The sequence below is a fragment of the Weizmannia sp. CD-2023 genome, from assembly GCF_036225245.1.
GTDB lineage: Bacteria > Bacillota > Bacilli > Bacillales > Bacillaceae_C > Weizmannia > Weizmannia faecalis.
This window is the reverse complement of sequence record NZ_JARTJQ010000002.1, coordinates 1-44,457: the sequence shown is the minus strand read 5'-3', so window position 1 is coordinate 44,457 and position 44,457 is coordinate 1. Positions and strand designations below refer to the sequence as shown.

37 protein-coding genes, 20 tRNA genes, 1 rRNA gene, 1 riboswitch and 1 other annotated feature are annotated in these 44,457 nt (G+C 48.9%); of the genes, 44 read left to right on the top strand and 14 right to left on the bottom strand.

The features are described from left to right. Positions 1-12: 12 nt before the first annotated feature. The 21 genes from rrf (at position 13) to P9687_RS00350 (ending at position 2,053) form a co-directional block, all read left to right on the top strand. Positions 13-128: ribosomal RNA gene (gene rrf / locus P9687_RS00450) — 5S ribosomal RNA — on the top strand. 8 nt (positions 129-136) lie between these two features. Further along, positions 137-209, top strand: a tRNA-Val gene (locus tag P9687_RS00445). Between the two features lie 166 nt (positions 210-375). Then, a tRNA-Lys gene (locus P9687_RS00440) sits at positions 376-451 on the top strand. 6 nt (positions 452-457) lie between these two features. After that, positions 458-539: transfer RNA gene (locus tag P9687_RS00435), tRNA-Leu, on the top strand. A 15-nt stretch (positions 540-554) separates the two neighbouring features. Continuing rightward, a tRNA-Gly gene (locus P9687_RS00430) sits at positions 555-629 on the top strand. A gap of 9 nt (positions 630-638) precedes the next feature. Then, positions 639-724 (top strand) — tRNA-Leu (locus P9687_RS00425). Between the two features lie 17 nt (positions 725-741). Further along, positions 742-815, top strand: a tRNA-Arg gene (locus P9687_RS00420). Between the two features lie 13 nt (positions 816-828). Next, positions 829-905 (top strand) — tRNA-Pro (locus tag P9687_RS00415). A gap of 13 nt (positions 906-918) precedes the next feature. Continuing rightward, positions 919-994 (top strand) — tRNA-Ala (locus tag P9687_RS00410). Positions 995-1,018: 24 nt separating this feature from the next. Then, positions 1,019-1,092: transfer RNA gene (locus tag P9687_RS00405), tRNA-Met, on the top strand. Positions 1,093-1,107: 15 nt separating this feature from the next. Beyond that, positions 1,108-1,184: transfer RNA gene (locus tag P9687_RS00400), tRNA-Ile, on the top strand. An 18-nt stretch (positions 1,185-1,202) separates the two neighbouring features. After that, positions 1,203-1,296 (top strand) — tRNA-Ser (locus P9687_RS00395). Positions 1,297-1,313: 17 nt separating this feature from the next. Continuing rightward, positions 1,314-1,387 (top strand) — tRNA-Met (locus tag P9687_RS00390). A gap of 2 nt (positions 1,388-1,389) precedes the next feature. Further along, positions 1,390-1,462: transfer RNA gene (locus tag P9687_RS00385), tRNA-Asp, on the top strand. Positions 1,463-1,470: 8 nt separating this feature from the next. Then, positions 1,471-1,546 (top strand) — tRNA-Phe (locus P9687_RS00380). A gap of 23 nt (positions 1,547-1,569) precedes the next feature. Continuing rightward, positions 1,570-1,642: transfer RNA gene (locus P9687_RS00375), tRNA-His, on the top strand. 7 nt (positions 1,643-1,649) lie between these two features. After that, positions 1,650-1,723: transfer RNA gene (locus P9687_RS00370), tRNA-Gly, on the top strand. Between the two features lie 4 nt (positions 1,724-1,727). Further along, a tRNA-Ile gene (locus P9687_RS00365) sits at positions 1,728-1,801 on the top strand. A 5-nt stretch (positions 1,802-1,806) separates the two neighbouring features. Beyond that, positions 1,807-1,881, top strand: a tRNA-Asn gene (locus tag P9687_RS00360). 3 nt (positions 1,882-1,884) lie between these two features. Then, positions 1,885-1,976 (top strand) — tRNA-Ser (locus tag P9687_RS00355). 5 nt (positions 1,977-1,981) lie between these two features. Next, positions 1,982-2,053, top strand: a tRNA-Glu gene (locus P9687_RS00350). Positions 2,054-2,217: 164 nt separating this feature from the next. Here the strand turns inward: P9687_RS00350 and P9687_RS00345 are convergent. After that, positions 2,218-3,141, bottom strand: coding sequence for a 1,4-dihydroxy-2-naphthoate polyprenyltransferase (locus P9687_RS00345; RefSeq protein ID WP_035183998.1), 924 nt, complete (start codon positions 3,139-3,141; stop codon positions 2,218-2,220). A 265-nt stretch (positions 3,142-3,406) separates the two neighbouring features. Between P9687_RS00345 and P9687_RS00340 the strand changes: the two genes are divergently transcribed. From P9687_RS00340 to menC, 6 genes are all read left to right on the top strand, one after another. Continuing rightward, a complete protein-coding gene (locus P9687_RS00340; RefSeq protein WP_035188982.1) occupies positions 3,407-4,732 on the top strand; it encodes an isochorismate synthase in 1,326 nt (441 codons plus the stop codon). 1 nt (position 4,733) lies between these two features. Continuing rightward, entirely contained in the window at positions 4,734-6,479 is a 1,746-nt protein-coding gene (menD, locus tag P9687_RS00335; RefSeq protein ID WP_035183995.1) for a 2-succinyl-5-enolpyruvyl-6-hydroxy-3-cyclohexene-1-carboxylic-acid synthase, read from the top strand. Continuing rightward, the gene (gene menH, locus P9687_RS00330) at positions 6,476-7,279 is read left to right on the top strand and encodes a 2-succinyl-6-hydroxy-2,4-cyclohexadiene-1-carboxylate synthase (RefSeq protein WP_035183992.1); all 804 of its coding nucleotides are present in this window, start codon (positions 6,476-6,478) and stop codon (positions 7,277-7,279) included. Before menD ends, menH begins: the two co-directional genes overlap by 4 nt. 39 nt (positions 7,280-7,318) lie before the next feature. Further along, the gene (gene menB, locus P9687_RS00325) at positions 7,319-8,137 is read left to right on the top strand and encodes a 1,4-dihydroxy-2-naphthoyl-CoA synthase (RefSeq protein WP_035188984.1); all 819 of its coding nucleotides are present in this window, start codon (positions 7,319-7,321) and stop codon (positions 8,135-8,137) included. 885 nt (positions 8,138-9,022) lie between these two features. Next, on the top strand, positions 9,023-10,477 hold the full coding sequence (locus tag P9687_RS00320) for an o-succinylbenzoate--CoA ligase (RefSeq protein ID WP_035188985.1): 1,455 nt from the start codon (positions 9,023-9,025) through the stop codon (positions 10,475-10,477). After that, positions 10,474-11,577, top strand: a complete 1,104-nt coding sequence (gene menC / locus P9687_RS00315; protein WP_035188987.1) for an o-succinylbenzoate synthase — start codon at positions 10,474-10,476, stop codon at positions 11,575-11,577. Before P9687_RS00320 ends, menC begins: the two co-directional genes overlap by 4 nt. A 329-nt stretch (positions 11,578-11,906) precedes the next feature. Here menC and P9687_RS00310 read toward each other — a convergent pair whose 3' ends face one another. From P9687_RS00310 to yidD, 4 genes are all read right to left on the bottom strand, one after another. Beyond that, complete coding sequence (locus P9687_RS00310; RefSeq protein ID WP_014097641.1) at positions 11,907-12,065, bottom strand: DUF1540 domain-containing protein; 159 nt, start codon at positions 12,063-12,065, stop codon at positions 11,907-11,909. Between the two features lie 61 nt (positions 12,066-12,126). Then, positions 12,127-12,981 (bottom strand): metal ABC transporter solute-binding protein, Zn/Mn family, encoded by an 855-nt coding sequence (locus tag P9687_RS00305; protein ID WP_429892647.1) that lies wholly within the window; start codon positions 12,979-12,981, stop codon positions 12,127-12,129. Positions 12,982-13,136: 155 nt separating this feature from the next. Further along, positions 13,137-13,256, bottom strand: a complete 120-nt coding sequence (locus P9687_RS00300; RefSeq protein WP_014097643.1) for a DUF4021 domain-containing protein — start codon at positions 13,254-13,256, stop codon at positions 13,137-13,139. A 100-nt stretch (positions 13,257-13,356) separates the two neighbouring features. Continuing rightward, positions 13,357-13,593: a membrane protein insertion efficiency factor YidD gene (gene yidD, locus P9687_RS00295; protein WP_013860032.1), complete on the bottom strand. Its 237-nt coding sequence runs from the start codon at positions 13,591-13,593 to the stop codon at positions 13,357-13,359. A gap of 116 nt (positions 13,594-13,709) precedes the next feature. Between yidD and P9687_RS00290 the strand changes: the two genes are divergently transcribed. Further along, positions 13,710-14,159 (top strand): Dps family protein, encoded by a 450-nt coding sequence (locus P9687_RS00290; RefSeq protein WP_014097644.1) that lies wholly within the window; start codon positions 13,710-13,712, stop codon positions 14,157-14,159. Positions 14,160-14,231: 72 nt separating this feature from the next. Here the strand turns inward: P9687_RS00290 and P9687_RS00285 are convergent, their stop codons facing one another. Next, positions 14,232-14,480, bottom strand: a complete 249-nt coding sequence (locus P9687_RS00285; protein ID WP_013860030.1) for a DUF6154 family protein — start codon at positions 14,478-14,480, stop codon at positions 14,232-14,234. A gap of 168 nt (positions 14,481-14,648) precedes the next feature. Between P9687_RS00285 and ytkD the strand changes: the two genes are divergently transcribed. Then, complete coding sequence (gene ytkD, locus P9687_RS00280; RefSeq protein ID WP_035188989.1) at positions 14,649-15,110, top strand: RNA deprotection pyrophosphohydrolase; 462 nt, start codon at positions 14,649-14,651, stop codon at positions 15,108-15,110. A gap of 585 nt (positions 15,111-15,695) precedes the next feature. Here ytkD and P9687_RS00275 read toward each other — a convergent pair. From P9687_RS00275 to gntK, 4 genes are all read right to left on the bottom strand, one after another. Further along, the gene (locus P9687_RS00275) at positions 15,696-16,502 is read right to left on the bottom strand and encodes an ABC transporter permease (protein ID WP_035188991.1); all 807 of its coding nucleotides are present in this window, start codon (positions 16,500-16,502) and stop codon (positions 15,696-15,698) included. Beyond that, a complete protein-coding gene (locus tag P9687_RS00270; protein ID WP_035188994.1) occupies positions 16,489-17,259 on the bottom strand; it encodes an ABC transporter ATP-binding protein in 771 nt (256 codons plus the stop codon). Before P9687_RS00270 ends, P9687_RS00275 begins: the two co-directional genes overlap by 14 nt. Before the next feature lie 39 nt (positions 17,260-17,298). Further along, positions 17,299-18,306 (bottom strand): ABC transporter substrate-binding protein, encoded by a 1,008-nt coding sequence (locus tag P9687_RS00265; RefSeq protein ID WP_035188995.1) that lies wholly within the window; start codon positions 18,304-18,306, stop codon positions 17,299-17,301. Between the two features lie 981 nt (positions 18,307-19,287). Beyond that, positions 19,288-20,823 carry a gluconokinase gene (gene gntK / locus P9687_RS00260; protein WP_168986109.1) on the bottom strand — a complete coding sequence of 512 codons (1,536 nt, stop codon included), beginning with the start codon at positions 20,821-20,823 and terminating at the stop codon, positions 19,288-19,290. Between the two features lie 215 nt (positions 20,824-21,038). Between gntK and P9687_RS00255 the strand changes: the two genes are divergently transcribed. The 3 genes from P9687_RS00255 (at position 21,039) to P9687_RS00245 (ending at position 23,513) form a co-directional block, all read left to right on the top strand. Beyond that, on the top strand, positions 21,039-21,581 hold the full coding sequence (locus P9687_RS00255) for a flavodoxin family protein (RefSeq protein WP_035183970.1): 543 nt from the start codon (positions 21,039-21,041) through the stop codon (positions 21,579-21,581). A gap of 15 nt (positions 21,582-21,596) precedes the next feature. Then, positions 21,597-22,640 carry a DUF2584 family protein gene (locus tag P9687_RS00250; protein ID WP_235801679.1) on the top strand — a complete coding sequence of 348 codons (1,044 nt, stop codon included), beginning with the start codon at positions 21,597-21,599 and terminating at the stop codon, positions 22,638-22,640. A gap of 483 nt (positions 22,641-23,123) precedes the next feature. Further along, entirely contained in the window at positions 23,124-23,513 is a 390-nt protein-coding gene (locus P9687_RS00245) for a DNA mismatch repair protein MutT (protein ID WP_014097652.1), read from the top strand. A gap of 150 nt (positions 23,514-23,663) precedes the next feature. On the opposite strand, the gene pckA is transcribed toward P9687_RS00245, so the two are convergent. Continuing rightward, a complete protein-coding gene (gene pckA, locus P9687_RS00240; RefSeq protein ID WP_017550244.1) occupies positions 23,664-25,253 on the bottom strand; it encodes a phosphoenolpyruvate carboxykinase (ATP) in 1,590 nt (529 codons plus the stop codon). Positions 25,254-25,423: 170 nt separating this feature from the next. Beyond that, positions 25,424-25,572, top strand: a riboswitch (SAM riboswitch). Positions 25,573-25,717: 145 nt separating this feature from the next. On the opposite strand from pckA, the gene metK reads away from it, so the two are divergent. Then, the gene (gene metK / locus P9687_RS00235) at positions 25,718-26,929 is read left to right on the top strand and encodes a methionine adenosyltransferase (RefSeq protein ID WP_014097654.1); all 1,212 of its coding nucleotides are present in this window, start codon (positions 25,718-25,720) and stop codon (positions 26,927-26,929) included. A gap of 230 nt (positions 26,930-27,159) precedes the next feature. Next, positions 27,160-29,058 (top strand): asparagine synthase (glutamine-hydrolyzing), encoded by a 1,899-nt coding sequence (gene asnB / locus P9687_RS00230; protein WP_014097655.1) that lies wholly within the window; start codon positions 27,160-27,162, stop codon positions 29,056-29,058. A gap of 370 nt (positions 29,059-29,428) precedes the next feature. Here the strand turns inward: asnB and P9687_RS00225 are convergent, their stop codons facing one another. Next, positions 29,429-29,944: a gamma carbonic anhydrase gene (locus tag P9687_RS00225; RefSeq protein WP_014097656.1), complete on the bottom strand. Its 516-nt coding sequence runs from the start codon at positions 29,942-29,944 to the stop codon at positions 29,429-29,431. 158 nt (positions 29,945-30,102) lie between these two features. Between P9687_RS00225 and P9687_RS00220 the strand changes: the two genes are divergently transcribed. Continuing rightward, entirely contained in the window at positions 30,103-30,909 is an 807-nt protein-coding gene (locus P9687_RS00220) for an alpha/beta hydrolase (protein WP_014097657.1), read from the top strand. A 10-nt stretch (positions 30,910-30,919) separates the two neighbouring features. Next, a complete protein-coding gene (locus P9687_RS00215; RefSeq protein ID WP_014097658.1) occupies positions 30,920-32,014 on the top strand; it encodes a tetraprenyl-beta-curcumene synthase family protein in 1,095 nt (364 codons plus the stop codon). Between the two features lie 429 nt (positions 32,015-32,443). Here the strand turns inward: P9687_RS00215 and P9687_RS00210 are convergent, their stop codons facing one another. After that, positions 32,444-33,016, bottom strand: coding sequence for a class I SAM-dependent methyltransferase (locus P9687_RS00210; protein ID WP_014097660.1), 573 nt, complete (start codon positions 33,014-33,016; stop codon positions 32,444-32,446). A gap of 374 nt (positions 33,017-33,390) precedes the next feature. On the opposite strand from P9687_RS00210, the gene P9687_RS00205 reads away from it, so the two are divergent. From P9687_RS00205 to P9687_RS00175, 7 genes are all read left to right on the top strand, one after another. Then, positions 33,391-33,666 (top strand): YtzC family protein, encoded by a 276-nt coding sequence (locus tag P9687_RS00205; RefSeq protein ID WP_014097661.1) that lies wholly within the window; start codon positions 33,391-33,393, stop codon positions 33,664-33,666. A 343-nt stretch (positions 33,667-34,009) separates the two neighbouring features. After that, positions 34,010-35,197, top strand: coding sequence for an MDR family MFS transporter (locus P9687_RS00200; RefSeq protein WP_035189001.1), 1,188 nt, complete (start codon positions 34,010-34,012; stop codon positions 35,195-35,197). A gap of 54 nt (positions 35,198-35,251) precedes the next feature. Continuing rightward, positions 35,252-35,458 (top strand) — a binding site (T-box leader). Positions 35,459-35,526: 68 nt separating this feature from the next. After that, positions 35,527-37,941 carry a leucine--tRNA ligase gene (gene leuS / locus P9687_RS00195; protein ID WP_026683705.1) on the top strand — a complete coding sequence of 805 codons (2,415 nt, stop codon included), beginning with the start codon at positions 35,527-35,529 and terminating at the stop codon, positions 37,939-37,941. Positions 37,942-38,066: 125 nt separating this feature from the next. Beyond that, a complete protein-coding gene (locus P9687_RS00190; RefSeq protein WP_017550249.1) occupies positions 38,067-38,552 on the top strand; it encodes a hypothetical protein in 486 nt (161 codons plus the stop codon). After that, complete coding sequence (locus P9687_RS00185) at positions 38,533-39,036, top strand: hypothetical protein (protein ID WP_017550250.1); 504 nt, start codon at positions 38,533-38,535, stop codon at positions 39,034-39,036. The genes P9687_RS00190 and P9687_RS00185 overlap by 20 nt, the downstream gene beginning before the upstream one ends. A gap of 53 nt (positions 39,037-39,089) precedes the next feature. Further along, the gene (locus P9687_RS00180) at positions 39,090-39,275 is read left to right on the top strand and encodes a sporulation protein Cse60 (RefSeq protein WP_017550251.1); all 186 of its coding nucleotides are present in this window, start codon (positions 39,090-39,092) and stop codon (positions 39,273-39,275) included. 228 nt (positions 39,276-39,503) lie between these two features. Beyond that, positions 39,504-41,129, top strand: a complete 1,626-nt coding sequence (locus tag P9687_RS00175) for a putative polysaccharide biosynthesis protein (RefSeq protein WP_014097667.1) — start codon at positions 39,504-39,506, stop codon at positions 41,127-41,129. A gap of 711 nt (positions 41,130-41,840) precedes the next feature. On the opposite strand, the gene P9687_RS00170 is transcribed toward P9687_RS00175, so the two are convergent. After that, positions 41,841-42,062 carry a DeoR family transcriptional regulator gene (locus tag P9687_RS00170; RefSeq protein WP_014097668.1) on the bottom strand — a complete coding sequence of 74 codons (222 nt, stop codon included), beginning with the start codon at positions 42,060-42,062 and terminating at the stop codon, positions 41,841-41,843. Between the two features lie 1,001 nt (positions 42,063-43,063). Between P9687_RS00170 and pepV the strand changes: the two genes are divergently transcribed. Next, on the top strand, positions 43,064-44,457 hold a 1,394-nt coding region (pepV, locus tag P9687_RS00165; protein WP_328228849.1), incomplete at its 3' end, for a dipeptidase PepV.

Here is a 44,457-nt window from a genome sequence, read left to right as displayed (position 1 = left end):
AAATTATACAGGTCCGGTGATGATGGCGGAAAGGTCACACCCGAACACATCCCGAACTCGGAAGTTAAGCTTTCCAGCGCCGATGGTAGTTGGGGGTCTCCCCCTGCGAGAGTAGGACGTTGCCGGGCCATAATACGGAGGATTAGCTCAGCTGGGAGAGCGTCTGCCTTACAAGCAGAGGGTCGGCGGTTCGATCCCGTCATCCTCCATTTTTATGCCGTTCCGATTCAGGTGCAATCGGCTTCCATCGGAAGGTTGGGAATACTGGCTTGTGACCGGCATCATACTTCCCGGGAATCCTAAAAATAGATATGTACATATTTAACCCAATATAGTATAATTCTCTTTGTGACAAGTAATGTCATTATCGGATATGAGCCATTAGCTCAGTTGGTAGAGCATCTGACTTTTAATCAGAGGGTCGCAGGTTCGAATCCTGCATGGCTCACCATTTATCGCGGGTGTGGCGGAATTGGCAGACGCACCAGACTTAGGATCTGGCGCCGTAAGGCGTGGGGGTTCGACTCCCTTCACCCGCACTGTTTACATGATACGCGGAAGTAGTTCAGTGGTAGAACATCACCTTGCCAAGGTGGGGGTCGCGGGTTCGAATCCCGTCTTCCGCTCCATTTTATCCCGCCGGGGTGGCGGAATTGGCAGACGCACAGGACTTAAAATCCTGCGGTAGGTGACTACCGTACCGGTTCGACTCCGGTCCTCGGCATCAGTACCATGACAAATGCGCCCATAGCTCAATTGGATAGAGCGTTTGACTACGGATCAAAAGGTTAGGGGTTCGACTCCTCTTGGGCGCGCTTATTCCTGTTTCGGGAAGTAGCTCAGCTTGGCAGAGCACATGGTTAGGGACCATGGGGTCGCAGGTTCAAATCCTGTCTTCCCGACCATGAAGATCATAACGGGGCCTTAGCTCAGCTGGGAGAGCGCCTGCTTTGCACGCAGGAGGTCAGCGGTTCGATCCCGCTAGGCTCCACCAATCCACCAAACAGAGTCAAATAACGGCGGCGTAGCTCAGCTGGCTAGAGCGTACGGTTCATACCCGTGAGGTCGGGGGTTCGATCCCCTCCGCCGCTATATTTTGTATATATCGGACCTTTAGCTCAGCTGGTTAGAGCAGACGGCTCATAACCGTCCGGTCGTAGGTTCGAGTCCTACAAGGTCCACCATTTTTTATTTTTTCATACGGAGGAATACCCAAGTCTGGCTGAAGGGATCGGTCTTGAAAACCGACAGGCGGGTTACAACCGCGCGGGGGTTCGAATCCCTCTTCCTCCGCCATTTCATTATTTTATCATCGCGGGGTGGAGCAGTCTGGTAGCTCGTCGGGCTCATAACCCGAAGGTCACAGGTTCAAATCCTGCCCCCGCAATTGGTCCCGTGGTGTAGCGGTTATCACGCCTGCCTGTCACGCAGGAGATCGCGGGTTCGATTCCCGTCGGGACCGCTTGTTTTGGCTCGGTAGCTCAGTCGGTAGAGCAAAGGACTGAAAATCCTTGTGTCGGCGGTTCGATTCCGTCCCGAGCCACCATTGGTTTCAATGAAAAATATATGGCGGTTGTGGCGAAGTGGTTAACGCACCGGATTGTGGCTCCGGCATTCATGGGTTCGATTCCCATCATCCGCCCTTTGCTGCGGGTGTAGTTTAGTGGTAAAACCACAGCCTTCCAAGCTGTTGTCGTGGGTTCGATTCCCATCACCCGCTCCACTTTGGGCCTGTAGCTCAGCTGGTTAGAGCGCACGCCTGATAAGCGTGAGGTCGATGGTTCAAGTCCATTCAGGCCCATATATTCCGCAGTAGCTCAGTGGTAGAGCAATCGGCTGTTAACCGATCGGTCGTAGGTTCGAATCCTACCTGCGGAGCCATATGGAGAAGTACTCAAGTGGCTGAAGAGGCGCCCCTGCTAAGGGTGTAGGTCGCGATTAGCGGCGCGAGGGTTCAAATCCCTCCTTCTCCGCCATTTTTGGCCCGTTGGTCAAGCGGTTAAGACACCGCCCTTTCACGGCGGTAACACGGGTTCGAATCCCGTACGGGTCATACTGGTCACGAAGCTGTTCCGGAAACTTCCGGAGCAGCTTTTTTTGCGCGTTTTTTCACTTCTGCAAACCTCTTCAGGACTTCACCCAGGCTACGGGTCCGTTAAAGTATGATAGAAAAAACGCAAAAACAAACGGCGGAGTGTTACACTCCGCCGTTTGTTTTTAAATAAAATGATCGATCAAAAAGCTGATGGATAAAAGCACCCCGAAAATGGTGTTTGTCTGTGCGGTTGCTTTCATAGCAGGCAGCATTTGCAACGGTTCACTTTTTCCAATAAAGCCTTTAATGGCCCGGACCGGTTTCGGTGTGCTGACGAAAACGAGCAATACCCACGGGGTTACAACACCGAACAAAACGAGCCCGGCCATCCAGAGATAGGAAAGGGCAAACATTGCGGCCAGAAGCAGGATGGCTCCTTTCCGGCCGAGCAGAATGGCGATCGTTTTTCTGCCATTTGCTTTATCGCCGTCCAGATCGCGGATATTATTCGACAGCATAATGGCACCGATTAAAATCATAATCGGAATCGAAATAAATACAATCGGCCATGTGATCGTTTTTGTTTGGATAAAAAACGATATTAATATAATGATTACACCCATAAAAAAGCCGGAAATCAGTTCGCCAAGCGGCGTTGATGAAATTGGAAAAGGCCCTGCAGTGTAAAGATAAGCAACAAGCATGCAGACAGTGCCGATTACAGCAATCCACCAGGAACTTTGCGAGCAAATGTAAACGCCGATCAGCATGGCTGCACCGAAAAAAGCAAAGGCGAGGTGGAGCACCGTTTTCGGTTTGATGCCGTTTCTCACAATTGCCCCGCCGATCCCGACGGAATGCTCGGTATCAAGGCCGCGTTTGTAATCGTAATATTCATTAAACATATTGGTTGCTGCCTGAATTAACAGGGTTGCAACCAGCATTGCAGCAAACAGCAGCAGATTGATGCGGGCAATGCCCAAAGCCAGTACTGTCCCGAGAATGACAGGCACAAAACCGGCCGTTAAAGTATGGGGCCGTGTTAATTGCCACCAGATCCGCCAGCCTTTGTCAGGGCCGATTGCTGGAGAAGATTGCGCATTCATCTTCTTACTCTCCTTTTATGCTATTCTTATATAAATATGGCGAAATTAGTACATTTAAAGTTTAGGGAAATCAGGCCCATGTGTCAATGTATTTGGTTGGCAATCTTATTTTAAGCCGTTTTGCTGAATTCAACCGGCAAATTTTATATAATAGATGAGGTATGTTCATAAAAATGTTAAGTTTTCATATGAAAACTGTGATAGATGGCCCGGCAAAAAGTAAGAGAGGTTTGGAGGAGATCTTTTGGCTAATGAGGATATATTAATGAAAGAAAAAACGGCGCTAAAACTGGTAAGCAAAGTCATAAAATGCCGCACTGCACCGGATCCGCTCCGCCTTTTTACAGCGGGTGCCGCGCATTTTTACGGCAGCCGGTTTTTCTGGCAGGATGCCGATCGCGAAACCGTATTTGTCGGTTTTGGCTGCGTATGGTCATGTACGGTCACAGCCTCTGACGGTTTTGCCCAAATGGAAGACGAATGGCGAAATTTGAAGGGGGGGGGCGAAGTTTATTCGGGAACCGGTGAAACGGGAACAGGGCCTGTGCTTTTCGGCGGTTTTGCGTTTGACGGGACGGTTGCAAAGCAGGAATGGAAAACATTTGGTCAAGGCATTTTCCGCGTGCCGCAAATTCTTTTCACTTTTAAAAAAGATGCCGTCTTTCTCACGGTAAATGGATGCGGCGGAACAGAGAGCGTGCAGGAAGCGGAGGAAACCGTACGAAGCCTTTTAAACGGCAGTACAGCTTTCCCTGCACTTCCGCTTTTAAAAGCTGTAAAGGAAATCGGTTCGGACGAATGGAAAAAAAGTGTCGCAACAGCCGTGGAGTTTATCCGGGAAGGGAGAATGGACAAAGTTGTCCTGGCAAGAAAACTGGAACTTGCTTTTGACGGTGTGGTGAGCCCGGATGCGGTGCTTGCGGCGCTTTCCGTCCAGCAGCATGACAGCTACTTATTTGTGCTGGAAGAAGGCAGTGAAAGTTTTATCGGGGCTTCGCCGGAAAGGCTGGTGAAAAAAACGGGCCGGCATATTTTATCGACGTGTCTTGCCGGTTCGATCAAACGCGGCCGCAATGAGGCGGAGGATTTGGAACTTGGAAAAGCGCTGCTTTCGGATCAGAAAAATTTAAGCGAGCATGGTTTTGTCGTATCCATGATTCGGCAGGTGCTTGAACCTTTTTGCAACGGGCTGAATGTGCCGGATGAGCCTGTGTTGATGCGGATGCGCGATATCCAGCATCTTTACACCCCGGTTACCGGGACAGTGAAGGACAAGGACACCACCCTTTTTCAATTGGTCAAAGCGCTCCATCCGACGCCAGCACTTGGCGGTATTCCGCGGCAGCCGGCCATGGAAGCAATCCGGCTTCTTGAAAAAATGGACCGCGGTTTATACGGCGCGCCGATCGGCTGGGTGGATTACAGGGGAAGCGGCGAATTTTGCGTCGGCATCCGCTCCGGGCTGTTAAAGGAGGATCGTGCATCCCTTTATGCCGGATGCGGTGTCGTCAAGGAATCGGAACCTGAAGAAGAATATAAAGAAACAAGCGTCAAATTTACCCCGATGCTGCGCGCTTTAGGAGGCAAATAGAGTGGAACACCAGGAGATCATGACAACTTATTTGGCAGCTTTTATCCGGCAGTTGTCCGCGATGGGGATCCGCTATGCGGTGGTAAGCCCCGGGTCAAGGTCGACGCCGATTGCGATGTTGTTAGCGGAACATCCGGATTTTCAAATTTACATGGATATTGATGAACGGTCAGCCGCTTTTTTTGCGCTCGGGCTTGCAAAAGAAAAACGCAAACCGGTTGTGCTTTTATGTACGTCTGGCACAGCTGCCGCCAACTATTATCCGGCGGTTGCGGAAGCCAATATTTCACGCGTGCCGCTTATTGTGCTGACGGCAGACCGGCCGCATGAACTGCGCAATGTCGGTGCCCCGCAGGCCATTGACCAGATCCGGCTGTACGGCACCCATGTCAAATGGTTTGAGGAGATGCCGCTTCCGGAAGCAGAAGAAGAAGTGCTTCAATTTGTTCGGCAGACGGCGGCCAGGGCAGTTGTGACGGCGCTTCAGCAGCCAGCGGGTCCCGTGCATCTTAATTTTCCGTTGCGCGAGCCGCTTGTTCCGGTTCTTAAGCCGTCTCCTTTTGCCGGCGAAGTACCGGTGCCGGCCATTGAAAATTTTTCCGGCACCCTGCGACTTTCAGAAGAAACGGTTGAAATTGTGGCAAAAGAGATCCGGGAAAAGGACCGCGGCCTGATCATTTGCGGGCCGATTGATATTCCCGGCTTTGCGGAGGCGGTTGTGGCGCTCAGCGAAAAAACGGGTTACCCGGTGCTGGCCGATCCACTGTCACAACTGCGAAGCGGCCGGCACGGGAAAGAAAGGATCATTGAAAATTATGATTCCTTACTAAAAGATCCGAAATGGGCCGGCCGCCTTGCACCGAATGTTGTGATTCGCTTCGGTGCCATGCCCGTTTCCAAACCGCTGACCCTATTGCTAAAAAAAGTAAAAACAGCTGCCCATTATATCGTTGACGGCGGAAACGGCTGGCGCGATCCCGTGAAGCGGGGGACAACGGTTGTTTATTCGGATGAAATTGATTTCTGTAAAAAATTGTCAAATATAATTGTAATGAACCCGGTTTCGGAATGGTTCACCATGTGGGAAAAATTGAATCAACAGGCGCGGCAGATTGTTACGGCTTCGCTGGAGGTGGAAAAAACCTTTGATGAAGGAAAAACGGTAACCGAACTTGCTGCTGCTTTGCCGGACGGCAGCACCCTTTTTGTCGGCAACAGCATGCCGATCCGGGATGTCGATACATTTTTTCAGGCAACAGATAAAAAGATCCGCATTCTGGCAAACCGGGGCGCGAACGGCATTGACGGCGTTGTGTCCAGTGCAACCGGCGTGAGCGCGGGATGCGGCAAAGCCTTTTTGCTGATCGGCGACTTGTCCTTTTTCCATGATTTAAACGGCCTGCTGATGACGAAAATGCATAAGCTCAATCTTTGTGTGATTTTGATCAATAATAATGGTGGGGGCATTTTTTCTTTCCTGCCCCAGGCGGATGAACCGGAAAAATTTGAGCAGCTGTTCGGCACGCCGACGGACCTCGCGTTTGAATATGCGGTTAAAATGTATGGCGGGAGCTACATCCAGCCGCAAAACTGGGATCAATTCCGGGCGGCGCTTTCCGAATATAAAGGCGGGCTACAGGTGATTGAAGTGCGGACAAACCGGGCGAAAAATGTCGAAACCCACCGGAAAATCTGGTCACAAGTTTCCCGGGAAATGGAACGTTATTTTCAAGGTGAGCAACAATGAGAATTAACGGATTGGAATATCATGTAGAAACGGCGGGTGACGGGGAACCGTTGCTGTTGCTTCACGGTTTTACAGGAAATGGTAATACCTGGAATGATACGGTTTCCATACTTCGGGACGAATTCCGCTGCATTGTGGTGGATATCATCGGCCACGGCAAAACCGAAAAACCAGATGATCCCGGCCGCTATGACATTACAAAAGCCGCCGCTGATTTGCGTGCGGTGCTTCTGGCGCTTGGCATCCGGCGGGCGTCTGTTCTCGGCTATTCGATGGGCGGGAGGCTGGCGCTTACGTTTGCCGTCCAGTACCCGCAAATGGTGGACAAACTTGTACTGGAAAGCGCGTCTCCCGGTTTGAAAACGGAAGCGGAACGGCTGGCGCGGCGAGAACGGGATGAACAGCTGGCGGAACGGATTTTGACCGGATGCATGGAAGCATTTGTCAGCCATTGGGAAAATCTACCGCTGTTTGCATCACAAAAACAGCTGCCGGCTGAAGTAAGAGAAAAAATTCGCAAACAGCGCCTCGAAAATGACCCGGCTGGTTTGGCGAACAGCCTCCGCGGCATGGGGACAGGCGCGCAGCCATCATGGTGGGGAAGACTTTCTGAACTTCATTTCCCCGTCTTACTTGCAGCTGGCGAATGGGATGCCAAGTTTTGCCGGATTGCCGGAGAGATGGAGGAGCAGCTCCCGCATGCCAAAAAAATCATTTTTTCGCATGCCGGCCATGCAATTCATGTGGAAGATCCGAAAAAGTTTGGTACAATGATAAAGGGATTTTTAAAAAATTGTTGATAAATTGTCATAAAATGTACATAAAAAGGAGGAATCATCATGGCAGTTGAATGGAAGACTGAGCATGAGTATGAAGATATTTTATACGAATCCTATAATGGCATTGCCAAGATTACGATTAACCGTCCCCATGTGCGCAATGCTTTCCGGCCGGAAACGGTAACCGAGATGTATGATGCGTTTTCCCGGGCGCGCGATGACGCCAACATCGGAGTCATTATTTTAACCGGTATGGGGGAAAAGGCATTTTGTTCCGGCGGCGATCAAAAAGTGCGCGGCAATGGCGGTTATGTTGGCAGCGACAATATTCCGCGCCTGAACGTGCTTGATCTGCAGCATTTGATCCGTGTGATCCCGAAACCGGTCATTGCCATGGTAGCAGGTTATGCGATCGGCGGCGGACATGTACTGCATGTGGTTTGTGATTTGACGATTGCGGCTGATAATGCCATTTTCGGTCAGACCGGTCCGAAAGTTGGCAGCTTCGACGGCGGTTACGGTGCAGGTTATCTTGCAAGGATCATCGGCCATAAAAAAGCGCGTGAAATCTGGTATCTATGCCGCCAGTACAACGCGCAGGAAGCGTTGGAAATGGGGCTTGTTAACGCAGTCGTGCCGTACGAAAAACTGGAAGAAGAAACGATCAAATGGGCGGAGGAAATCCTTGAGAAAAGCCCAATGGCGATCCGTTTCCTGAAAGCCGCGTTTAATGCTGATACGGACGGGCTTGCCGGCCTCCAGCAATTTGCGGGCGATGCAACCCTTTTGTATTACACAACGGACGAAGCAAAAGAAGGCCGCGATGCATTCAAGGAAAAACGCAAACCGGACTTCGGCCAATTCCCGCGTTTCCCGTGATTGGAAAATGGGCTGTCTCGATTGAGGCAGCCTGAATTTTTTCACGGGGAAATTTTTGCTGAATGGTCCATGATTCAAAAAGGCCATTCAGCAAGTGGCTGAGATGTTCTTTAGCGTGGTTCAAAGAGACGTTTTGACTAGTGACAAAGCGCAAATTGTCCTTTAGAGGTTCAAAAGGATAATTTAGGGAAAGACGAAGTGCAAATTGTTCTTTTACAGGGGTTCAAAAGGACAATTCAGGGAAAGACAAAGCGCAAATTGTCCTTCAGAGAGGTTCAAAAGGACATTTCGGCAAGTGACAAAGGTAGAACTGTCTTTTAGTGTGTTCCAAAAGGACAATTCGGGGAAAGACGAAGAGCAAATTGTTCTTTAGAGGGGTTCAAAGGGACATTTCGGCAAGTGACAAAGGTAGAACTGTCTTTTAGATTCCAAAAGGACAATTCGGGGAAAGACGAAGAGCAAATTGTTCTTTACAGGGGTTCAAAAGGACATTTCGGCAAGTGACAAAGGTCAAACTGTCTTTTAGCGTGTTCCAAAAGGACAATTCCGGGAGAGACAAAAAGCAAAATGTCCTTTAGAAGGGTTCAAAAGGACATTTCGACAAGTGACAAAGGTAGAACTGTCTTTTAGCATGTTTCAAAAGGACAATTCAGGTAGAAACGAAGCGTAAACTGTCCTTTACAGGGATTCAAAAGGACATTTCAGGGAGAAACAAAGCACAAATTGTCCTTTAAAGAGGTTCAAAAGGACAATTCCGCAAGTAAAGAAGCCCGTAATGTCCTTTAAGGCGCTTTTAAAAGACGATTTTGCATTGGACAGGGATAACCTGTCCTGTTGAAAAAGCAAAAGTGGCATGTCCAAAATAGATTTTTACCAGGTGATGTTATGCTACCCAATTTTTTAAAACAGCGCGCGTATTTAACGCCGAACCGGATTGCGCTCATCAGTCAAGGTACAAGCCTGACGTTTGCCGGGCTGTACGAAAAGGCGAAAGAAACGGCGCGGAAGCTGTCCGGCTGCGGCATGCAGGCGGAAGATACGGCAGCGGTCCTTTTAAACAGCCGCGCGGAAACGGCGGTCATTCTCCATGCGCTGCAGCAGCTCCGTGTCCGCACCCTTTTTCTTAACCACCGTTTAACGCCGGCGGAAATGCAGTACCAGCTCACCGACAGCGGGGCGAAATGGCTGATTACGGAAAAATCGTTCCGGGAAAAAGCAGAAGTGTTAAACGAAACAGCAACAGTGATCCAAAGCGAAGCGCTTGACGATTTGCCGGCTGCAGGATACGAAGAACGTGCGGAGTTTGCATTCGAGGATGTCTGCTCGATCATGTACACATCCGGCACAACCGGCAAACCAAAAGGCGTCCTGCAAACATACGGCAACCACTGGTGGAGCGCCGCCGGTTCTGCACTCAATCTCGGCGTGCGGGAGGACGATACGTGGCTGTGCGCAGTGCCGCTTTTTCATATCAGCGGTTTTTCGATCCTGATGCGCTCTGTTTTTTATGGTATGACGGTTTATTTAATGGAAAAATTCGATGAAAAAGAGACGGCCAAACTGCTGAAGTCCGGCCGCATTACAACGATGTCGGTTGTGACCAACATGCTGCAGCGTTTGCTTCGTGAACTCGGACAAGAGCGCCTTCATCCGAACTTCCGCTGCCTCCTGCTTGGCGGGGGGCCGGCGCCGCGCCCGCTGCTTGAAGCGTGTGCCGAAAAGAATATTCCGGTTTTCCAGTCATACGGCATGACCGAAACGGCTTCACAAACCGTGACACTTGCGCCGGAAGACAGCCTGCGAAAAATCGGGTCAGCGGGGAAACCGTTATTCCCGGCGCAAATCCGGATCGTTTCCGATGGCAAAGTGTGCGGTCCGTTTGAGCACGGAGAAATTGCTGTAAAAGGGCCGAACGTGACAATCGGTTATCTGAACCGCCCGGATGCAAACCAGAAAAGTTTTCGGGACGGCTGGTTTTTCACCGGCGATATTGGTTATCTGGATGATGAAGGCTTTTTATACGTACTGGACCGGCGCTCCGATCTGATCATCTCCGGCGGGGAAAATATCTATCCGGCTGAAATCGAAGAAGTACTTCTTGCCCATCCGGATATTCTTGAAGCCGGGGTTATTGGCGTCGAGGACGAAAAATGGGGCCAGGTGCCGGCTGCGTTTATTGTCACAAAAAGGGCAGTCCAGGAAAGGGAGCTGCAGGCTTTTTGCGAAACGCGGCTTGCAAAATTTAAAATCCCGAAAAAAGTGTATGCCGTTCCCGCGCTGCCGCGGAATGCATCGAATAAGTTGGTGCGCAGGAAACTGCTGGAGCTGCTGCCGTCATGATCGGGATTGAAAAAGTAACGCTTTCTGTAGTCAAAATGCCGCTTAAGTCTCCATTTGAAAATGCACTCGAAAAAGTAACGGAGCGGGAAGCGATCTTGCTTGAAGTGACAGACAAGGACGGGGTGGCCGGTTTCGGGGAAGCTGTTGCATTTTCAACCCCGTGGTATACAGAAGAGACGGTGCAGACATGCTTTCACATGCTGAAAGATGTGCTCATCCCGCTTCTTCGGGAAAAGCCGGTTGCACACCCAAAAGAAGTGAGCGGCCGGTTCCGATCCGTCCGGCGCAATCATATGGCAAAAGCAGCAATCGAAACGGCTATATGGGATTTGTATGCGAAAAAGAAGCAAAAGCCGCTTTGGCAGTTAATCGGGGGTGCGCGGGACCATGTGGATGCCGGCGTTGCGGTCGGCAGCCATGATACAGCGGAAGCGCTCCGGCAAATCGCGGCGTTTGTTGATGAAGGCTATAAAAGGGTGAAAGTCAAAATTAAGCCCGGCCATGATGAAGCGTTTATCCGCGAAATCCGGCATGCATTTCCTGATCTCGCGCTAATGGCGGATGCGAACTCCGCTTACACGCTGGCGGATGCGCCGCGTTTGAAAAGGCTCGACCGGTACGGGCTCCTGATGATTGAACAGCCGCTTGCCGCCGATGATATTGTGGAGCACGCGGCCTTGCAAAAGCAGCTGGAGACGCCGGTTTGTCTGGATGAAAGCATCGTAACATACCATGATGCGGAAAGCGCGCTCCGGCTCGGCAGCTTCCGGGTGCTCAATATTAAAATTGGGCGGGTTGGCGGGCTCTATCCGGCGATTCAGCTGCATGACCTTTGTGCATCCCGCGGCATTCCGGTCTGGTGCGGCGGCATGATCGAATTTGGCGTATCGCGCGCCTTTAACCTCGCGCTCGCCTCTTTGCCGGGCTTTACGATTCCGGGCGATATTTCTTCATCCAGCCGGTTCTGGGAAAAAGATATTATTGAGCCGGAAATCACGGTGGAAAACGGACAAATCCGCCTGCCGGACAGACCGGGAATCGGGTTTGAGATCGACCGCGCCTATGCGAAAAAAATCCGGACATATACCGAAACGATATGAAAAAACTGCCGCACAAGACGGCAGTTTTTTCATGAAAACATCGAATCAAATGTCTTATAAGTGAAATCCCGCTCGAGTTTCGATTTTACATATGAAATCGATCTTCACGCCGGGACAAACGATGTTTTTTGTGAAATCACGCTTGATTTTTTCATAAAACATGGATTTTAGTTTTCACACCTGGACAATCGATGTTTTTTCGTGAAAACATCGATTCAAACGTCACTTGAGTTTCGATTTTACAAATGAAATTATCCTACACGGCTGGACGCTCGAGGCTTTTTTCATTCAAATGTCTTATAAATGAAATTGCCCTTCACGCCAGTTTTTCATGAAAACATCGATTCAAACGTTTTACAATCGGTTTCCCGCTGGTTTTCAGCCTGGGTTCCTGTATGGCTCACGATGTAAATTTCTTCGGCAGAACAAAGATTGCCTTCCTCCCAGAACACACAGTTCCTGACTTCGCATAACACATCTTTTGCCATCCGGACACCCTCCCTTAAAACATGTCGTACGTTTCTAGTTTTTGCAGCGTGCGGCAAACCATTACTGTAAAGCTTTTTCCAATGCTTTTAAATTGTCGTCCATCAAAGTAAAGTAATCTTTATGCGCTTTGATTTCTGCGTTCGTTCGGACGCCGAGATGGTGGATGTAAACCGCTTTTGTATTCGTTTCCTGTTGAACCACTTCCGCAATTTTGGAAGGCACATTTTTTTCAAATACGATGTAGGAAATATGGTCTTGTTTTACTTTCTGGATGATGTTTTCCAGCTGTTTTTGTGACGGTTCATCCGAAGTGGAGAGCCCGGCAATCGGAATTTGTTTGATGCCATATCGTTTTACCCAGTAGCCGTATGCCGCATGGGAAACGACAAGTTCTTTGTTGTCTGACTTTTCAACTGCCTGTTTGTATGCCGCATTGACTTGATCCAGTTTCTTTGCGAGTTGTGCGTAATTTTTCTTGAAATACGTTTTTTGCTTCGGCATTTTTTTCGAAAGTTGTGTTGTAATCATGCCGGCCATTTGCTTGACGTAAATTGGGTCGAGCCAGACATGCGGATCGGCCTTCGTACTTGTTTTATCCGGAACAGGAAGCCGGTCCCCGAGCGCCATCATTTTCACATTCTGGCCTTCGAGCACTTGTTTCGCCTTATTCGCAAAGCCTTCAAGCCCGAGCCCGATGTAAAAGAAAAAGTCGGAATCGGCGAGCTTCAGGATATCTTTCTGTGACGGTTCGTATGTATGTTCATCCGTGCCCGGCGGATAAATCGTTTTAACCGACACATACTTCCCGCCGATTTGCTGTGTAACGTATTCCAGTGGATAGACGGTGGTATAGACCGAAATTTTATGATCCTGCTTGCTTTCCTGTTTGTTTGCACATGCCGTAACAAATAGCATGGTAAAAGCGAGCAGTACGGGAAAAAGTTTTTTCAAAGCGGACGATTCCTTTCTTTTTTAATTCGTAATGATTACGATTTACTCACAAAAAATATATTACTAAACTCCGCTTCATATGGCAAGAAAAATTTTTAAGGGACAGCAAATGCTGCCCCTTAATCTTTTTTGTCTTCTTCTTCGGTTTCAAGCATACCGTAATCGCCGTTTATGGCCTGTTCGTCGGGATCAGCGCCGAAATCGCCGCTCTTTTTTTGCTGCTCTTTTTTCTCTTCCATAAAAAACACCTCCACCTGTAGCGTTTTCCGGAAATGGGAAACGTATACGGGGGAGGGGTTGTTTTTTCACCGGTACGGCGGAAAAGAAACCGAATGGTGTTCAATGTTTTTTCACCGGCCACTGGTCCGGAACGGGGTCATACCCGCCGGCGTGGAATGGGTGGCATTTTAAAATTCTTCTGATTGCCAGGTAGCCGCCGCGAAGTGCGCCGAACCGTTTTACCGCTTCAAGCCCGTAATTCGAGCAGGTCGGCTGAAACCGGCAGCTTGGCGGGAACAGTGGGGAAATCGCAAGTTGATAAAAACGGATCAATTTAATAAAAATGAACTTCAGCATCGATCTGCCCCTTTCTTCGTTTATTTTAGCATGTTTTCAAAAAAGATGTGCAACATATGATTGGGTGTTTGAAGGCCCGGGAAAAGGGTACAAACAAAGCAGGAGGTTGATGAAACATGGCAGAAAACGAACAATTGATGGAAATCTTAAATAAGCAGGTTGCCAACTGGACAGTGCTTTATACAAAATTGCACAACTACCATTGGTATGTGAAGGGACCGAATTTTTTAAGCCTTCACGCCAAATTTGAGGAATTGTACAATCTTGCAAATGACTATCTCGATGAACTGGCTGAACGTCTTCTCGCTTTAAACGGCAATCCGGTAGCGACATTGAAAGGAAGCCTTGAATTGTCATCGGTACAGGAAGCAAGCGGCAATGAGAGCACGGAGGAAATGGTACAGGGGACTGCCAATGACTTTGCGATGATCGCGAAAGAATTGGAGGAAGCGATCGGGCTTGCCAACAGGATTGGCGATGACGCAACCGCCGACATGTTTATCAACATCCAGGAAACGCTCGATAAAAACATTTGGATGCTGAACGCCTTTCTTGGAAGACGGTAACGCAAAAGTGGGAGGTCAAATGGAGCCGGCCCCCGCTATAAAGGCTGTCCCGCCAAAGCGGAACAGCCTTTATTACTGCAAATATTTTGTTGTCGGGTAAGCATCAAAGCCTGCGTAATCGGAAAATTTATCTTTCAGTGTCTCCAGTATGTATAATCCGATAAAATGTTCCAGTTCGGCCGTGCTCATTTCGCGCACAATCCCAAGCAGGTCTTTCCGGTTGTAATTTTCGACGACCGCTGCAGAAATGGCGTCCAAATCTTCTTCATCCCCCGTCAGCCGGTCCCGGTACAGCTCAAACAATTCATCGACTAGCCTCATGCCGTCTCCTCCTTTATTCATTTCTTATTCACTATCCGCAATGGGGCCCTTTTAAACATTTTATGATTATTTTCACGCGATGTACCTCGAAAAATGCAACGGGTTTCAAGAAAAATTTCGCCAATTTTTGCACCCGGTTGCCGTATAATGAAGAACAGGAGGGATTTGATGTATCGGTTTACAGATTTGAACGGCAATCCAGTTACATTTATTTTTGAAAAAAATGCTTTTCCTATAGAGCCGCAGCATGTGCTCGTGCTCGCCCGGTACCGTGGAAACTGGCTTTTGACAAGGCATCCGAAGCGGGGGCTCGAATTTCCGGGCGGAAAAAGGGAAGCGGGCGAGACGGTCCGAGAAGCGGCTGAACGCGAGCTGTATGAAGAAACGGGCGGCATTCCGGAAAACCTTCAATATATCGGGGAATACTGCGTCGATGATCAGGTGCGCGGGCCGTTTGTGAAGGCGGTTTTTTACGCGGACATCGGCCGGCTTGAAACCAAACACGACTATTTGGAAACGGATGGACCTGTGCTTGTGGAAGGCGATCTTGTTGAAAAATTGCAGTCCTCGTCATTCAGTTTTCTCATGAAAGACGGGGTTGTCGAAATAGCGCTCAGACACGTCGAATAATAAGAAAAAGCAGCAGGAAGTTTCTCGGGTTAAACTGAAATCTCGGAAACGTTGAGATTTCGGGGTGATTGGGGCCTTTTTTAACATAGCGTGAATCTCGGTGAAGGTATCCGTATCTTCACATAGGGCGCGTCTATGTTAAGGAAGCGTGAAAAAAAGAAGATGTTCCTTAACATAGGGCACGTTTATGTTAAGGAAGCGTGAAAAAAAGAAGATGTTCCTTCACATAGGGCGCGTCTATGTTAAGGAAGCGAGCAAAAAAGACATTGTTTTTTTACATAGGGCGTGTCTACGTTAAGGAAGCGTGAAAAAAAGAAAATGTTTCTTAACATAGGATGCGTCTACGTTAAGGAAGCGTGAAAAAAAGAAGATGTTCCTTAACATAGAGCACGTCTACATTAAGGAAGCATGGAAAAAAGAAGGCGTATCTTAACATAGGGTGCGTCTACGTTAAGGAAGCAAACAAAAAAGAAGGAGTTCCTTAACATAGAGCGCGTCTACATTAAGATACGTCGGCAAAAACGGCCGCTTCCTTCATATAGAGCGCGTCTACGCTAAGATGCTATACCAGAACAGCTTACCGGCCTATCTGTCTTTTACCAGCTTTTTCTCCAGCCACCCGACAAGCTGGTACATAATGGTTGCCACAATGGCAATCAGGATCATCGAAAGCATGACGAGCGTAAAATTAAACACCTGGAAACCATAGATGATCATGTAGCCGAGCCCTTTTGAAGATACGAGATACTCGCCGACAATGACTCCAACCCATGCAAGCCCGACATTGACTTTCAGCGTGGAAATGATCACAGGAATCGATGCCGGAAAAATGGCTTCCCGGAACACTTGCAAACGGGAGGCGCCGAACGAGTGCAGCACTTTCGTGTAATTTGGGTCGACATCCCGGAACGCCGTATAAATCACAATTGTCGTCACAATGACGGAGATAATGACGCCCATGGCAACAATAGAAGAAAATCCCGGGCCCATGCTGACAATTAAAATCGGCCCGAGCGCTACTTTCGGCATGGCGTTCAGGACGACGAGATACGGGTCAAGAATCTTCGATAAAAACGGCGACCACCAAAGAACGGCGGCAAGTGCCGCGCCGAGCACAGTCCCGAGGATAAAGCCCATGACGGTTTCAAAAACGGTGATTCCCAAATGGACGTAAAGCGAGCCGTCTTCTAACTTTGCCACCAATAACGCCCACACTTTGGACGGGGAGCTGAAAATCAACGGGTCAATCCAATGCAGGCGGCTCGCCACTTCCCAAAGGCAGAAAAAGACAATTAAAATGAAAAGCTGGAAAAAGCGGACCCGGCGTTTTTCTTTGCGCATCGCGGCGAGGTAATCTTCATGCCGGAGCGCCGTACTTTCAGCTGTTTTCAAGGGACTCCAGCTCCTTCCATATGTCATTAAAAAGTTTGAAATAAATTTTTTGGCTTCGCGCTTCAAACGGGCGGAGGTGGCGCAGCTCTGCTGGCACGTCAAAAATTTTATAGAGCCTGCCGGGTTTTGATGCCAATAGCAGGATCCGGTCGCTCATCGCAATGGCTTCACCGATATCGTGCGTGACAAGCACCGCTGTTTTATGGAATTGCTTCAGCGTGTCAAATACCAGGTCCTCCAGTTTTAATTTTGTCTGAAAATCAAGGGCGGAAAACGGTTCATCCAGCAGCAGGATTTTCGGATCGACCGCGAGCGTCCGCACAAGTGCCGCCCGCTGCCGCATTCCTCCCGAAAGTTGGCGCGGGTATTGCTTTTCAGTGCCGGCAAGGCCGATCGTTTGTAAAAGCCCGAGTGCATGTTTTCTTGACTCCGGATTCAGCCGTTTTTCCAATTTCAGCCCGATCATGATGTTTTCTTCAATTGTTTTCCAAGGAAACAAATAGTCCTGCTGAAGCATATAGCCGATGGAAGATTGCCGGGAACCTGGTAGTTTCCCGTCAATCTGCACAATCCCCGCAGTCGGTTGCAGAAGCCCTGCAAGAATCGAAAGCAGCGTTGTTTTTCCGCAGCCGCTCGGGCCCAAAAGCGAGACAAACTCGCCCTCTTCCATTTGAAACGAAATGTTTTCAAGCGCCTTTGTGGCCTGTTTTGCCGTAAAATAGGTGTGATTGACGTTTTGTACGGTCAAAAAATGCATATGTGCTGCCCGCCTGAAGAGGGGCGCACCCCCTTTCCGTTATTTTGCCTTTTTCACAATCGATGCGTTTACCAGTTTGTCGTACGGCACGGTATGGTCGAGTTCTCCGGCTTCTTTCATGATGTCCTGGATCGTGTTCCAGCCGCTTTTGGTTAAAATCATATCGCTGCTGAACGAGCCTTGGCTGCGGTACCGTTCAATGGAGGAGGCGAGCATATCGGTTTTCGTGTCTTTAAAATAAGGCTGAACCGTTTTTGCGACCGTTTCCGCATCGGTTTCTTGCACCCATTTTCCGGCCTTTAGCAGGGCGCGGACAAATTTCACCGCTGTTTTTTCATGCTCTTTCAAATAGCTTTGCTTTGCCATGAAGGTCGTGTACGGCACTTTTCCGGACTCTTTGCCGAAAGAAGCCACAATATAACCCTTTCCTTCTTTTTCCATTGTGGATGCGGTCGGTTCAAACAGCTGGACAAAATCCCCCGTTCCGGATGCATAAGCATTAGCGACATTGGCAAAATCGATGTTTTGGATCAGCTTTGTGTCTTTGTGCGGGTCAATACCGTGCTTTTTCAGGACATACTCGCCGACCATTTGCGGCATTCCACCTTTCCTTTGGCCGAGAAAAGTGGTGCCTTTCAGCATATCCCACGAAAAATGGTCGATTTTTTTGCGCGAGACGAGAAATGTTCCGTCTGTCGCCGTCAGCTGCGCGAAATTGATAACCGGGTCTGCCGCTTTTTGTTTGTATACATAGATGGACGTTTCCGATCCGACAAGCGCAATATCGGTTCCCCCTGAAAGCAGGGCAGTCATCGTTTTATCCCCGCCCCATGTGGTGGTCAGCTTAATATCAAGCCCTTCCTCTTTGAAATATCCTTTTTCAAGCGCGACATAAAGCGGAGTGTAAAAGACGGAGCGTGTCACTTCGGCAACCCGTACTTTCTGCAATGCTTTTTTCTTTGAACCGGTACTGCCGCACGCGCTTAAACTGAATGCAAGCAATGCGGCAAGCAGAAGCATGCATCCGGATTTGAGCCACTTTTTCATCATGCAACCTCCTCATTGGGCTTTTTTACAGCCTATGCCGCGGGCGCTGATTGTGTGAACGCCTAATCAATTAAAAATTTATTTTGCCGGGTTAGGGGAAGAGAAGAGAGCTTATGATAAAAACGATGACAGTACTGGAGACCAGCCGGATGCCGGGGCATAGAGGGCGTCTAGGTTAAGAAAGCGAGGAAAATTGACATCCTTTCTTCACATAGAGTGCATCTACGTTAAGGAAGCGTGGAAAAATGAAGGTCTTCCGTCACATAGAGAGCGTCTACGTTAAGGAAGCGCGGAAAAATGAAGGTCTTCCGTCACATAGAGAGTATCTACGTTAAGGAAGCGCGGAAAAACGAGGCGCTTCCTTTACATAGAGTGCATCTACGTTAAGGAAGCGTGGAAAAACGAGGCGCTTCCTTCACATAGAGAGCGTCTACGTTAAGGAAGCACGGAAAAATGAAGGCCTTTCTTCACATAGAGCGCGTCTACGTTAAGGAAGCAAGCAAAAACGAGTCTCTTTCTTCACATAGAGCGCGTCTACGTTAAGAAAGTGCGTAAAATTGACGGCCTTCCTTCACGTAGGGCGCGTTTCAAGTGCAAGCTTTTCCCTGCATTTTTTATAAATGCCAAAGCTGTCAGCATTCTTGCTAAATCTAGGAATTTTGCTTATTCAGCAATCCCTATTTGCAACCCAGGTCCTTCGCAAATTTTAAAGCGGAATGGTTGTCTTCCATACACCCCCACACTGTGTCTTTCTAAAGGCAAAACGGACGAACTGTTTTTGCGAAAAACACCACCATTTGCGAATTGGATCTTGCAAAGCGAACGAACGGGTTTTGGGAAAAACGCCCCCATTTGCGAATTGGATCTCGCAAAGTGGGCGGCCTAGTTTTACAAAAAACGCCGCCATTTGCAGAATGAACAAAAGCAAATGGCGGCCCTATCAAATCCATGTGTGTCTTTGTTTTCACCATTACGTGTGTGTTATTTTACCCATTTTCGCTGAAATGCGGCAATGTTGGTGTATTCCCCTTCAAGCAGGCGGGAGATCCGGATGTAAATTGGGAGGATCTCTTCGTATACCGCAGTGTTTTCCGGAATCGGGCGATGGGTGTGCGTGGCGCCGATCCAGTCGGAGACAACCGAGAAGTCATCTATTTCGTCGAGCGCGTACATGCCGAGGACGATCGCCCCGAGGCAGGAGCTTTCAAAACTTTCCGGCACGACGACTTCCTGGTTGAAAATATCAGCGAGCATTTGCCGCCACAAATCGGAGCGGGCAAAGCCGCCGGTCGCCTGGATTTTTTTCGGAATGCCGATCATTTCCTGAAGCGCCAGCATGACCGTATAGAGATTATAAATCACGCCTTCCAGCACGGCGCGGACCATATGCTCGCGTTTATGGTGTAGGCCAAGGCCGAAAAACGAGCCCCTTGCATCCGCGTTCCAAATGGGTGCGCGCTCGCCGGCCAGGTACGGATGAAAGATGAGTCCGTCCGATCCCGGGGCAACACGGGCGGCAATTTTCGTCAGCACTTCATACGGATCAATGCCGAGCCGTTTTGCCGTCTCGACTTCGGCTGCGGCCAGTTCATCGCGCACCCACCGGAACGTCATGCCGCCGTTATTGACCGGCCCGCCGACGACCCAGTGGTTTTCCGTTAATGCATAGCAGAAAATCCTTCCCTTTGGATCGGTCACAGGTTTGTCGGTAACGGTCCGGATCGCGCCGCTTGTCCCGATCGTGATCGCGACAACACCGGGGTCGATTGCATTCACACCGAGATTTGAAAGCACCCCGTCACTTGCGCCGACAACAAACGGCGTGTCTTGCGGAATGCCAGTTTCGACCGCATATTCCGGCGCAAGCCCGGTGAGGGAAAAGGTCGTCGGCACAGGTTTTGACAGCTCGTCCGCTGTAATGCCGGCCACATGCAGTGCCTCTTTGTCCCAGTCCAGGTCGTGAAGGTTAAAAAGGCCGGTCGCAGAGGCAAGCGAATAATCGATGACATACTGCCCGAAAAGGTGGTAAAAAATATACTCTTTAATGCCGATAAACTTGAACGTTTTTTTGAACAGCTCCGGTTCCTCGTGGCGGAGCCATGTGATTTTGGAAAGGGGGGACATCGGATGGATAGGGGTGCCGGTCCGCCTGTAAATGTCTTGGCCGTGCCATTCATTCTTTATCTTTTCAGCCCATTTTCTAGCGCGCGCGTCCGCCCAAGTAATGCAGTTGGTTAGCGGTTTTCCGTCTTTGTCCACTGCAATCAAGCTGTGCATCGCGGAACTGAACGAAACAAGTTTTATTTCGGAAGGATCGATGTCGCTTTTTACGATCGCTGTTTTCATCGAGTCAATGACAGCACGGAAAATTTCATCCGGATTTTGCTCGGCGACCTGAGGGGATGGGCTGTAAAGCGGATAGCCTGCATGGTGCATGCTGATGACTTTCCCTTTTTCGCCGAATAAAACAGATTTTGTTGTTGTTGTACCGATATCTACGCCTAAATAATAGGTCATTGAAAGTCAATCTCCTTTATGAACCTGTTGCTTCAAAATGGTTTACAGTTCAGCGTTTTTTTAATTTTTTCCAATACCTTTATTTTAACTGAAACTGGACGGTTTTTAAAAGTTTTTTGGAAAACCGCTGGAATCCGAATTGCTTGACAGACGAAGGCTGCGGCCGACATACTAACATAGAAAGTAAAAGTAAATGGATAAAAGAGGGTACAGCCATGACGATTGCAGTGATTTACGGAAGTTCGCGCCCGCGCGGCAATACAGAGATGCTGACAGAGCGGGCAGTGGAAGGCATGCATGTGGAGCGCTTCTATTTGAAAGATGCGCATATTCTTCCAATTGAAGACAAACGCCATACGGATTCAGGGTTTTCAAAAGTGGAGGATGATTATAGCATTCTCATCCAGCATATTTTCATGTGCGATACGATTATCTTTGCAACGCCGATTTACTGGTACGGGATGTCGGGGCTGATGAAAACCTTCATCGATCGCTGGTCGCAAACATTGCGGGATCCGCAGTTTCCGGATTTTAAAAAAAGAATGGCGGAGAAAAAAATTTATGTGATTGCAGTCGGCGGGGATATGCCACGTGTCAAAGGGCTGCCGCTGATCCAGCAGTTTGCGTATATTTTTGACTTTTTAGGCATGCGTTTTGACGGTTACATTCTTGGAGAGGGCAATAAACCCGGCGATATTGTACAAGATAAAGAGGCAATCTTTGCAGCGGATCAATTAAACGAAACACTGAAAAGGTGATGCAATTTGAAGACCGTGATCGAAAAGCAGCTTTTTCCGTCCCCAAATCCGCGTGTGCGCATGTATCTTGTGACATACTGGTCGGACGGCTTGAAAGTGAAAGGGTTGCTGGCAGAGCCGGATGACGGGCGCGTTTATGACGGGTTTTTATATTTACGCGGCGGCATCAAAAGCGTCGGGATGGTGCGGCCGGCGCGGATCGGCGAGTTTTCGTCGGAAGGGTTTATCGTTTTCGCGCCTTTTTACCGCGGCAACTGGGGCGGGGAAGGCGATGAAGACTTTGGCGGAGACGATATGCATGATGCGTATTTTGGTTTTGACGTATTGATGGAGAATGAGCGGGTGAGCGGGCGTGTCCACGTTTTCGGATTTTCCCGCGGCGGCATCATGGCATTCGGCACCGCGGAAGCACGGCCGGCCGCGTCTATTGTCACATGGGGCGGCGTTTCGGATGTTGCGCTCTGTTATGCGGAACGGGTCGATTTAAGAAAAATGATGAAGCGCGTGATCGGGGGCACGCCGGAAAAATATCCGGAACGGTACCGGGTGCGGACGCCACTGTATAAGCTCGGGCAAATTGGTTGCCCCGTTCTCGTTATCCACGGGGAGAAGGATCAAAATGTGTCCGTGGAACACGCCATTCGTCTCGAACACGGTCTCAAACAGCTTGGAAAATCGGTTGAAACATGGTATTTCCCGGAACTTGGCCACCATTTCCCGCCGCCTGTAAACCGGCGGGTTGTCCATGCTGCCAGCGTTTGGATGAAAAGGCATTCCGCACATGATACAATAGAAGCAACGACGGAGGTGAGCCGAATGGGAATGCCGATGGAACTCGATACGATGCTCGTGACGAACGGAAAAGAAGAGCGTATTGAGCAAAACCTCTTTTTGCTAAAACAACCGGGATACTGCGTGTATCCGCTTGATACGCCGGTTGAAATCCGGAAAAAGAAGGAACACGGGCCGAGCGGAAGCGCTGTCATCCGCAAACTGGAATGGGAAAACAATACAACGATCGTTCACTATGAATTGGTTTCTTTGAACACGCCGAATTAAACAGGCGCCGCACCATGGTCCGCGGCGCCTGTTTAGTTTATCAGGACGGGCGGAAGGGAATTTTACAAGTGTAATGCCTGGCTGGTCTTGCGGAGAACGCCGGAATTCGGCCAAAGGGCAATGCCTTGTGAACGGAACTGAACCAGCTTGCGGGTAGCGCGGAGAAAGAACGGATCCGGCGGGAGTGGTGCCGGAGTATTGGTGAATGGAACTGCTAAAATTTTTCAACTGGGCCTAGACCGGTGTGGACAGGAATATTGGCGAACGCAACACGTCTTGCAAGTGTGCCGCCAGCCTGGTTCTTCGGGATGAAATGGGCAGGATTGAAAATACTAATCGGAAGAGAGGCCGGCTTCTAAAACTGGAAAAGAGAACTGGTCGCAGCGATTTAAAAAGGCTGGCAGCTACTCCCGCCAGAATCGAATACTTGAGGTAAAGGGCCGGCCTTCCGCATTTGCTTGAAAAAGGAGGAGAAGTCCAAAGATGGAAACGGACTACAAAAAAGCTTGCGGCGCATATGCCGTCATTTTTGATGCGAAAAAAGAAAAAGTCGGGGTGGTGCCATCGGGCAGCGGCTACAGGCTGCCGGGTGGGGAAATCAGCCGCGGGGAGTCTGAACTTGCCTGCCTGATGCGGACAGTCGGCGCGGAACTTGAAATCGCGGGCTTTTTAGGCAAAGCGGCACAGGAAACGGGCGCGCGGTCCATGGATGAAGGCCTGTTTTATTTAGGAAAATGGGAACAGCCCCGCAAAGGAAGCCATAACTTGGAATGGCTCAACCTTCACGAGGCTGTGGAAAAAATGGCCGGTGCCCACCATCAATGGGCAGTGCAGGAAGGAATCAGCGCCGTCCAGACAAGCACCTGGTTTTAACTGGGTTTCCGCTTTTGCTTAAATGAGCAGACCCTTGGTACTCGCCGTAACCTTTTGGGTTGCTGCAGCGTTTCCGCTTTTACAGAAATGAGCATACCACAATTTAATTGGAGTCTCATTTTAATTTAAAATGCGGGCTCCCGTTTATGCTTATATAAGCGGGCCGCCGAGTTTTTCAATGTCATCCGGCACCGAAAATTGCCGGAAATTTTCTTTGAACCGGGCTGCAAGTTCGAACGCTTTTTCACGGTAAGCCTGCTTGTCCGTCCATGTATCTGCCGGATAAAGGACGTCATCTGACACCCCTTCAATATGAACCGGGATGTGTAGCCCGAAAATATCATCCTGCCGTGTTTCGGTATCTTTCAGTTTGCCGTTTATCGCAGCCCGGACCATGGCCCGCGTATCGCTTAATTTCATGCGGGAACCGGTTCCGTACGGGCCGCCTGTCCAGCCGGTATTGACAAGAAATACCTGGACGTTGTGCCTGTCAACTTTCTCGCCGAGCATTTCCGCATAAACGGCGGGCTCAAGCGGCAAGAACGGCGCGCCGAAGCAAGTGGAGAACACGGCTTCCGGGCGCGTGACGCCGCGTTCGGTACCGGCCAGTTTAGAAGTGTAACCGCTTAAGAAATGGTACATGGCCTGCTCTTTTGTCAGCCTGCTGATCGGCGGCAGGACACCGGATGCATCGGCCGTCAGGAATATAATGGTTGACGGATGGCCGGCCATGCCGGAGCGGGCAATATTGCCGATGTTTTCAATCGGGTAAGCAGCCCTTGTATTTTCCGTCAGTGCATTGTTGTCATATTGCGGTTTGCGGGACACCGGATCTACGACCACATTTTCAAGTACGGTCCCAAAACGGATCGCCTGGTAAATTTGTGGTTCTTTTTCTTCCGTAAGCCCGATGCACTTTGCATAGCATCCGCCTTCAATATTGAAGACACCGCTGTCGGACCAGCCGTGCTCATCGTCCCCTATAAGTGCGCGCTCCGGATCGGCGGAAAGCGTCGTTTTCCCGGTCCCGGACAAGCCGAAAAACAGGGCCGTATCGCCGTTTTTCCCAGTATTGGCGGAGCAGTGCATGGGAAGGATGCCTTTTTGCGGCAGCAAGTAATTCATGATGGAAAAAATGCTTTTTTTCATTTCGCCTGCATATTCCGTCCCGCCGATCAAAATTATCCGGCGTTCAAGTGAAATCATGATGAACGCTTCGGAATGCGTGCCGTCAAGCGCCGGGTCTGCCTTAAACAGCGGCGCGGAAAGAATCGTAAATTGCGCATCGTGTTGATAGAGCTCCTCCGCATCCGGCCGGATAAACAATTGATGCGCGAATAAATTATGCCAGGCGAACTCATTCACGGTCTGGATCGGAAGGCGGCTTTTTGGATCGGCACCCGCAAAACCTTTAAACACAAAAATTTCGTCTTTCCCTTTTAAATGCCGGACCATTTTTTCATAAAGCCTGTTGAACACGCCGGGAGAAACCGGCTGGTTGATTTTGCCCCAGTCGACACGGTCTTTTGATTCGGAGTCGACGACAATAAATTTATCTTTCGGTGACCTTCCTGTATATTTTCCTGTTGCAGCAGAAATGGCCCCTTCCGTTGTCAGTACAGCTTCTTTCCGTTCGATAATTTTTTCCATTAATTGTGGCACGGAAAGCTGCATGCGTACGTTTTCCCCCGACAACAAAAACTTTAAATCGTCAGAAGCGCCAATCAGATCCATTTTCATAAACCGCCCCTTTGAATAACTTATTTCACTTTAAACGATATCAGTATAACATATTCATCCGTTTATTACATACTTTTTTCCGGGAAAAATGCAGAGGACAAAGGGGAGAAGGGCGAAAAAATCATTGACAGCGCCTGCTAAATTGCGTATGATTTTACTTTGAACGGATACTCTTATCCCGAGCTGGTGGAGGGACGGGCCCGATGAAACCCAGCAACCCGCCTCTGGAACAGGCAATGCGCTCGCAACGCAGCTGCCGCTTGACTTCCAGGCAAAGGTGCTAACCTGCAGCAAGGATTGTTTCCTTGAACGATAAGAGTGAAAGGCGCGATTGATTGAAGTCAAAACCTTTCCACTCATGATGAATGGGGAAGGTTTTTATTTTTGGCTTTGTACATGAAATGAATCGAGTTTAGGGTATGAGTACCGTTTCCAATATGTAACCATATAAGGAGGAAAAGCGGATGTTAAAAGGACGGCATTTGTTCACATCGGAATCGGTGACGGAAGGCCATCCGGACAAAATTTGCGACCAGATTTCCGATGCCATTTTGGATGCCATTTTAGAAAAAGACCCGAATGCCCGCGTTGCCTGTGAAACTTCCGTCACAACAGGGCTCGTGCTTGTCACGGGGGAAATTTCCACCAATACATATGTGGATATTCCGAAAGTGGTGCGCAAGACCATTAAAGAGATCGGCTATACGCGCGCGAAATACGGGTTTGATGCGGAAACCTGCGCGGTGCTGACATCGATTGACGAACAGTCCGAAGATATTGCGCGCGGCGTTAACCAGGCTTTGGAAGCCCGCGAAGGCGGGATGAGCGACGAAGAGATTGAGGCAATCGGAGCCGGCGACCAGGGCCTGATGTTCGGGTTTGCCTGCAATGAGACAGAAGAGCTGATGCCGCTTCCCATTTCGCTTGCCCACAAGCTTGCCCGCCGTCTTGCTGAACTCCGCAAACAAGAAGTGATCCCGTATTTGCGCCCGGATGCAAAGACACAGGTGACAGTTGAATATGACGAGAACAACCAGCCTGCCCGGATTGATACGATTGTCATTTCAACGCAGCATGATCCTGACACAAGCGCCGGACAAATCCAGGAAGATATGAAAAAATACGTCATTGAACCGGTTGTGCCGGCACACTTGCTCGATGCGGATACAAAGTATTTGATTAATCCGACCGGCCGCTTTGTCATCGGCGGCCCTCAAGGGGATGCGGGGCTGACCGGCCGCAAAATCATTGTCGACACGTACGGCGGCTATGCCCGGCACGGCGGCGGCGCATTTTCCGGGAAAGACCCGACGAAAGTGGACCGTTCCGCTGCTTATGCCGCCCGCTATGTTGCGAAAAATATTGTTGCGGCAGGCCTTGCGGAAAAATGCGAGGTACAGCTTGCGTATGCGATCGGGGTGGCGAAGCCCGTTTCTATTTCCATCGATACGTTTGGGACCGGAAAAGTGCCGGAAAAAGTGCTGATCGAGGCGGTCGAAGCTCATTTTGACCTGCGCCCGGCCGGCATTATCAAAATGCTCGACTTGCGCCGTCCGATTTACAGGCAGATCGCTGCGTACGGGCATTTCGGCCGCGATGATTTGGATGTGCCTTGGGAAAAAACGGACAAAGCCGGGGCGTTGAACGAATTCGCCCGCAATCATATCGGAAAATAATAGGAAAAAGAGCGCGCCTGGTATACAGGCCGCTCTTTTTCATAAAACGGCGGGAATAAGGAATCCTGTTTGCCTCATTTTTAACAAAAACCCTGCAAACTGGCGGAAAACATGCTAAACTATATTACATGTGCAGAATTTGGCCGTCAAATTTTGGCGGAAATGCATTTGTTTTTTAAAGAAATAAATTTACAATAGAGTATATCGAAATGAAGTAGGTGACTTTTTACATGTGCGGATTTATTGGCTGCGTCCATGACCATCCCGTTACATTATCAGACGAAGACAGGCAACAGTTTAAACAGATGAATCATATGATTGAGCACCGCGGCCCGGATGATGAAGGCTTTTATGAAGACGAGCATATCCAGTTCGGTTTCAGGCGCCTGAGCATTATCGATATCGAGGCGGGGCACCAGCCTTTAACATACGAAAACGAACGGTACTGGATTATTTTTAATGGCGAAATTTATAACTATGTTGAATTACGTGAAGAATTGATTAAAGAAGGGATGACATTCGAAACGAATTCGGATACGGAAGTCATTCTTGCCATGTACAGCCGTTACGGCGAAAAAGCAATCGGACGCCTGCGCGGGATGTTCGGGTTTGCGATCTGGGATAAGCAGGAACAAACGCTGTGCGGCGCGCGTGACCCGTTCGGCATTAAACCGTTCTTCTATTATGAAGACGGCGATAAAATGTATTTCGGTTCTGAAAAGAAAAGCATTTTGCTTGCCATGGAAAAACCAGAACTGAATTATGATGCTGTCCAATATTATTTAACCTACCAATTTGTGCCCGAACCTTTCACCATGACAAAAGGCATCCGGAAACTTGAACCGGGCCATTATTTTGTGAAAAAAATTGGCAAACCGATGGAAATCAAACGATATTGGAAAGCATCCTTCCACCCGGTTCATAAAAGCGAGGACGAATTTATTCAAGAAGTGCGTGACGTAATGATTGATTCGGTGAAAGTCCATATGCGCAGCGATGTACCGGTTGGCGCATTCCTGTCGGGTGGGATCGATTCCTCGATTACGGCATCGATTGCAAAACAGTTCCATCCGGGCATTAAAACATTCTCCGTCGGCTTCGAACGCGACGGCTACAGCGAAATTGATGTGGCCAAAGAAACGGCGGAAAAACTCGGGGTTGAAAATATCAGCTATGTGATCACGCCGGAAGAATACATGAAAGAACTGCCAAAAATCATTTGGCATATGGACGATCCACTCGCAGATCCTGCCTGTGTGCCCCTTTATTTTGTGGCGCGTGAAGCAAGAAAGTACGTGACCGTTGTTCTGTCTGGCGAAGGCGCGGATGAATTGTTCGGCGGCTATAATATTTACCGTGAACCGCAGTCGCTTGAAGTTTTTGATAAAATTCCGGCTGCCGGAAAATCTATTTTGAAAGCTTTGGCGAAAGTGTTGCCGGAAGGGGTAAAAGGAAAAAGCTTTATCGAACGCGGCGTCACGCCAATGGAAGACCGTTATATTGGCAATGCGAAAATGTACACCGAAGAAGAAAAACGCGACTTGCTGTTGACTTATAACAACAGCCTTGACTACCGTGACATCACAAAGCCGCTGTACAATGAAACAAAAGGCTATGATCCGGTTAACCGGATGCAATATATCGATATCCATACGTGGATGCGCGGCGATATTTTGCTGAAGGCGGACCGGATGACGATGGCCCATTCACTTGAACTGCGTGTGCCGTTTTTGGATAAAGAAGTGTTCCGGGTCGCTTCGCAAATTCCGGCGAGCTTAAAAACGTCTCATAACACAACGAAGTATGTTTTGCGTAAAGCGGCAGAAGGCATTGTGCCGGAACATGTGCTGAATCGGAAAAAACTCGGGTTCCCGGTCCCGATCCGCCACTGGCTGAAAGATGAAATGCATGATTGGGCGGCAGAGATCATCAAAACGAGCCCGACCGATGACATCATCAACAAACAATATGTACTGAAGCTCTTGGAAGACCATTGTGCAGGCAAGCTCGATTACAGCCGGAAAATCTGGACCGTGCTCATTTTCATGCTCTGGCATGCCGTGTATATGGAAGACAAGTACGATTTCCAAAAAGGCGCACAAGGGCGGCTTGCCGGCGCTTCGCTGTAATCTCCAAAAAATCGATTCACAATCGGGAAAATAACCGGGTAAAGTTGTCCGCAAAATGAGCGGACAGGAGGTTTTTCCGTCTTCAAAAGGGGATGGAATTGTGAAATGGTCCGGTGTTCGTTCAGCGTTTCACAGTAAGAAAGCTGGGACAAAAAAGGGGGGTCTGGCCCCGCTTCCGTGTAATCGGAAACGGGGGCAGGCCCCTTTATCGTATAACGCTTTTTTCGTATATGCCTGGTAAGCTTTGCATTTATCCCGGTTCGCAGCATGGCTTTTTTTGTTCATTTTTTCGCTTGTTTGCGGCTTAAAACAGTGCGGCTGCCGATGCTTTTAAAGAAGGCGTTATTTTTGTCCCCGCCGGTAACCTTTGTCAGCGCCCGACGGAATTTTTATAGTACTGTGCTTTTTCGGCATATTCGCGGACGATGCGGCGCATGTCCTGGATATCTTTTTCGGTAAGTTCACGGATCACTTTTGCCGGGCGGCCGAACGCAAGCGTATGCGGAGGAATCTTTTTCCCGGGCGTTACAAGGCTGCCGGCGCCAATAAAAGCGCCTTCCCCGATTTCGGCGCCGTCAAGAATAATTGAACCCATGCCGATCAAAGCTTTTGTCCGAACATGGCAGCTATGTAAAATTACCTGGTGGCCGACCGTCACTTCATCTTCCAGTATGAGCGGTGTTTGCGGGCTTTCGTGCAGGACGCAGTTATCCTGGACATTTACCTTTTGTCCGATTTTTACCGGTGCGACATCGCCGCGGATAACGGTTCCAAACCAGATGCCGGATTCATCGCCGATTTCAACGTCCCCCGTAACGGTCACATTGTCAGCAATATAAGCAGTTGGCGCAATCAAAGGGGTTTTTCCATTGTAAGCATAAATCATATTCATACCCTCCTGTTTTGATCTTTTCTTTTATCTTAAAGAATTGGGAATAAATTGTGAATAAATCGGGTTAAAAATGGCATATGTTTTTCAGAACAGAAGGATTATGGGTAAAATAAAAGCAGGATGGTTTCGCAGGTTTTGAAGGAGGCAGGAACATGTGGAAATGGGAAGCAGATGAAAACCCAAAAGCAGTCATCGTCATAGTTCATGGCGCGATGGAACATCACCGCCGCTACAGCTGGCTAATTGAGATGTGGAGATCAAGCGGCTATCATGTCGTGATGGGCGATCTTCCCGGTCATGGGATGACATCAAGAGCAAAAAGGGGGCATATTGATTCCTTTGATGAATATACAACAGAGATAAAAGAGTGGGTGACGGCAGCCTATCAGTTCGACCTCCCGATTTTTCTCCTCGGTCACAGCATGGGCGGGCTGGCGGTCATCCGGCTGCTTGAGCAGGAACATCTGAAAATCGCGGGGGTTATTCTTTCCTCGCCGTGCCTTGGGCTTGTCCAGTATCCTTCAAAGCTGCTCGGCCTGCTTTCGATCGGGTTAAACCGGATTGCCCCGGGCCTCCGCTTTAACAGCCCGCTGACCGTGCAAATGGCAACGCGGAATAAGGATATTCAAATGCAGGCGGTCAACGATTCATTGATGCTGACAAAAGTATCTGTCCGCTGGTACCGTGAGCTGCTCGCAGCGATGCGGCAGGCACAGATGGATACCGTACGGCTGCCGGACGTCCCGTTTCTTGTCATGCAGGCCGGGAATGACAAAATTGTGGACAAGGGGGCTGTCGTAAATTGGTTTAACCAAACTTCCGTGTCCGAAAAATTATACAAAGAATGGCCGAAATGCTACCATGAAATTTTCAATGAACCGGAAAGGGAAGATGTTTTCCTTTATGCGAAAAATTTTGTGGAAAACCGGCTCCGCACGTTAGGCTATATATTAGAATGAGGTGACGCTTGTGACAATTCCATCCTATCCGATCTCATTAATGGCGCAAGTTTACCGCCGGGTGATGCCGGCTGTCCACCGTGAACTCCATTACTGGCGGGAAAAGGCACGCCAGATTCCCAATGATGAATTAAAGACACAGGCGCTCGCCAGCATTCAACATAAAACGTTTCACTGTGAAGGCGGATCGATCCTCGGCCTTTTGGCAATGGAAGAGCGGACAGCGGCTTTTCGGTTTATTGTCGCTTACCAGACGATCAGCGACTATCTTGATAATCTATGCGACCGCAGCACATCGCTTGACCCGGTTGATTTCCGAGCACTGCACGAGTCCATGTCCGATGCGCTTACAGTCGGCGCACCGTTGAAAAATTATTACCGTTACCGACTGGACCAGGATGACGGTGGTTATTTGCATGAACTCGTGCGGACATGCCAGGTTGTGTTGAGCCGCATCCCTCAATATAAAGCCATTCAACCTTATTTGCTGGAACTTTGCCGTTATTATTCGGATCTGCAAGTACATAAACATGTGCGCGTAGAGGAACGGGTGCCGCGGCTAAAGGAATGGTTTTTGCGCTACAAGCCGGATTTTCCAGATATGGAATGGTATGAGTTTTCCGCCTGTTCCGGCTCGACCCTCGGGATTTTCTGCCTTGTTTCCTACGCGCTCCGGGACGATTTCCGCCCTGAATATGCGACAATCATCCGTGACGGGTATTTTCCTTATATTCAGGGGTTGCATATTCTGCTGGATTATTTTATCGACCAGGACGAAGACAAAAAAGGCGGAGACTTGAATTTTTGTTTTTATTACCCGAGCGAAGAAGAGCTGTTTAAACGGCTGAAGCATTTTTTGCAGGAGGCGGATAAACATACGGCCCGACTCCCAAATGAAAAATTTCATAAACTGATTAACCGGGGGCTTTTGGCTGTTTATTTGTCAGATGAAAAGGTGAAGAAGCAGCGGAGCGTTCAGAAATTGTCGCGGAAAATGATCAAATTTGCCGGCTCGATCAGTTTATTCTTTTATTTTAACGGAAAAATGTACCGCGCCATCAAAAACATGATCCCGGCCAGCCTGGCAAAAACAATAGTAAAATGAGCCGGCTGGTGGCAACGGGAAAGGGCAGATTTTATCGGCCCCTTTGTTGCCGTTTTTAGAAAAGGCGGATGGTTGTCTGGTTGAGGAAACCGGAGCAATGTGGCTTTTTCCGGCCGGACTTTTTGCATCATTCAAGAGCCGGCCGTGTTCATATACGATTAAAAAAGGCGGGCTTTCGTACCCGGCCCCGTTGTTACCGTTTTTCAAAGGCAATGAGAAAAGGCGTGCTTTTCGTACCCGGCCCTTTTGTTATCGCTTTTTGAATGGCATGAAAAAAGGCGGGCTTTGCATAATCCAGAACCCGGTCAGATTCATATGCGATTGAAAAAGGCAGCTGTTCGTAGCCGGCGCATATGTTATCGCTTTTGGGAATGACATGAAAAAGCCAGGTTCCCGTTATGTTTTGAATCCGAACCAATCGATCCTTCGTTATCGTTTTTCAATAGCAATAAGAAAAGGCGGATGGTTTGCCTGGTTGAGAAATTCATACCGGAGCACATGCGCCTTTTTCTGATCGAGCTGTTTTACATAATCCAGGAGCCGGTCACGTTCATACGCGCCGCCTTCATGGCCGTGGTAAACCACAACTGCGATGATCCCGCCGGTTTCAAGCATGGAAAAAATCTGCTCGAGTGCGGCAATGGTTGACTCCGGCCGGGTAATGACCGTTTTGTCGCTGTCCGGCAAATAGCCCAAATTGAAAACCGCTCCGCTGATCTTGCCATGCAGCGCTGCCGGGATGCATTCGCTGGCATGTTCATGGCCGGTGCAGAAAAGTTCGGCGCGCGTAACGAGGCCTTCTTTCTCCAGGCGTTCCTTTGTCCGCCTCACCGCTTCCGGCTGGATATCAAAAGCAAACACTTTTCCACCTTCTCCAACCCGTTTGGCGAGAAATACAGTATCATGCCCGTTCCCGGCTGTTGCGTCAATGGCAAAACCGCCGCTCTTTACAGCTTTTTCTAAAAGTAAATGAGCAAATGAGAGAACAGGAAGCATATTCATCTTTGCAGCATCTCCATTTATTGATTGGTCTACAGGCGAAAGTTGAACGCCTGTTTTTTTACTGTGAAAAGGCAAATGTGCCCCATGTAAATCATATTTTTCAGCGCTTTCCATTCGAATACCGGAATGGACACGGCAAAATCGTTCTTATTCTTCAGACATACAGGCTCGCGCCCCAAAATGGTAAAAAACCGTCTTTATGCAGCGCACTCCTTTTGCATTTTACCATGAACGGGTGCGGGTGCAAAGGCGGCTCGGATTCTAAATCGAGCTGTCGGGAAGAAACTCCCAATGCGCTGGGGAAACATTTTTTCTGCACGGGGCATTATACAAATGAAGCCTGCACGCTTCAAAGCATAAAGGGGGGAATCGTGATGGCCACACGGGAAGCAGTCGAAAATTGTATCAACCGTTGCGAGCAAGCCGTTCAATCGGCGCGTGAGCAATTTGCGGAAGGCAACCGCCAGGAAAACTACGGCTATTATGATTTTTCGGAACCGTTAACAGAGCTGGAAGAAGCCTATAATGAACTTTGCAAATTGGCGATCAGTGCCAACTCCCAGCAGCGTGAGCGCCTCCACCGTATGCGCCTTGTGATTCAGCAGCTGCAAAACGAGATGATTTTACAGGAACATGAACCGACCATGTAATTGGAAAAACGTAAGCCGGAAACTTGCTGGGGCAAAATGCTCAATAAGCAAATGGGGAAAACGGAAAAGCCAGGCAAGTAACCCAGCGAAAAATCCGGCGGGAACAACGGGAATATGGGAGCAGTTTCGGCACGTTAAAATTAGGAAAAACAACAAGAAAAGCCGGCCGGATTCATGAAAGCGGGATAGGGCACGGGCCTTATCCCGCTTTTAATGCAAATGTTGGATCAAGTAGAGGACGGGGAATTGCCATAATATTTATATTTTGCAAGAATGCTTGTAACTGTCGGGAAAAACCCCTACAATTTCCTTTGATCGATTCATTAGCAGGGGGGCATTCATTTTGCCAAAAACTGTGTGGCTGCTTGTCATTGGCATGGCTGTCAACATGACTGGCGCTTCTTTTTTATGGCCGTTAAATTCAATCTATATCCACGATCATCTCGGTAAATCGCTGTTTATCGCCGGGCTTGTGCTCATGCTGAATAATTTTACAAGCGTCATCGGCAGTCTTTTGGGTGGATATTTGCATGATAAAATCGGAGGTTACCGTTCCGTAATACTGGGTGGCTTGATCTCTGCCGCGGCGCTTGCCGGCTTGACATGGAACCACGCTTGGCCGGATTATGTATTTTTCCTCGGTGCCATCGGGCTCGGTTCCGGCATGATCGGCCCGGCGATCCTTGCAATGGCGGGCGCGGCTTGGAAAGGCGGAGGGAGAAAAGCGTTCAATGCCATCTATGTCGCCAACAACATCGGGGTTGCACTCGGTGCCGCGCTGGGCGGTGTGATTGCTTCCTATTCCATTGACCTTATTTTTGCAGCGAATCTTGCACTTTTTCTTGTTTTTATGGCGATTGCTATCTTCGGCTACCGGAATATTGCCGAAAAACATGCCGGATATGCGGGCGCAGCCGCTGCTTCTGCCAAACGTGCAGGACGGGCGCAAGTGGCATCACTCATCCTGTTATGCTTTGCTTATTTCCTGGCATGGACGGCGTACACGCAATGGACGGCCACGATTTCCACTTATACGCAGACGCTTCATATATCGCTGAACAAATACAGCTTTCTTTGGACATTGAATGGCGCGATCATCGTGCTCGGCCAGCCGCTCCTTTTGCCGTTTTTAAAGCGGTTCTTGCCGGAAGTCAAACAGCAAATTGTTGTTGGGACGGCCATTTTTATGCTGTCATTCGCTGTCGTTGCCTTTGCCGGGCATTTTGCCGGTTTTTTAGTGGCAATGGGCATTTTAACGGTTGGGGAAATGCTTGTCTGGCCGGCCGTGCCCGCCGTTGCCAATACACTTTCGCCGAAAGGGCGGGAAGGGTTTTACCAGGGCATCATCAACAGTGTCGCAACATGCGGCAGAATGATTGGCCCTGTTGTTGGCGGGTTTGTCGCAGATGCATTCGGCATGAAGGCATTGTTCGGGTTGCTCATTATTTTTCTCGCTATTTCCCTTTTATTGGCCTTGTTATATGACCGCCCACTCGTGGAAAAATCACATTCTGGGGCAACAGGAAAATAATATTGAAACTGGGAATGAATTTCTGTAAAATAGGTTATAAATTGAATAAACGATAGAAGAACGTTGACAAGGAGTAGTAACGGCGGCGCTGAAACAAGAGAATTGGCGGAAGGTGCAAGCCAATCAGAGAGCCCCGTGAACTCGCCTTTGAGTTGCAAATATGAACCCGTTTTAGTATTTGCCGTATTCCGCGTTAAGGACTTAAAGTGAGTGCTTGCACTAATTTGGGTGGTACCGCGGGAGAACCCTCTCGTCCCTTTTTCTTGGGATGGGAGGTTTTTTGCGTCCTATATTGTCAATGTCGATACATAAAAAAGGAGGAGTCTGTCATGAGTTTTGACCACCGGAAAATCGAAAAGAAATGGCAGCAGTACTGGGAAGAGCATCACACGTTCCGTACCGGTGAAGACGAAAATAAACCGAAATTTTATTGCCTGGATATGTTTCCGTATCCGTCGGGGGCAGGCCTTCACGTCGGGCACCCGGAAGGCTATACGGCGACCGACATCGTGTCGCGGACGAAACGGATGCAAGGATATAATGTCCTCCATCCGATGGGGTGGGATGCATTCGGGCTTCCGGCTGAGCAGTATGCGATTGATACCGGCAATGATCCGGCTGTTTTCACGATTCAAAATATCAATACGTTCCGCCGCCAGATGAAATCGATCGGGTTTTCTTATGATTGGGATAGGGAAATCAACACATCTGATCCGGAATATTATAAATGGACGCAGTGGATTTTTCTGCAGCTGTGGAAAAAGGGGCTTGCTTATATTGATGAAGTGCCAGTCAACTGGTGCCCTGCGCTCGGAACCGTGCTGGCAAACGAAGAAGTCATTGACGGCAAGAGCGAACGCGGCGGGCATCCGGTCATCCGCAAACCGATGCGCCAGTGGATGTTGAAAATTACCGCCTATGCAGACCGCCTTCTTGAAGACCTTGAGGAGCTGGATTGGCCGGAAAACATTAAGGATATGCAGCGCAACTGGATTGGCCGTTCGGAAGGGGCGGAAGTGACATTCCAGGTTGAAGGCACAAATGAAACGTTTACCGTTTTCACGACCCGCCCGGATACGCTGTTCGGGGCGACCTATGCCGTGCTTGCGCCGGAACACCCGCTTGTGGATAAAATCAAAACAGATGAGCAGGCCGATGCAGTTCAGGCTTACATTGCCGAGGTGCAATTAAAAAGCGACCTTGAACGGACGGACCTTGCGAAAGACAAAACCGGCGTATTTACGGGGGCGTATGCCGTGAACCCGGCGAACGGCGAAAAAATGCCAATCTGGATTGCCGATTATGTATTAATGAGCTACGGGACAGGCGCAATCATGGCGGTGCCGGCCCATGACGAACGCGACTATGAATTTGCCCGCAAATTCGATTTGCCGATTAAAGAAGTCGTCGCAGGCGGCAACGTTGAAAAAGAAGCCTATACCGGTGACGGCGAACACGTCCATTCCGGATTTTTAAACGGGCTGGATAAACAGGCAGCGATTAAACGCATGATCGAGTGGCTCGAAGAAAAAGGGATCGGACAGAAGAAAGTGACATACCGCCTGCGTGACTGGCTGTTCAGCCGCCAACGTTACTGGGGCGAGCCGATCCCGGTTATCCACTGGGAAGACGGGACCATAACGGCCGTGCCGGAAGAAGAGCTGCCACTCATGCTTCCGAAAATGAAGGAAATCAAACCGAGCGGAACAGGTGAATCACCGCTTGCGAATGTGGAAGACTGGGTCAATGTTGTCGATCCGAAAACAGGGAAAAAAGGCCGGCGCGAAACAAACACAATGCCGCAATGGGCGGGAAGCTGCTGGTACTTCCTCCGTTTCATCGATCCGAAAAATCATAAAGCGATTGCCGATCCGGAAAAGCTGAAAAAATGGCTGCCGGTTGACCTGTACATCGGCGGAACCGAGCATGCGGTGCTGCACTTGCTGTATGCCCGCTTCTGGCATAAATTTTTGTACGATATCGGGGTGGTGTCAACGAAAGAACCATTCCAAAGATTGTTCAACCAAGGCATGATCCTGGGCGCGAACCATGAAAAGATGAGCAAATCGCGCGGCAATGTCGTTAATCCGGATGACATTCTTGAGTCACACGGGGCCGATACGCTCCGGCTGTACGAAATGTTCATGGGCCCTTTGGATGCATCGATCCCGTGGTCGACGAACGGCCTTGACGGTTCCCGCCGCTTCCTTGACCGGATTTGGCGCCTGTTTGTGAATGAAGACGGCAGCCTGTCAGAAAAAATCCAGGACAAGGCCAATCCGGCACTGGAAAAAACGTATCATCTGACGGTCAAAAAAGTGACAGAAGATATCGATGCCCTTCATTTTAACACGGCCATTTCGCAATTAATGGTGTTTATCAACGATGCCTATAAAGTGGAAGTGATACCGAAAACGTATGTGGAAGGCTTCGTCAAACTGCTGTCGCCGTTTTGCCCGCATATTGCCGAAGAACTGTGGGAAAAACTTGGCCACAGCGGGACGATCACATATGAAGCATGGCCTGCTTTTGATGCTTCAAAACTCATCGAAAATGAAGTGGAAATTGTCCTTCAGGTAAATGGCAAAGTGCGCAACAAAGTAAAGATCGACCGCAATATGAGCCGCGAGGACATGGAAAAACTCGCGCTTGCGGATGAAAAAATCAAGGAATTTACGGAAGGAAAAACGATTCGCAAAATCATTGCCGTACCGGGCAAACTCGTCAACATTGTGGCAAACTGATGGATTTCCGGAAAACGGGGTTTTACGGTGAAATGGCCGTAAGCCCCGTTTTTTATGCGTGAAATTCATAATTTGTTTGTGAAATGGCAAACTAGGACTATCAACCACAAAAAAGGGGAAAAAAGATGGTTCTTTTATTTTCACTTTTGGCAGGGGCAGGGCTGGCCTATTTGTCCCGCGCGCTGTTTGAGGCAGAAAAAATGAAATCATTGCTGCTTTACTTATGGCTATACTACTGGACAATCAATTTTTTAAGGATACTGGAAATGAACCTGCACTTTGTTCATGATCACCATACCCCGATTTTTTATATTTCCAGACAGCTTGTGCTGTTTGAGGTGCCCCTTTTGTTTCTGCTGTATTTGCACGTGTTTCACCTGTCACGGACGTCGGGCTGGAAAACATTGGCTGCAGTGTGCTTTTTCCTTGTTTTTACAGGTTATGTCGCCATCCTCCATTTTTTGCAAATTTTGTATACCTACGGATGGTCATGGCGGTATGTCCTTGCTTTCTTCTTCACTGATCTTGCGGTTTTACACGTAGGCGATGCGCTCTATAGATGGTTGGACAGGAAAAAGGAGGTACACCGGCATGCTTCCGAAAAAATTTGACGAGAATGAAATCTTTACCCTTGCCGCTTTGGCAGGGTTGATACTGGCGCTGTATCTCCTGCCAAAAGCTGTTTCATGGAAAGCAGGGCTTGCGAACGGGCTGTTTTTTACAGCAATGGCCTGCTTTGCGGATGAAGTGCTTAGCGCGATGCACCCTTTAAACTTATACAACACGTTTGATTCGCCTGATCTCGAGCTTTTTGACTTCATTATTTATATACCTGTCTTTACCTTGTATGGCTATTTGTTTATTACGGTGCAGCGTTTATCCTGGGCGCGGATCCGCTCTGTACGCCACGTGCTTTTTTATTTACTCATCTGGATCGCATTCACGTCTCTGATGGAAATGATGGCTGTTAAGTTCAGGGTGTTCCACTATTTGGAAGGATGGGACAATCTCCATTCGCTTGTTGCCTATTGCGTCCTTTTCCCGATATTTTATACTTATGCCAATTGGATTTTAAAAATTGATGCGTCTGATTAAAATGTTCTGAAATTGGAGACAATAGAAATAAATAAAACGGGGAGGGGTCACAAATGGTACAGGTCAAACTTTTTGATTGTGAACATGAAAAGGATCTTGAGGAAAGCATGAATACGTTTTTGGAAAAAATCGGCGAGGACCAACTCATTGATATCAAATATAATATTGCCGCCATGGTGGAGCCGGAGGAAGATGACCAGATTTACTGTTTTTCGGCGATGATTTTGTACCATAAATAAAGCGGGGGTTGCCCGGCCCGGCTTTTTCTGTCCACACGATTGTAAAAGATGATCCAGGGCAGCTGCAGCCTCAACTGCCATCCATCCCGCCATCTGTCCGTGAAAAAAATTCTTCATAAAAAAATTGTCAAGCGGGTATGTTCGCGGTACACTACATTATAGTGTGTGAAAAAAGGCCCGTCCGCATCAGGGGCGGCCGGAAGATCATTTCGGGCGGGAAGGGATTTTATGTCTTCAAAATTATTGCGCGGCACGTTTATTTTAACACTTGGGACGATCATCTCGAAAATTCTCGGGGTGTTCTATGTGATTCCGTTTGATGCGATCATCGGCGGATCAGGACCGGAGGCACTCTACCAGTTCGGGTATGTCCCTTACAATATTTTTATTAGCATTTCCACGGCAGGCGTCCCGCTTGCTGTCGCAAAATATGTGGCAAAATACAATGCGCTGGAAGAATATGCAGTCAGCCGGAAGCTGTTCAGGTCGAGCATGTATTTAATGATTGGGACCGGTATTGCCGGCTTTCTTGTGATGTATGTTTTTGCCCCGTATTTTACGGATTTGGCAATGGCCGGTAAGCAGGAAGCCCAGGTTTTCTCAAAAGCCGACGTGACAGTGGTGATCCGGGCGGTCAGTTTTGCGCTGATCATTATTCCGGTGATGAGCCTGATTCGCGGTTTTTTCCAGGGGCACCAGTCAATGGGGCCTTCTGCTGTTTCCCAGGTTGTGGAGCAGGTTGTCCGGATTTTATTTATGCTGATCGGTGCTTACGTGATTTTACATATGCTCCACGGCAGCATCGTGTCCGCCATCAGCGCGGCGACATTTGCCGCATTTGTCGGTGGGATGGCGAGCCTGTTTGTGCTCATTTGGTACTGGTTCAAACGAAAACCGCATCTTGACCGGCTGCTTGAACAGGATAAAGGCACAATGCATGTTTCGATTCCCACGTTGTATAAAGAAATCATCCTTTCTGCTTTGCCGTTTGTATTTGTCGGGATCGCCAATTCGCTTTACCAGATGGTTGACCAGCTGACAGTGAAGCGCGGTATGGAAGCGGTCGGGCTCGGGAAAATGTGGCAGACGCAGCTCGGGATATTGAATTTCCAGTCGCACAAGCTTGTCATTATTCCGGTCTCCCTAGCGACCGCCTTCTCCATGACGCTTGTTCCGATGATTACGGAAGCTTTCGCGAAAAGGGAGCGCGATATGCTCGTCCGATCTGTTGACCAGACATTGCAGGTGCTGCTTTTTATTACGGTGCCGGCTGCGCTTGGGATGTCGCTTTTGGCCAAGCCTATTTTTGCGATTTTTTATAATACGGATAACGCCGTCTCGGTCAGCGTGCTGATGCATTATGCACCGGTTGCCATTTTGTTCTCGCTTTATTCCGTGACAGCGGCGATCATGCAGGGGGTCAATGAGCAGCGCTGGACGATTTTAAGCTTGCTCGTCGGGCTATTGTTAAAATTAAGCCTGAATATCCCGCTGATCAAAATGTTTGGGATTCTCGGCGCAGTCTACGCCACGGCAATCGGGTATACAGCGTCGATTCTGATCAGCTTTATTGTGATCAAAATTTTCGCAGCCTATCCGTATCGGACGGTGATCCGGCGCACGATCCTGATTTTGATTTTTAATGCTGTAATGCTGGCGGTGGTCGGTGCTGTTTATAAAGGGCTCACACTTGTGCTTTCGCCTTCTTCAAGGTGGCAGGCATTGCTGATTGTTGTGATTTGCGCCGCGGCCGGTGCGGTTGTTTATGCCTACCTTGGCCTGAAATCGAAACTTGCGGACAAGCTGTTCGGCGTAAGGATTCAACGCGTGAAGGCGAGGCTGCATATGCGGTAAGAAGACGGGATGATTTGTGCGGCAGGAAGGCTTGCGGGCAAGACGCGTAATAAATGTTGTGTATGGCTGGCGGGATTGCAAGTGGGGGTAAAACGCTGAACTTCCTGGCGTTTTCGGTTGTTCAACCGTTTAGCCGTGGGTTGTAAGCGGGAGTAAAAAGCCGAACCCCATTTAACGGATAAACTGTCTGGTGTAGCGGTCAACACCTGGAGGCGGGTTGCATATTTGGGTAAAAAGTTGAACCCACCTTAAGCGGATAGTTGTCCGGTGTCAGGTTTCAACGCGTGAAAGCAGGGATTGCAATCGGGGGTAAAAAGCTGAGCTTCATTTTAGCGGATAAACTGTCCGGTGTAGTGGCCATCACATAGAGGCGGGGTTGCATATTTGGATAAAAAGTTGAACCCACCTTAAGCGGATAGTTGTCCGGTGTCAGGGTTCAGCGTGTGGAAGCAGGGATTGCAAGCGGGAGTAAAAAGCTTAACTTCATTTTAGCGGATAAACTGTCCGGTGTAGTGGTCATCACATGGAGGCGGGGTTTGCATATTTGGGTAAAAAGTTGGTGCAGGATAGGCGAAACTGATGTACGGGTGAGGAGTATTGAACCTGCGGGAATAGGTTGTAAATGGCAGGGATAAACGGCTCTTAAACATGCCAAAAGCGGCACTGCATGTCTCCGCTGCCGCTTTCCAAAAAAACAATTTGTTTCTTTCTCTAAGATGACATCTTAACTTTTTTGCTTGTTGTTGTCCAAATCCCCCTGTGTGTGCTTTTGACCAAGTCGTTGTATGCCAGCACATTCAAATCTCTTTGAATGGTGCGAGGAGTGATGCCGAACTCATCTACCAGTTCCTGGGTTGTCACAGTCCCTTTCTCTTTAATAAACACATAAATTGACTTAATACGAGTAAGCATACGGTCTGTTGATGGTTTCAAAATACCACTCCCTCATCTTTTTTCCAAAGACAAAGACGACAAACAGCTTTACAACATGTTTAGCTTACAGGAATATGCGTGCCGTTCGGACAACTCCTTTTTCTAAAAATTTTTTCTAAGATGTCAGACAATTATATTGTACATCTTTTTGCCTGAATTGACAAATATATCAGCTCTTGTTTACACCATATGTTGTGCCCACTAAGTTTATAACCACTATTGGTAGCGCTTTCTTTTTACCGTCCTTTTCCTGGGTTGCCGCTATCCGGCTGGGTATGCCTTTACCAGCCCGATGAAGGACATTTCAACGGTCCCAGCACCACGTTCTGTCTTTCATCACCCTGATGAAGAACATTTAGCTGTTTCCCGGCATCCGTTTTGTCCTTCATCATAGTTATGAAGGACAATATGCCGCTTGCCGACCCGTGTTTTGTCCTTCATCATGGTAATGAAGGACAAAACGCCGTTTGCTGACCCGTGATTTGTCTTTCATCACGCCTATGAAGGACAATTCGCCGTTTGCCGACCTGTGATTTGTCTTTCATCACGCCTTTGAAGGACAATTCGCCGCTTGCCGACCCGTGTTTTGTCCTTCATCATGGTAATGAAGGACAAAACGCCGTTTGCTGACCCGTGATTTGTCTTTCATCACGCCTATGAAGGACAATTCGCCGTTTGCCGACCTGTGATTTGTCTTTCATCACGCCTTTGAAGGACAATTCGCCGCTTGTCGACCTGTGTTTTGTCCTTCATCATGGTTATGAAGGACAAATTACCGTTTGCCAGCCCATGATTTGTCTTTCATCGTGGATATGAAGGACAAAACGCCGCTTACCAGCCCATGTTTTGTCCTTCATCCTTCCAAAGAAAGACCATATGCTGTTTCCCGTCTCCTGTTTTGTCCTTCATCCCCCGGCCGGCAAAAAATATCAATTCATTTTATAATCAATGGAAAAAGAAGTAAAATAAAGAACGAATGACAACATAAAGGAGCGACAAAAATGGCCGATATCCACTGGATGGAAGAAGTATTAAAAAGGAAAGAGGATTTGATCCGCGACCTTCAAGGGATTTTGCGCATCAGAAGTGTCCTTGATGAAGTAAATGCAACAGAAGAAGCACCACTCGGGCAAGGCGTCAGGGAGGCGCTCCAATATATGCTCGATCTCGGTGAAAAAGACGGTTTCAAAACGAAAAATGTGCAAAATCTCGCCGGGCACCTTGAAATGGGGGAAGGAGAAGACATTCTCGGGATCCTCGGGCATGTCGATGTGGTGCCGGAGGGGGACGGCTGGACAGTTGACCCGTACAGCGGCACAGTCAAAGACGGGAAAATTTATGCGCGCGGCTCAAGCGACGACAAAGGCCCGACAATGGCGGCTTATTACGGCATGAAAATTGTAAAAGAACTCGGGGTACCGCTTGAAAAAAGGGTGCGCCTCATTGTCGGCACAGATGAAGAAAGCAACTGGAGATGCATGGACGCCTATTTTGCAAACGAGGAAATGCCGACCATTGGGTTTTCGCCGGATGCCGACTTCCCGATTATTTATGCGGAAAAAGGAATTGCCGATTTTGACATTATCCAGGATCCGGAAAAAACGGAAAATACGGGGCAGGCGGAACTGCTTTCTTTTGAATCGGGGCGCCGCTACAATATGGTGCCGGATTATGCGGAGGCACGCATTGTCACGCACGGCGAGCAGACGGAACTTTTGCAAAAATTCCAGGATTATCAAAAGGAAACCGGGCTTCGCGGGCAGGATTTCGTGGACGACGGCGTTTTGATTTTAAAGCTGGAAGGCGTTTCGGCTCATGGTGCGGAACCGGAAAACGGAAAAAGCGCCGGGCTTTATTTGGCAAAATTTTTAAACAATGTGGTGCTTGACCGTGCCGGGGAAAAATTTATCAAAACGCTCAACCAGTTCTTCGGCCGTTCGCGCGGTGAATATTTCGGCATCGGGTACAAAGATGAAGTTTCAGGGGAATTGACGATCAATATTGGGATCATGTCCTATCATCAGGAAAAAGGCGGCCGCATAGGATTAAATATGCGTTATCCCGTTACTTTCGATCTCGAAGCAGGAAAAACAAAAATTGTGTCGAAATTAAAAGAAGACGGCTTGCGTTTTGATCATTTTTCCGATCAGAAACCGCATTATGTTGACAAAAATGACCCGCTGATTACGACGCTTGCGAAAGTGTACGAGGAGCAGACCGGAGAGGAAGCGAAACTGTTGGCAATCGGCGGCGGTACATATGCACGTACCCTTAAAAAAGGTGTGGCATTTGGGGCGCTTTTCCCGGGCCGCGAAGATGTCATGCACCAGAAAGATGAGTACATGTATGTGGAAGATTTGCTTAAAGCAACGGCTATTTATGCACATTCCATTTA

Bases quoted from the DNA above. Each gene is read 5' to 3' on its own strand.
- yidD (WP_013860032.1), bottom strand. From the start codon at position 13,593: ATGCTGAAGTTCATTTTTATTAAATTGATCCGTTTTTATCAACTTGCG.
- P9687_RS00210 (WP_014097660.1), bottom strand. From the start codon at position 33,016: ATGAATATGCTTCCTGTTCTCTCATTTGCTCATTTACTTTTAGAAAAA.
- P9687_RS00180 (WP_017550251.1), top strand. From the start codon at position 39,090: ATGGTACAGGTCAAACTTTTTGATTGTGAACATGAAAAGGATCTTGAG.
- P9687_RS00305 (WP_429892647.1), bottom strand. From the start codon at position 12,981: ATGCTATTTGTTACGGCATGTGCAAACAAACAGGAAAGCAAGCAGGAT.
- P9687_RS00345 (WP_035183998.1), bottom strand. From the start codon at position 3,141: ATGAATGCGCAATCTTCTCCAGCAATCGGCCCTGACAAAGGCTGGCGG.
- asnB (WP_014097655.1), top strand. From the start codon at position 27,160: ATGTGCGGATTTATTGGCTGCGTCCATGACCATCCCGTTACATTATCA.
- P9687_RS00220 (WP_014097657.1), top strand. From the start codon at position 30,103: ATGTGGAAATGGGAAGCAGATGAAAACCCAAAAGCAGTCATCGTCATA.
- gntK (WP_168986109.1), bottom strand. From the start codon at position 20,823: ATGACCTATTATTTAGGCGTAGATATCGGTACAACAACAACAAAATCT.
- P9687_RS00285 (WP_013860030.1), bottom strand. From the start codon at position 14,480: ATGAGGCTAGTCGATGAATTGTTTGAGCTGTACCGGGACCGGCTGACG.
- metK (WP_014097654.1), top strand. From the start codon at position 25,718: ATGTTAAAAGGACGGCATTTGTTCACATCGGAATCGGTGACGGAAGGC.
- P9687_RS00190 (WP_017550249.1), top strand. From the start codon at position 38,067: ATGGTTCTTTTATTTTCACTTTTGGCAGGGGCAGGGCTGGCCTATTTG.
- P9687_RS00205 (WP_014097661.1), top strand. From the start codon at position 33,391: ATGGCCACACGGGAAGCAGTCGAAAATTGTATCAACCGTTGCGAGCAA.
- P9687_RS00175 (WP_014097667.1), top strand. From the start codon at position 39,504: ATGTCTTCAAAATTATTGCGCGGCACGTTTATTTTAACACTTGGGACG.
- P9687_RS00270 (WP_035188994.1), bottom strand. From the start codon at position 17,259: ATGCATTTTTTGACCGTACAAAACGTCAATCACACCTATTTTACGGCA.
- P9687_RS00225 (WP_014097656.1), bottom strand. From the start codon at position 29,944: ATGATTTATGCTTACAATGGAAAAACCCCTTTGATTGCGCCAACTGCT.
- P9687_RS00290 (WP_014097644.1), top strand. From the start codon at position 13,710: ATGGCAGAAAACGAACAATTGATGGAAATCTTAAATAAGCAGGTTGCC.
- ytkD (WP_035188989.1), top strand. From the start codon at position 14,649: ATGTATCGGTTTACAGATTTGAACGGCAATCCAGTTACATTTATTTTT.
- menB (WP_035188984.1), top strand. From the start codon at position 7,319: ATGGCAGTTGAATGGAAGACTGAGCATGAGTATGAAGATATTTTATAC.
- P9687_RS00320 (WP_035188985.1), top strand. From the start codon at position 9,023: ATGCTACCCAATTTTTTAAAACAGCGCGCGTATTTAACGCCGAACCGG.
- menC (WP_035188987.1), top strand. From the start codon at position 10,474: ATGATCGGGATTGAAAAAGTAACGCTTTCTGTAGTCAAAATGCCGCTT.
- P9687_RS00310 (WP_014097641.1), bottom strand. From the start codon at position 12,065: ATGGCAAAAGATGTGTTATGCGAAGTCAGGAACTGTGTGTTCTGGGAG.
- P9687_RS00340 (WP_035188982.1), top strand. From the start codon at position 3,407: ATGAAAGAAAAAACGGCGCTAAAACTGGTAAGCAAAGTCATAAAATGC.
- menH (WP_035183992.1), top strand. From the start codon at position 6,476: ATGAGAATTAACGGATTGGAATATCATGTAGAAACGGCGGGTGACGGG.
- P9687_RS00265 (WP_035188995.1), bottom strand. From the start codon at position 18,306: ATGAAAAAGTGGCTCAAATCCGGATGCATGCTTCTGCTTGCCGCATTG.
- P9687_RS00300 (WP_014097643.1), bottom strand. From the start codon at position 13,256: ATGGAAGAGAAAAAAGAGCAGCAAAAAAAGAGCGGCGATTTCGGCGCT.
- P9687_RS00185 (WP_017550250.1), top strand. From the start codon at position 38,533: ATGCTTCCGAAAAAATTTGACGAGAATGAAATCTTTACCCTTGCCGCT.
- P9687_RS00245 (WP_014097652.1), top strand. From the start codon at position 23,124: ATGGAAACGGACTACAAAAAAGCTTGCGGCGCATATGCCGTCATTTTT.
- P9687_RS00255 (WP_035183970.1), top strand. From the start codon at position 21,039: ATGACGATTGCAGTGATTTACGGAAGTTCGCGCCCGCGCGGCAATACA.
- leuS (WP_026683705.1), top strand. From the start codon at position 35,527: ATGAGTTTTGACCACCGGAAAATCGAAAAGAAATGGCAGCAGTACTGG.
- pckA (WP_017550244.1), bottom strand. From the start codon at position 25,253: ATGAAAATGGATCTGATTGGCGCTTCTGACGATTTAAAGTTTTTGTTG.